General features: G+C 68.6%; 44 protein-coding genes and 1 pseudogene (1 of these 45 running past the window's edge). 18 read left to right on the plus strand and 27 right to left on the minus strand.

All coding sequences use genetic code 11. From position 1 onward, the window contains the following. A protein-coding gene (locus ACYJSS_RS21805; RefSeq protein ID WP_459480514.1) for a retention module-containing protein crosses the window boundary here: on the minus strand, positions 1-11,506 show its 5' portion. It extends 4,553 nt beyond the left edge of the window; only the first 11,506 of its 16,059 coding nucleotides appear in the window; the start codon lies at positions 11,504-11,506; the stop codon falls past the left edge of the window. Between the two features lie 350 nt (positions 11,507-11,856). Between ACYJSS_RS21805 and ACYJSS_RS21810 the strand changes: the two genes are divergently transcribed. From ACYJSS_RS21810 to ACYJSS_RS21845, 8 genes are all read left to right on the plus strand, one after another. After that, complete coding sequence (locus ACYJSS_RS21810) at positions 11,857-13,206, plus strand: TolC family outer membrane protein (RefSeq protein WP_111261258.1); 1,350 nt, start codon at positions 11,857-11,859, stop codon at positions 13,204-13,206. A 37-nt stretch (positions 13,207-13,243) separates the two neighbouring features. Beyond that, positions 13,244-15,400 (plus strand): type I secretion system permease/ATPase, encoded by a 2,157-nt coding sequence (locus ACYJSS_RS21815; protein WP_236205000.1) that lies wholly within the window; start codon positions 13,244-13,246, stop codon positions 15,398-15,400. Then, entirely contained in the window at positions 15,390-16,751 is a 1,362-nt protein-coding gene (locus ACYJSS_RS21820; protein WP_111261260.1) for an HlyD family type I secretion periplasmic adaptor subunit, read from the plus strand. Before ACYJSS_RS21815 ends, ACYJSS_RS21820 begins: the two co-directional genes overlap by 11 nt. A 131-nt stretch (positions 16,752-16,882) precedes the next feature. Then, entirely contained in the window at positions 16,883-17,320 is a 438-nt protein-coding gene (locus tag ACYJSS_RS21825; protein ID WP_236205001.1) for a nucleoside deaminase, read from the plus strand. A gap of 66 nt (positions 17,321-17,386) precedes the next feature. Then, positions 17,387-17,926: a hypothetical protein gene (locus ACYJSS_RS21830; RefSeq protein WP_146603007.1), complete on the plus strand. Its 540-nt coding sequence runs from the start codon at positions 17,387-17,389 to the stop codon at positions 17,924-17,926. 32 nt (positions 17,927-17,958) lie between these two features. After that, positions 17,959-18,306: a hypothetical protein gene (locus ACYJSS_RS21835; protein WP_236205002.1), complete on the plus strand. Its 348-nt coding sequence runs from the start codon at positions 17,959-17,961 to the stop codon at positions 18,304-18,306. 3 nt (positions 18,307-18,309) lie between these two features. Continuing rightward, positions 18,310-18,546, plus strand: coding sequence for a hypothetical protein (locus tag ACYJSS_RS21840; protein WP_021221978.1), 237 nt, complete (start codon positions 18,310-18,312; stop codon positions 18,544-18,546). A gap of 410 nt (positions 18,547-18,956) precedes the next feature. Continuing rightward, entirely contained in the window at positions 18,957-19,445 is a 489-nt protein-coding gene (locus tag ACYJSS_RS21845) for a GFA family protein (protein ID WP_236205003.1), read from the plus strand. On the opposite strand, the gene ACYJSS_RS21850 is transcribed toward ACYJSS_RS21845, so the two are convergent. Continuing rightward, entirely contained in the window at positions 19,446-20,951 is a 1,506-nt protein-coding gene (locus ACYJSS_RS21850) for an MFS transporter (RefSeq protein WP_236205004.1), read from the minus strand. It abuts the gene before it with no gap. Positions 20,952-21,079: 128 nt separating this feature from the next. Then, on the minus strand, positions 21,080-21,898 hold the full coding sequence (locus ACYJSS_RS21855; protein WP_236205005.1) for a PH domain-containing protein: 819 nt from the start codon (positions 21,896-21,898) through the stop codon (positions 21,080-21,082). A gap of 295 nt (positions 21,899-22,193) precedes the next feature. On the opposite strand from ACYJSS_RS21855, the gene ACYJSS_RS21860 reads away from it, so the two are divergent. Together ACYJSS_RS21860 and ACYJSS_RS21865 are read left to right on the plus strand one after the other, a co-directional pair. Continuing rightward, positions 22,194-23,066 (plus strand): RNA ligase family protein, encoded by an 873-nt coding sequence (locus ACYJSS_RS21860; protein WP_236205006.1) that lies wholly within the window; start codon positions 22,194-22,196, stop codon positions 23,064-23,066. Continuing rightward, a complete protein-coding gene (locus ACYJSS_RS21865) occupies positions 23,063-24,202 on the plus strand; it encodes an AAA family ATPase (protein WP_111261268.1) in 1,140 nt (379 codons plus the stop codon). The genes ACYJSS_RS21860 and ACYJSS_RS21865 overlap by 4 nt, the downstream gene beginning before the upstream one ends. 12 nt (positions 24,203-24,214) lie before the next feature. On the opposite strand, the gene ACYJSS_RS21870 is transcribed toward ACYJSS_RS21865, so the two are convergent. After that, positions 24,215-24,658: an SRPBCC family protein gene (locus ACYJSS_RS21870; protein WP_236205007.1), complete on the minus strand. Its 444-nt coding sequence runs from the start codon at positions 24,656-24,658 to the stop codon at positions 24,215-24,217. Positions 24,659-24,698: 40 nt separating this feature from the next. Continuing rightward, positions 24,699-25,271: a TetR/AcrR family transcriptional regulator gene (locus ACYJSS_RS21875; protein WP_236205008.1), complete on the minus strand. Its 573-nt coding sequence runs from the start codon at positions 25,269-25,271 to the stop codon at positions 24,699-24,701. Positions 25,272-25,389: 118 nt separating this feature from the next. Between ACYJSS_RS21875 and ACYJSS_RS21880 the strand changes: the two genes are divergently transcribed. Continuing rightward, complete coding sequence (locus ACYJSS_RS21880) at positions 25,390-26,829, plus strand: amidase (RefSeq protein ID WP_111261271.1); 1,440 nt, start codon at positions 25,390-25,392, stop codon at positions 26,827-26,829. Positions 26,830-26,838: 9 nt separating this feature from the next. On the opposite strand, the gene gspM is transcribed toward ACYJSS_RS21880, so the two are convergent. The 12 genes from gspM to gbpA all read right to left on the minus strand — a co-directional run bounded on the left by gspM (position 26,839) and on the right by gbpA (position 38,169). Then, on the minus strand, positions 26,839-27,303 hold the full coding sequence (gene gspM / locus ACYJSS_RS21885; protein WP_236205009.1) for a type II secretion system protein GspM: 465 nt from the start codon (positions 27,301-27,303) through the stop codon (positions 26,839-26,841). 29 nt (positions 27,304-27,332) lie between these two features. Further along, positions 27,333-28,406, minus strand: coding sequence for a type II secretion system protein GspL (gene gspL / locus ACYJSS_RS21890; RefSeq protein ID WP_236205010.1), 1,074 nt, complete (start codon positions 28,404-28,406; stop codon positions 27,333-27,335). A gap of 12 nt (positions 28,407-28,418) precedes the next feature. After that, positions 28,419-29,282, minus strand: a complete 864-nt coding sequence (gene gspK, locus ACYJSS_RS21895) for a type II secretion system minor pseudopilin GspK (RefSeq protein WP_236205011.1) — start codon at positions 29,280-29,282, stop codon at positions 28,419-28,421. After that, positions 29,275-29,859 carry a type II secretion system minor pseudopilin GspJ gene (gene gspJ / locus ACYJSS_RS21900; RefSeq protein WP_111261275.1) on the minus strand — a complete coding sequence of 195 codons (585 nt, stop codon included), beginning with the start codon at positions 29,857-29,859 and terminating at the stop codon, positions 29,275-29,277. The genes gspK and gspJ overlap by 8 nt, the downstream gene beginning before the upstream one ends. Then, positions 29,856-30,224, minus strand: a complete 369-nt coding sequence (gene gspI, locus ACYJSS_RS21905; RefSeq protein WP_111261276.1) for a type II secretion system minor pseudopilin GspI — start codon at positions 30,222-30,224, stop codon at positions 29,856-29,858. The genes gspJ and gspI overlap by 4 nt, the downstream gene beginning before the upstream one ends. Then, a complete protein-coding gene (gspH, locus tag ACYJSS_RS21910; protein ID WP_111261277.1) occupies positions 30,211-30,681 on the minus strand; it encodes a type II secretion system minor pseudopilin GspH in 471 nt (156 codons plus the stop codon). The genes gspI and gspH overlap by 14 nt, the downstream gene beginning before the upstream one ends. 297 nt (positions 30,682-30,978) lie before the next feature. Then, positions 30,979-31,410, minus strand: coding sequence for a type II secretion system major pseudopilin GspG (gspG, locus tag ACYJSS_RS21915; RefSeq protein WP_111261278.1), 432 nt, complete (start codon positions 31,408-31,410; stop codon positions 30,979-30,981). A gap of 15 nt (positions 31,411-31,425) precedes the next feature. Beyond that, a complete protein-coding gene (gene gspF / locus ACYJSS_RS21920) occupies positions 31,426-32,634 on the minus strand; it encodes a type II secretion system inner membrane protein GspF (RefSeq protein ID WP_236205012.1) in 1,209 nt (402 codons plus the stop codon). 2 nt (positions 32,635-32,636) lie between these two features. Continuing rightward, on the minus strand, positions 32,637-34,106 hold the full coding sequence (gspE, locus tag ACYJSS_RS21925) for a type II secretion system ATPase GspE (protein WP_111261280.1): 1,470 nt from the start codon (positions 34,104-34,106) through the stop codon (positions 32,637-32,639). Continuing rightward, a complete protein-coding gene (gene gspD / locus ACYJSS_RS21930) occupies positions 34,103-36,001 on the minus strand; it encodes a type II secretion system secretin GspD (protein WP_111261281.1) in 1,899 nt (632 codons plus the stop codon). Before gspD ends, gspE begins: the two co-directional genes overlap by 4 nt. Next, positions 35,998-36,522 carry a type II secretion system protein N gene (locus tag ACYJSS_RS21935; protein ID WP_236205013.1) on the minus strand — a complete coding sequence of 175 codons (525 nt, stop codon included), beginning with the start codon at positions 36,520-36,522 and terminating at the stop codon, positions 35,998-36,000. The genes gspD and ACYJSS_RS21935 overlap by 4 nt, the downstream gene beginning before the upstream one ends. A gap of 105 nt (positions 36,523-36,627) precedes the next feature. Next, the gene (gene gbpA, locus ACYJSS_RS21940; RefSeq protein ID WP_021222437.1) at positions 36,628-38,169 is read right to left on the minus strand and encodes an N-acetylglucosamine-binding protein GbpA; all 1,542 of its coding nucleotides are present in this window, start codon (positions 38,167-38,169) and stop codon (positions 36,628-36,630) included. A gap of 293 nt (positions 38,170-38,462) precedes the next feature. On the opposite strand from gbpA, the gene ACYJSS_RS21945 reads away from it, so the two are divergent. Further along, positions 38,463-40,229, plus strand: coding sequence for a putative bifunctional diguanylate cyclase/phosphodiesterase (locus ACYJSS_RS21945; RefSeq protein ID WP_236205014.1), 1,767 nt, complete (start codon positions 38,463-38,465; stop codon positions 40,227-40,229). Between the two features lie 40 nt (positions 40,230-40,269). Here the strand turns inward: ACYJSS_RS21945 and ACYJSS_RS21950 are convergent, their stop codons facing one another. Together ACYJSS_RS21950 and ACYJSS_RS21955 are read right to left on the minus strand one after the other, a co-directional pair. Further along, a complete protein-coding gene (locus ACYJSS_RS21950; RefSeq protein ID WP_158545597.1) occupies positions 40,270-40,557 on the minus strand; it encodes a hypothetical protein in 288 nt (95 codons plus the stop codon). Positions 40,558-40,812: 255 nt separating this feature from the next. Beyond that, positions 40,813-41,562 carry a TerC family protein gene (locus tag ACYJSS_RS21955; RefSeq protein ID WP_111261285.1) on the minus strand — a complete coding sequence of 250 codons (750 nt, stop codon included), beginning with the start codon at positions 41,560-41,562 and terminating at the stop codon, positions 40,813-40,815. A gap of 242 nt (positions 41,563-41,804) precedes the next feature. Between ACYJSS_RS21955 and ACYJSS_RS21960 the strand changes: the two genes are divergently transcribed. Continuing rightward, positions 41,805-42,755 carry a GlxA family transcriptional regulator gene (locus ACYJSS_RS21960; protein WP_236205015.1) on the plus strand — a complete coding sequence of 317 codons (951 nt, stop codon included), beginning with the start codon at positions 41,805-41,807 and terminating at the stop codon, positions 42,753-42,755. A 179-nt stretch (positions 42,756-42,934) separates the two neighbouring features. Then, the gene (locus tag ACYJSS_RS21965) at positions 42,935-44,437 is read left to right on the plus strand and encodes an ATP-binding protein (protein WP_236205016.1); all 1,503 of its coding nucleotides are present in this window, start codon (positions 42,935-42,937) and stop codon (positions 44,435-44,437) included. 391 nt (positions 44,438-44,828) lie between these two features. On the opposite strand, the gene ACYJSS_RS21970 is transcribed toward ACYJSS_RS21965, so the two are convergent. The 5 genes and pseudogenes from ACYJSS_RS21970 to ACYJSS_RS21990 form a co-directional block, all read right to left on the minus strand. Beyond that, entirely contained in the window at positions 44,829-45,218 is a 390-nt protein-coding gene (locus ACYJSS_RS21970) for a helix-turn-helix domain-containing protein (RefSeq protein WP_111261293.1), read from the minus strand. 108 nt (positions 45,219-45,326) lie between these two features. After that, positions 45,327-46,238, minus strand: a complete 912-nt coding sequence (locus ACYJSS_RS21975) for a LysR family transcriptional regulator (protein ID WP_111264602.1) — start codon at positions 46,236-46,238, stop codon at positions 45,327-45,329. Between the two features lie 133 nt (positions 46,239-46,371). Continuing rightward, the gene (locus ACYJSS_RS21980) at positions 46,372-47,433 is read right to left on the minus strand and encodes a methyl-accepting chemotaxis protein (RefSeq protein ID WP_373874514.1); all 1,062 of its coding nucleotides are present in this window, start codon (positions 47,431-47,433) and stop codon (positions 46,372-46,374) included. Positions 47,434-47,505: 72 nt separating this feature from the next. Continuing rightward, positions 47,506-47,997: pseudogene (locus tag ACYJSS_RS21985) on the minus strand (MCP four helix bundle domain-containing protein); the annotation flags it as partial. Between the two features lie 164 nt (positions 47,998-48,161). Next, a complete protein-coding gene (locus ACYJSS_RS21990; RefSeq protein ID WP_236205018.1) occupies positions 48,162-49,700 on the minus strand; it encodes a sensor domain-containing diguanylate cyclase in 1,539 nt (512 codons plus the stop codon). A 140-nt stretch (positions 49,701-49,840) separates the two neighbouring features. On the opposite strand from ACYJSS_RS21990, the gene ACYJSS_RS21995 reads away from it, so the two are divergent. Beyond that, positions 49,841-50,782: a class I SAM-dependent methyltransferase gene (locus ACYJSS_RS21995; protein WP_111264599.1), complete on the plus strand. Its 942-nt coding sequence runs from the start codon at positions 49,841-49,843 to the stop codon at positions 50,780-50,782. 95 nt (positions 50,783-50,877) lie between these two features. On the opposite strand, the gene ppnN is transcribed toward ACYJSS_RS21995, so the two are convergent. Beyond that, a complete protein-coding gene (ppnN, locus tag ACYJSS_RS22000) occupies positions 50,878-52,260 on the minus strand; it encodes a nucleotide 5'-monophosphate nucleosidase PpnN (protein WP_111264598.1) in 1,383 nt (460 codons plus the stop codon). A gap of 543 nt (positions 52,261-52,803) precedes the next feature. On the opposite strand from ppnN, the gene ACYJSS_RS22005 reads away from it, so the two are divergent. Continuing rightward, complete coding sequence (locus ACYJSS_RS22005) at positions 52,804-54,021, plus strand: sugar transporter (RefSeq protein ID WP_236205019.1); 1,218 nt, start codon at positions 52,804-52,806, stop codon at positions 54,019-54,021. 75 nt (positions 54,022-54,096) lie between these two features. Further along, positions 54,097-54,447, plus strand: coding sequence for a hypothetical protein (locus ACYJSS_RS22010; RefSeq protein ID WP_236205020.1), 351 nt, complete (start codon positions 54,097-54,099; stop codon positions 54,445-54,447). 303 nt (positions 54,448-54,750) lie between these two features. Here ACYJSS_RS22010 and ACYJSS_RS22015 read toward each other — a convergent pair whose 3' ends face one another. Together ACYJSS_RS22015 and ACYJSS_RS22020 are read right to left on the minus strand one after the other, a co-directional pair. Beyond that, a complete protein-coding gene (locus ACYJSS_RS22015; protein ID WP_236205021.1) occupies positions 54,751-55,401 on the minus strand; it encodes a tetratricopeptide repeat protein in 651 nt (216 codons plus the stop codon). 50 nt (positions 55,402-55,451) lie between these two features. Next, positions 55,452-56,183, minus strand: a complete 732-nt coding sequence (locus ACYJSS_RS22020; protein WP_236205022.1) for a carbon-nitrogen hydrolase family protein — start codon at positions 56,181-56,183, stop codon at positions 55,452-55,454. Between the two features lie 204 nt (positions 56,184-56,387). Here ACYJSS_RS22020 and ACYJSS_RS22025 point away from each other — a divergent pair, with 204 nt between their 5' ends. Continuing rightward, a complete protein-coding gene (locus ACYJSS_RS22025; protein WP_236205023.1) occupies positions 56,388-57,491 on the plus strand; it encodes a DUF2855 family protein in 1,104 nt (367 codons plus the stop codon). The last annotated feature ends 60 nt before the right edge of the window (positions 57,492-57,551 follow it).

Here is a 57,551-nt window from a genome sequence, read left to right on the forward strand (position 1 = left end):
TCATGGTGTTGGGCGTGGAGAAGGCGCCGCTCTGGTCCTGCACCGAGAAGCTGAAGCTGCTGTTGCCGTTGGCATTGGCTGCCGGGGTGTAGACCAGGGAGGCGATCTGCGCCGCGGTGATGATCATGCCGACGGTGACGGCTTCGTTGCCCAGGCTCAGGCTGCCGCTGGACGGCAGGCTGTTGATGCGGATGCCCTTGAGGCTGTCGCCGGTATCGACATCGTTGAAGGCGAAGTCGCCGCTGGTGAAGCTGCGCGGGGTGTCTTCGTTGGTGCTGACGGTGTTGTCGGCGCTGGTGGGCGCGTCATTCACGGCGTGCACGGTCACCGGCAGGGTCAGGTTGGTGCTGGCCTTGTCGCCGTTGGCCCCTTCGGTAGCGGTCGCGGTGACCTTCAGGTCGAAGGTGCCGTTGTAGTTGGCCGGCGGGGTGATGCTCAGGTTGCCCAGGTTCCAGCTGCTGATGTCGGCGGTGGTGCTGCCGCTGGTGGCGGTGAAGCTGTTCACGCCGTCGGTCAGGGTGGCGCCCTCTGGGATCTGCGAGATGCCCACGGAGAGGCTTTCCGAGCCGTCGGTGTCCTTCAGCGAGGCGGTCAGGCGAGACAGCGGGATGCTGCTGTCCTCGTCACCTTCGTTGACGTTGTAGAGCTGGTAGTAGCCCTTGCCATCGCTGCCATGCAGCTCCGACAGGTGCAGGCCGTTGCCGGCCAGGTCGCTGGGCTTGGCGTAGAGCTGCACGTTGGCGCTGGACAGGTCCTGCACCGGGCCGTTGCCGACCTTGACGTTGACGTCCAGGGTGCCCGGGCCGCTCTGGTTGTGCTGGTAGATGTCCAGGGTGTAGTAGCCGCTCTGCTGGGCGGTGTAGCTGCCGCTGAACTGGCCGCTGGAGCCGCCCCAGGTGGCGTTGGCCACGGTGGTGCCGCCCACGGAGACGAGCACGCTGTCGTCGCCCGAGCCGCTGAAGGTGTAGGTCTGGCCGGCTTCGAGGTAGATCAGGCCGGAGAGCTTGTTGGCCACGCCGGCGTTGACGCTGTCGATGTGGGCATCGGCCAGGTTGCCGCTGCTGGCGGGGGTGCCGGCGGCGTCGATGGTGCTCTTCAGGGTGGCCGGGTTGGCGCCGTTGCCGCCGCTGCCCAGGGGCAGGTTGTTCCAGCTCTGTTGCAGCAGGCCGGTGGCGGCGGGGTTGCCACTGGGTGCCTGGGCGCCGAGGTTCGGGGCATCGGCCACGGCCTGGATGCCGACCTGGACGGTGGCGGTGCTGTTGCCGCCCTTACCATCGGTGACGGTGTAGGTGATGGTGTCCGCACCGCTGTAGTTGCCGGTGGGGGTGTAGACCAGCTTGCCGTCGACGATGCTGACGCTGCCGTGCTGCGCGTTGGCGCCGGTCAGGGTCAGGCTGTCGCCGTCGGTGTCGCGGTCGTTGGCCAGCACGTCGATGGTGACGGCGGAGTCTTCCAGGGTGCTGGCGGTGTCGTTGGCCGCCGTCGGGGCATCGTTGACCGGGTTGACGGTGATGTTGACCACGGTGTCGACCACGCCGCCCTTGCCGTCGCTGACGGTGACCACGAAGCTGTCCGGCCCGTTGTAGTCGCCGTTGGGCTTGTAGGTGTACTCGCCGGTGCTCGGATTGAGCACCAGGGTGCCGTTGGCGGTGCCGGTCTTCAGGGTGTAGGTGAGGCTGTCGCCTTCCGCATCGGTGGCGGTGATGCGGCTGGTCAGGGTGCCGTCCTCGTCCACGCTGGCGGTGCTGTCGGGCGCGACGGGGGCATCGTTGACCGGCTTGACGGTGACGCTGACCACGCTGGTGGTGGTGCCGCCGTTGCCATCACTGATGGTGACGGTGAAGGCATCGCTGCCGTTGAAGTCCTTGGCGGGCTGGTAGGTGTAGGTGCCGTCGGCGTTGAGGGTTACGGTGCCGTGCTGCGGGCCGTTGCCGTTGGCGATGCTGTAGGTGAGGGTGTCGCCGTCGACGTCACGGGCGGTGACCTTGCCGTCGATCGGGGTGTCCTCGTCGGTGCTGACGCTGGACGGGGTGCTGGTCGGTGCGTCGTTGACCGGGTTGACCTTGATGGTCACCACGGAGTCGGCATAGCCGAGCTTCGGATCGTAGACCCGGATGGTGAAGGTGTCGGTGCCGTTGAAGTCTTTGTTCGGCGTGTAGGTGTACTCGCCGGTGACGGTGTTGAGCAGCAGGGAGCCGTGGTCGACGCCGGCCTGGATGGTGTAGGTCAGCTTGTCGCCGTCCACGTCGCTGGCGACGATCTTGCCGCTGACGCTCTGGTCTTCATCGGTTTCCTTGGCCTGGTCGGCGGTGACCGGGGCGTCGTTGACCGGCTTGACGGTGACGCTGACCACGCTGGTGGTGGTGCCGCCGTTGCCATCGTCGATGGTGACGGTGAAGGCGTCGCTGCCGTTGAAGTCCTTGCCCGGCTGATAGGTGTAGCTGCCGTCGGCGTTGAGGGTGACGGTGCCATGCTGCGGGCCGTTGCCGTTGGCGATGCTGTAGGTGAGGGCGTCGCCATCGGCATCGCGGGCGACGATCCGGCCGTCGATCGGGGTGTCTTCGTTGGTGCTGATGCTGGACGGGCTGCTCACCGGTGCGTCGTTGACCGGGTTGACCTTCACGCTCACCACGGAGTCGGCGTAGGCGCCTTTGGCGTCATAGACGCGGATGGTGAAGGTGTCGTTGCCGTTGTAGTCCTTGTTCGGCGTGTAGGTGTACTCGCCGGTGACGGTGTTGAGCAGCAGGGAGCCGTGGTCGACACCGCTCTGGATGATGTAGGTCAGCTTGTCGCCTTCCACGTCGGTGGCGACGATCTTGCCGCTGACGCTCTGGTCTTCGTCGGTTTCCTTGGCCTGGTCAGCGGTGACCGGTGCATCGTTGACCGGGGTCACGTTGATGCTGATGAGGCTGGTGGTGGTGCCGCCCTTGCCGTCGCTGATGGTGACGGTGAAGGCATCGGGCCCGTTGTAGTCCTTGTTCGGCCGGTAGCTGTAGCTGCCGTCGGAGAAGAGGGTGAGCGTGCCGTTCTGCGGGCCATTGCCGCTGGCGATGCGGTAGGTGAGGGTATCGCCGTCGATGTCGCGGGCATCCACCTTGCCGTTGATCGGCGTGTCCTCGGCGGTGCTCAGGTTGGCCGGGTTGGCGGTCGGCGCGTCGTTGATCGGGTTGACGGTGATTTGCACCACGGCGTCGACCACGCCGCCCTTGCCGTCGTTGACGGTGACGGTGAAGGAGTCCGGACCGTTGTAGTTGGCGTTGGGCTTGTAGGTGTACTCGCCGGTGGCGGTATCCAGGACCAGCGTACCGTTGCTGGTGCCGGACTTGAGGGTGTAGGTCAGGGTGTCGCCATCGGCGTCGGTGGCGTTCAGCTGGCTGGTGAGGCTGCTGTCTTCGTCCACGTTGACGGATGCGTCGTTCATCACCGGCAGGTCGTTCACCGGGTTCACGCCCAGGGCGACCTGGCCGCTGACGGTGACGGTGCCGTCGTTGACGCTGTAGGTGAAGCTGCCAACGGCCTGGCCGGCGCTGTAGTCGGCCGGGGCGTTGTACTTCAGGCCCTGCAGCTGGGCACTGGTGAGGGTCTGGCCGTTGATGAGGGCGGTGCCGTCTGCCAGGGTCACGCTGCCGAGGATGGGCAGGCCGGTGACGGTGATGGTGAGGCTGTCGCCATCGGCGTCGGTCGGGGCCTTGAGGCCCAGGTCGGTGCCGACGCTTTCTTCGTTGACGGTCAGGTTGGCGCTGTCGGCGACCGGCGCATCGTTCACCGGATTCACGCCCAGGGCGACCTGGCCGCTGACGGTGACGGTGCCGTCATTGACGCTGTAGGTGAAGGAGCCCACGGCCTGGCCGGCGCTGTAGTCGGCCGGCGCGTTGTACTTCAGGCCTTGCAGCTGGGCGCTGGTCAGGTTCTGGCCATTGGTCACGGCGGTGCCGTCGGCCAGGGTCACGGTGCCCACGGTGGGCAGGCCGGTGACGGTGATGGTGAGGCTGTCGCCATCGACATCGCTCGGCGCCTTGAGGCCCAGGTCGGTGCCGATGCTTTCTTCGTTGACGGTCAGGCTGGTGCTGTCGACGACCGGCGCATCGTTCACCGGAGTGACGCCCAGGGTGACCTGGCCGTTCACGGTGGCGGTGCCGTCGTTGACGCTGTAGGTGAAGGAACCCACGGCCTGGCCGGCGCTGTAGTCGGCCGGGGCGTTGTACTTCAGGCCTTGCAGCTGGGCGCTGGTCAGGCTCTGGCCGTTGGTCACGGCGGTGCCGTCGGCCAGGGTCACGCTGCCGAGGGTCGGCAGGCCGGTGACCTTGATGGTCAGCGGGTTGCCATCGACATCGGTCGGGGCCTTCAGGCCCAGGTTGGTGCCGACGCTTTCCTCCGCCACTGTGAGGGAGGTGCTGTCGGCCACCGGTGCATCGTTCACCGGCTTCACGCCCACGGTGACGGTGGCGGTATCGGTGCCGCCGTGGCCGTCGCTCACGGTGTAGGTGAAGGAGCCGGTGCCGTTGAAGTTGGGCGCAGGGGTGAACACCACCTTGCCGTTGACCAGCTCCACGGTGCCGTTCTTGGCGCCCTGGACACTGAGGATGGTCAGCGAGTCGCCGTCGACGTCGGTGTCGTTGCCCAGCAGCGTGGAGGGCTCGATGGTCAGCGGCTGGTCTTCGTTGGTGGTCAGTACGTCGTTGCCGGCCTGGGTCAGCTGGCTGCCGCCGACCACGGTGTAGGTGCCGCCTTCCGGACGCAGTTCGACCTTGAGCTGGGCCTGGCCGCCCTGGTCCCAGTAGACGATCTGGATGTTGTGGGCACCGCTTTCGGCAATGGTGAAGGTGGCCGATTCGCGTGCGGTCGGGCCCTGGTTGCCGTTGTACTCGGCGACCACCTTGCCGTCGATGACGATGCTGAAGCCGTCGTCGGCAGTCACCTTGAACTGGTAGGTGCCGGCCGCGAGGCTGATCTGGCCGGTGAGCTGGATGATGGCGTCCGAGCTGTTCGCCGGGTCGGTGTTCAGGGAGCCGGCATCGGCGCCGAGGAATTTCTGCAGCTGCTGGTCGCCGCCCAGGTTGCTGGACACGCCGTTGCCGTAGTTCAGCTCGGTGGCGGTGAAGGTGGCGCTGGGGGTGCGGCCGGCGATGAAGGCGGCGACCCCGGCGAGGTTCTCCAGGTTGCCGCCGTCGGTGCCTTCACGGTAGGCGTAGTAGTTGCCCTTGAGGCCGGCGATGACGCCGAAGTCGTCGTTGGCGTCAGGCGCGTCGTTGATCGGGTTGACGCCCAGGGTGACCTTGCCTTCGACGGTGGTGGTGCCGTCGTTGACGCTGTACTTGAAGTCGCCAACCGGGTCGCCGGCCTTGTAGTCGGCCGGGCCGTTGTACTTCAGGCCCTGCAGCTCGGCGCTGGTCAGGGTCTGGCCGTTGGTCACCGGGATGCCGTTGGCCAGGGTCACGGTGCCCACGGTGGGCAGGCCGCTGACGGTGATGGTCAGGACGTTGCTGGTGTCGACGTCGGTCGGGGCGGCGATGTTCAGCGCCGTGCCGGTGCTTTCCTCGTCGACGGTGACGCGGGTGTCGGTGACCACCGGGGCGTCGTTGCGGCCCTCGATGGTGACCGAGGCGTTGGCGCTGGTGACGCCGCCGTGGCCGTCGCTGACTTCGTAGCTGTAGGTGAGGACGACCTTCTCGCCCACGGCCAGGTAGTCGTACTTGGACGGGTCGATCTTCAGGCTGTTGCTGGCGGCGTCGAAGCTGACGCCGGACGCATCGCCGCTGCCCACCTGCTGGAGGTTGCCGACGCTGAGGACGTCGTTGGCGTCTTCGTCGGAGGCGTGCTGCAGCAGGTCGAGGCTGTAGGCGGACGCGTCTTCGTGGGTCAGGGTGGTGGCGACACCGCTCACCACCGGGGCGTCGTTGCTGCCGGTGAGGGTGATGGTGACGTCACGGGAGACCGGGGCACCGCTGCTGTCGGTGACGGTGACGCGGTAGACCAGGGTGACGGTCTCGCCGGCGCCCAGGTAGTCCAGCGCGCCGGCGGCGACGCTGTAGTTCCAGTGCACGGAACCCTGGCCGTCGCCCTGGGCGGCATCGCTGATGCTGGCGCTGAGGTTGCCCAGCACGTTGACGGTCTGGCCGTTGCCGTCCTTCGCGCTGACCAGCTCGGTGCCGATGCTGTGGGTGTTGCTCAGGTCGGCGTCGCTGAAGCCGAAGTCGCCGCTGGCGGTCAGGCTGCCGGCGTTCTCGCCGGGCACGCCGTCGGCGCGCTCGGTGATGCTGCCGCTCTGCACGGTGCTTTCCAGCACGGGGGCGTCGTTGCGGCCCTCGATGGTGAGGGTGGCGGTGGTGGGGGTGACGCCGCCGTTGTTGTCGACCACGTCGTAGCTGTAGGTGAGCACCAGTTTCTCGCCGGCGGCGAGGTAGTTGTAGGCGTTCGGGTTCACCTGCAGGCCGCTGCCGCTGAGGGTCACGCCCGAGGTGTCGCCGCTGCCGACCTGCTTGAAGTTGCTGATGCCCAGGACGTCGCTGAGGTCGACGTCGCTGGCGTTGGCCAGCAGGTCGACGCTGAAGGAGGCGGCGTCCTCGTTGCTGTCCACGGCGATGGCGCTGCTGACCACCGGCGCGTCGTTGACGCCGTCGATGGTGACGGTGGCGCTGGTGGTGACCAGGCCGCCCTTGCCGTCGCTGACCTGGTATTCGTAGGTCAGAACGACGCTCTCGCCCTTGGCCAGGTAGTTGTACCGGGACGGGTCGACCACCAGGGTGTTGCCCTGGACGGTGACGCCGCTGGCGTCGTTGCCGCTGGTTTCCCTGACGTTGACGGCGCTGAGCACGTCCGTGGCGTCGGCATCACCGGCCTTGGCCAGGAGGTCGATCACCTGGCCGGCGGCATCTTCGTTGGTGCCGTGGGTGATGGCGCCGCTCACCACCGGGGCGTCGTTGACGCCGGTGACGGTGATGGTCAGGGTGCTGCCGCTGGAGAGCTTGCCGTCGGTGGCGGTGAAGGGGATCTGGATGACCCGTTGCTCGCCCTGGCCCAGGGCCTGGTAGGCGGCGTTGCTCGGGTCGAAGGTCCAGCTGCCGTCGGCGTTCAGGCTGAAGCCGGCCGGGGCGGGGTTGTTCAGGGTGAAGGTGAGGGTGTCGCCGTCGACATCGGTGGCGGCGAGCTTGCCGCCGATGGCCGGGGCGTCCTCGACGGTGCTGTCGCTGGTGGGGGTGGCCACCGGGGCGTCGTTCACCGGGGTGATGTTGAGGGTGATGCTGTCGGTGTCGCTCAGCTTGCCGTCGCTGGTGCTGAGGGTCAGGGTGTCCTGGCCGTTGTAGTTGGCGGCCGGGACGTACTTCAGGCCCTGCAGGGCGGCGTTGATGGCCGCCTGGGAGCCGGACAGGGTGATGCTGCCGGTGCCGTTGCCGCTGTAGGTCAGGCCGTTGGCGAGGATCGGGCCGAGGCTCAGCACGCCGTGCTCGACGCTGAGGGTGGTGGTCAGCTGGTCGCCGTCCACGTCGCTCACGCTGACGCTGTTGTTGCCGAAGAGGCTGAAGACCTTGCTGCCGTCCTCGGCCAGGGTCTGGGCGCCCGGGGTGGCGTTGACCGGGGCGTCGTTGACCGGGGTGATGTCGAACTTGAGGGTGGCGGTGCTGGTGAGGCTGCCGTCGCTCAGGGTGTAGGTGACGCTCGGGACCGGGCCGTTGTAGTCCTTGGCCGGTTCGAAGGTGAAGTCACCGTTGGCCTTGATGGTCAGCTTGCCGGTGCCCAGCAGGTCGATGGTCCCGCCCGCATTGGCGCTGACGAAGGGGAGGCCGGTGATGCTGAACTTGGTGACCACCAGGGCGTCGCCGTCCACGTCCTTGTCGTTGGCCAGGACGTTGCCGGTGGCGGTCTGGTCTTCGTTCAGGGTGACGCTGTCGTTGACGCCGACCGGGCGGTCGTTGACCGGGGCGACGGTAATGGTGGCGGTGGCCTTGCTGGCGGACACGGCGCCGTTGTTGTCGACGGCGCTGTATTCGAAGGTGGTGGTGCCGTTCCAGTCCTTGGCCGGGACGAAGTACACCGGGCCGGTGACGCTGTCGCCGGCCTTCAGGGCGGTACCGCCGTTGGCACCGGCGTAGAGGGTGCCGTTGGCCGGTACGGAGCCGATGGTGTAGCCGGTGACGGTGCCGTCGACATCGCTGCCGGACAGGTTCACCTGGATGCGCGCGGCCTGGTCTTCGTTGCCCGAGGCGCTGACGGCATTGGCCACCGGCGCGTCGTTGGTGCCGGTGAGGGTGATGGTCAGGGTGCTGTCGGCGGTGGCGCCGTGCTCGTCGGTGACGGTGACCGGTACCGTGATGACCAGTTGCTCGCCACCTTTGAGGTAGTCGTAGGCGGCGTTGCTGGCGTCGAAGGTCCACTTGCCGTCGCTGCCCAGGGTGAGGCCGGCGACATTGGCGGTGGTGCTGAAGGCGAGGACGGCGCCGTCATCGACGTCGGCGGCGGCGATCTGGCCGTTGATCTGGCCGTCGCCTTCATTGGCGGCGGCGGTGGCGGCGGTGATGGTCGGCTTGTCGTTCACGCCGGTGACGGTGATGGTCAGCGTGCTGCTGCTGGAGAGCTTGCCGTCGGTGGCGGTGAAGTTGATGGTCAGGGTGGTGGACTTGCCTTCGGCCAGGTGCTGGTAGTCGGCGTGGCTCGGGTCCAGGGTCCAGGTGCCATCGGTATTGAGGGTGAAGCCGCCGGGGAGGGCGCCCTTGGAGCTGTAGGTCAGGGTGTCGCCGTCGACGTCGGTGGCGGCCAGCTTGCCGCCGATCACGGGCGCGTCTTCGCGGGTGGCCTCGCTGGTGGGGGTGGCCACCGGCGCGTCGTTCACCGGCTTGATGTTGAGGGTGACGCTGTCGCTGTCGCTCAGCTTGCCGTCGGTGGTGTTGATGGTCAGGGTGTCCTGGCCGTTGTAGTCCTTGGCCGGGACGTACTTCAGGCCCTGCAGGGCGGCGTTGATGGCCGCCTGGCTGCCCACCAGGGTGATGCTGCCGGTGCCGTTGCCGCTGAAGGACACGCCGCCGCTCAGCGGGCCGAGGGTCAGCGCGCCGTGTTCGACGGAGAGGGTGGTGGTGAGCTGGTCGCCGTCCACGTCCCGCACCGCGATGCTGTTGCCGCTCAGCAGGCTGAAGGTCTTGCTGCTGTCTTCGTTCAGGGACTGGGCGCCGGGGACGGTGTTGACCGGGGCGTCGTTGACCGGGGTGATGTCGAAGGTGAGGGTGGCGGTGCTGGTGGCGCTGCCATCGCTCAGGGTGTAGGTGATGGACGGCACCGGGCCGTTGTAGTCCTTGGCCGGGGTGAAGGTGAAGTCGCCGTTGGCCTTGATGGTCAGCTTGCCGATGACCAGGTCGGCGGTCTCGCCGGCCTTGAAGCTGACGAAGGGCAGGTTGGTCAGGCTGAACTTGGTGACGGTCAGGCTGCTGTTGTCGACGTCGGTGTCGTTGCTCAGCACGTTGCCGGTTGCGACGCTGTCTTCGGCCAGGGTGACCTTGTCGGCCACGCCCACCGGCGCATCGTTGGTGCCGTTGATGGTGACGGTGACGCTGGTCTTGGTGCCGTCGGCGGCGGAGACCTCGAAGGTCTCGGTCAGCTTGTCGCCGACGTTCAGCTCGTTGTAGGCGGAGCTGGCGGTGTAGGTCCACTTGCCATCGGTGCCGATGCTGAAGCTGCCATAGGTGCCGGCGACGTTGCTCTGGGCGACGAAGGTGGCGGGGTTGTCGACATCGCTGATGGTCAGGGTGCCATTGGCGGTGGCCGGGGCGTTGGTCTCGGTCAGCTGCACGTCGGCGCTGCTGAGGACGGCGGCGTCGTTGGTGCCGTTGATGGTCACGGTGACGCTGGTCTGGGTGCCGTCGGCGGAGACCACCTTGAAGGATTCGCTGTAGGACTGGCCGACGTTCAGCTCGTTGTAGGCCGAGTTGGCGACATAGGTCCAGTTGCCGGCGGCGTCGATGTTGAAGGTGCCGTAGGTGCCGGCGACGTTGGTCTGGGCGACGAAGGTGTTGGGGCTGTCGACATCGCTGATGGACAGGGTGCCGCCGGTGCTCAGCGCATCGTTGGTCTCGGTCAACTGCACGTCGGCGCTGCCGAGGATGGCCGGGTCGTTCACCCCGGTGACGGTCACGGTCAGGGTGTTGGTGGCCTGGGCGCCGTGCTCGTCGGTGACGATGTAGGCGATGGTGAGGGTGGTGGTCTGGCCTTCGGCCAAAGACTGGTAGGCGGCGTCGCCGGCGTTGAAGGTCCAGCTGCCATCGGTGTTCAGGGTGAAGCCGGCCGGGGCCTTGCCGTCGATGGCATAGGACAGGGTCGCGCCCTTGTCGGCGTCGGTGGCCACCAGGTTGCCGGTGATGCTCTGGTCTTCGGTGACCGCCGCGCTGGTGGCGGTGGCGATCGGGGTGTCGTTGGTGCCGGTGAAGTTGATGGTGATGACGCGGGTGTCGCTGGCGCCGGAGGGGTCCTTCACGGTCACGGTGAAGTTTTCGCTCGCGGTCTCGCCCAGGGCCAGGCCATTCACCTTGGCGGCGTCGACCACGTAGGTGTAGCTGCCGTCGGCGTTGACGGTCAGTTCGCCGTAGGCGCCCTTGGCGCTGCCGCTCCAGGTCAGGTTGGTGTCGTCGACGTCGGTGGCGGCCAGTTGGCCCTTGATGTCGGCGAAGGTGTCGGCGGCGGCGCTGTCGTCGACGCTGGCCTCATAGGTGCCGGTGGCGACGGGGGCGTCGTTGACCGGGTTGATGCCGACGTTGACGGTCAGCGGGGTGGAGGCGCCGCGGCTGTCGCTCACGGTCACTTCGAAGCTGTCGCTGCCGTTGTAGTCCTGGCTCGGGGTGTAGGTCCAGGTGCCGTCGGGGTTCAGTGCCAGGGTGCCATTGGCCGGGCCGCGGGTGACGGAGAAGGTCACAAGATCGCCATTGGCGTCACGGCTGGTGAAGGTGCCGCTGAGCGGGATGTCTTCGTCGGTGACCAGGTTGAAGGTGGTGATCGGCGCGCCGGAGCCGTCGGTGAACTCGGGGGCGACGTTCTGCAGCGGGTCCTGGGTGTCGCCGTCGGCGGCGCCCTGGAAGGCCAGGCCCTGGGTCTCGAAGCCGACGTTGGGGTCGACGCGCTCGCCGGTGGCATCGAGCAGGACGAAGCTGTGGCTGCCGCCCGCAGCACCACCACCTGCCGCGCCGCCAGCGGCGGGGGCACCGGCCGCGGTGGCTTCGAAGGCCTGGGTCGGGTCGACGCCGGCGGCGATGGCCTTCTGCAGTTCCTCGGCGCTGGGCGCCTGGCTGGCCGGCTTCTCGTCGGTGCCCTGGGGCGCGATGTCGGCGCCGCTCCACTGAGTGTCGCGACCCAGGTCGACCAGCTTGCCGTCAGGCAGTTCGAGGGTGACCATGCCCGCCGCGCCGGTGACCAGCTGCTCGCCCTGGAAGATACGATCACCCTCTATGAGCTGGCGTTGCACACCCTCCGGGGAGACTGCAACAACTTGGCCGACAACGCTCTTGACGATTGCAACGACACTGCTCATTGGGGTGACTCTCCTGGTTTGGCTCTAGCTTCGGCGTGCTGCTTCGGTGCTCTACGAAGAGCCGTTTCGATGCAGGCATTCCCTTGTTAAAGGTGGTATTTTTTTGTCGTCAATTATTTGGCTTATCGCGTTTTGCTATTAAGTTTATGCCAATGTATTGACCAATTGGCATCCATCCTAAACAATCGTTTTCGTAATGTCACTTTGATATTCGATGGCCGTCCGGATTTTTTCAATGAGACTTGGATCACGGTTTTCTGCTCCGTCCGAGCGAGGTTGATGCCAATTTCATGACGGTGATTTCGGCCTCCCAAATACTGTCTTCAACACTCTGATAAGGATGCCAATCCATGCGTCTGCGTTTTGCTTGTGTCGTGCCCTTCGCCCTTGCTGCAAGTCTCCCTGTTCATGCCCAGACGCTTTCCGAAGCCATGCAGCGCGCATTGGATGTCCACCCCGAAGTCCAGGCCGGCATCAACAGCCGCATGTCCGCCGACTACCAGCTGAAAGCCGCCAAGGGCGGCTACCTGCCGAAAGTCGACCTGCTCGCCGGCTACGGCCGTGAAGGCTCCGACAACACCACCACCCGTGGCCAGGGCGACCACTGGAAGACCATGACCCGTGGCGAATCGTCGCTGCGCCTGCAACAGATGGTCTTCGACGGCTTCGCCACCTCCAATGAGGTCGCCCGCCAGCAAGCCACAGTCAATTCCCGTGCCTACTCGCTGCTCGGTACGTCGGAAAGAACCGCGCTGGACGTCGCGCAGGTCTACATCGATGTGCTGCAGCGCGAGGAGATGGTCCGTCTCGCCGAAGCCAACCTGAAGAGCCACCAGCGCATCTATGACCAGATCAGCCTGCGCAGCAGCCGTGGCGTCGGTCGCCTGGCCGACCAGGACCAGGCCGAAGCGCGGCTGGCCCAGGCCCGCAACAACCTGATCACCGAGCAGACCAACCTGGCCGATGCCCGCACCAACTTCTACAGCGTAGTCGGCATCGATCCGGTGGACCTGAGCGAACCGGCCGGCCTCGCCGGCCAGTTGCCCGCCGACATCGCCGAAGCCCGCCAGACCCTGCTGGCCAACAGCCCGATCCTGCGTTCCGCCGAGTCCGACGTGGCGGCTGCCGAGAAGCAGTACGACGCGGCCAAGTCCTTCTTCTATCCGCGCTTCGATGCCGAGCTGTCCCGTGGCGCCGACAACGACCTGGACGGCCAGGACGGCCACGTCAACGAATGGCAGGCCATGCTGCGCATGCGCTACAACCTGTTCGCCGGCGGCAGCAACAAGGCTGACCTGGAATCCAAGGCCTACCAGATCAACCAGGCCCTGGACATCCGCAACAACGCCCTGCGCGTGCTTAACGAAGACCTCGGGCTGTCCATGAACGCCCTGGCCAACGCCCGTGAACAAATCCCGATCGCCCAGCAATACGTCGACTACAGTACCCGTGTGCGCGAGTCCTACCAGAAGCAGTTCAGCATCGGTGAACGCACCCTGCTGGACCTGCTGGACAGCGAGAACGAACTGTTCACCGCCTCCCGCCGTCTGGTGGAAATTCGCCACCTCGAACTGTTTACTCAGTACCGGATCAAGGCGACCATTGGCGAGCTGCTGAAGAGCCAGGGCGTCGTCGCGCCGATGGCCTCCGTCGTCCAGTCCGAACTCAAGCCCGAGGCGACCCTGCCGGGCCTGAACTGAGACTTCACCCGTCCCTGAAGAGAAAGAGTGTCCAAGCGTGGATCCAGAAGTCAGCCGAGCCCCCTTCAACAACGATCCACGCGGTCAGCTAGATGATCCACTCCTGGACAGCCTGCTTTCCCTCTGCCTGCAACACCAGCGGCCGGCCAGCCGGGCCATGCTCACCGCCGGCCTGCCGCTGCCCGGCCAACGCCTGACCCCCGAGCTGCTGCCCCGTGCGGCGGCCCGGGCGGGCCTGCAGGGGCGCCTGCTGCAACGCAAGCTGGAGCAGATCCCGGCGATCGCGCTGCCGGCGCTGCTGCTGCTCAAGGAAGGGCGCTGCGCCCTGTTGCTGGCCTGGGAGGAGAACGGCGACGCGCGCCTGCTGCTCAGCGAAAGCGATGGCGGCGAAGTGCGGGTCAAGCGCGAGCTGCTGGCCCAGGACTATGCCGGCCAGTCCTTCTTCGCCCAGCCGCAGCACAAGTTCGACATCAACCACGGCAGCCTGATACCCCGGGCGCGCCACTGGTTCCGCGACACCCTCAAGCGTTCGCGCTGGCTCTATATAGATGCCGTGGCCGCCAGCCTGCTGATCAACCTGATCGGCCTCGGTGCGCCGTTGTTCGTGATGAACGTCTACGACCGCGTGGTGCCCAACCAGGCCGCCGCCACCCTCTGGGTGCTGGCCATCGGCATCTCCGGCGCCTACCTGTTCGACCTGCTGCTCAAGACCATGCGCGGGCTGTGTCTCGATCTCGCCGGCAAGAAGACCGACATGATCATCTCGGCCACCCTGTTCGAGCGCATCGTTGGCATGGCCATGAAGCACCGCCCCGCGCGGGTCGGCAGCTTTGCCCAGAACATCCACGAGTTCCAGTCGCTGCGGGACTTCCTCGCCTCGCTGACCATGACCAGCGTGATCGACCTGCCGTTCACCCTGCTGATCCTCCTGGTGATCGGCATCCTCGGCGGCCACCTGGTGTGGATCCCCGTGGTCGCCTTCGCCCTCGCGCTGACCATCGGCTGGCTGCTGCAGAAGCCCCTGGTGGAGACCATGGACCGCACCATGGCGCTCTCCGCCGAGCGCCAGTCCAGCCTGATCGAGACCCTGGCCGGCCTCGACGCGGTCAAGGTCAACAACGCCGAGAGCGAGCGCCAGTACCTCTGGGAGCAGACCATCGGCACCCTCGGCCGCCTCGAACTGCGGGTGAAGATGCTGTCCAGCCTGTCGCTCAACATCACCCTGCTGATCCAGCAGCTGGCCGGCGTGGTGATGATCGTCGCCGGCGTCTACCTGATCATCGCCGGCGACCTCAGCATGGGCGGGCTCATCGCCTGCTACATGCTCAACGGCCGCGCCCTCGGCCCGATGACCCAGCTTTCCGGGTTGATCACGCGCTACCAGCAGGCGCGCCTGACCATGCTCTCGGTCAACCACATGATGGAACTGCCGCAGGAGCGCCACGAGGACGAGCGCCCGCTGACGCGCCAGACCCTGCAGGGCGCCATCGAGATGCGCCAGCTCGAATTCACCTACCCCAACCAGCAGGCCCCGGCGCTCAGCAACATCAACCTGATCGTCCGCCCCGGCGAGAAGATCGGCATCGTCGGCCGCAGCGGCTCGGGCAAGAGCTCCCTGGCCAAGCTCATCGTCGGCCTCTACCAGCCCGACTCCGGCAGCCTGCTGATCGACGGCGTCGACGTGCGCCAGCTCGACGTCAGCGACCTGCGCCACAACATCGGCTACGTGCCCCAGGACATCCAGCTGCTGGCCGGCACCCTGCGCGACAACCTGGTGTCCGGCGCCCGCTACGTCGAGGACGAACTGGTGCTGCAGGCGGCCGAGCTGTCCGGCGTCCACGAATTCGTGCGCCTGCACCCGCAGGGCTACGAGCTGCAGGTCGGCGAGCGCGGGCAGAACCTGTCCGGCGGCCAGCGGCAGAACGTCGCCCTGGCCCGTGCGCTGCTGCTCGACCCGCCCATCCTGTTGCTGGACGAGCCCACCAGCTCCATGGACAACACCGGCGAGGAACGCCTCAAGCAGCGCCTCAACGCGGTGATCGCCAACAAGACCGTGCTGCTGGTCACCCACCGTGCCTCCATGCTGTCGCTGGTGGACCGCCTGCTGATCGTCGACAAGGGACAGATCATCGCCGACGGCCCGAAGGACGCCGTGATGGAAGCGCTGAAGAAGGGGCAGATCAGTGTCGCGTAAGTCTCCGCTCCACTCGCTGCTGGATTATTTCAAGGGGCGCGAAGACCTGTCCGGCCAGCCCCTGCCGGAAGTCAGCAAGGCGCTGGTCGAAGACGCGCCCCGCGTGGTGCGCCTGACCATCTGGACGCTGATCGGCTTCACCCTGTTCCTCGGCTTCTGGGCCCACTTCGCCGAGATCGACGAAGTCACCCGGGGCGAGGGCAAGGCCATTCCCTCGTCCAAGCTGCAGAAGATCTCCAACCTCGAAGGCGGCATCGTCTCCGAGATGTTCGTCCACGAAGGCCAGGTGGTCGAAGTGGGTGACCCGCTGTTGCGCCTGGACGCCACGCGCTTCCAGTCCAACGTCGGCGAGACCGATGCCGACCGCGTCGCCATGGCCCTGCGCGTCGAGCGCCTGAGCGCCGAAGTGGAAGGCCGCGAGCTGGCCATCGACGACACCCTGCGCGCCAGGGCCCCCGGCCAGGCGCAGAGCGAGGAAGCGTTGTTCCGCAGCCGCCAGCAACAGCTGCGCGACGAGGTCGCCGGCCTCGAGGAACAGCTGGTGCAGAAGCAGCAGGAACTGCGCGAGTTCGCCTCCAAGCAGGGCCAGTACCGCAACAGCCTGGAGCTGTTGCGCCAGGAGATCGCCATCTCCGAACCCCTGGTGGCCGACGGCGCGATCTCCAAGGTCGAGGTGCTGCGCCTGCGGCGCGCCGAGGTGGAGAACCGTGGCCAGCTCGAAGCCACCAACCTGGCCATTCCCCGCGCCGAATCGGCGATCAAGGAAGTGGAGCAGAAGATCGCCGAGACCCGCTCGCGCTTCCGCAGCGAGGCGCTCACCCAGCTCAACGAGGCACGCACCGACCTGAGCAAGGCCGAGGCCACCGGCAAGGCACTGGAGGACCGGGTCAACCGCACCCTGGTCACCTCCCCGGTGCGCGGCATCGTCAAGCAGCTGCTGGTCAACACCATCGGCGGGGTGATCCAGCCGGGCAGCGACCTGGTGGAAATCGTGCCGCTGGACGACACCCTGCTGGTGGAGGCGCGCATCCGGCCCCAGGACATCGCCTTCCTCCATCCAGGGCAGAAGGCCATGGTGAAGTTCACCGCCTACGACTACACCATCTATGGCGGCCTGCAGGCCGACCTGGAGCAGATCGGCGCGGACACCATCACCGACGAGGACGGCAACAGCTTCTACCTGATCAAGCTGCGCACCCGCAAAAGCCACCTGGGCAGCGACGAGAAACCATTGCTGATCATCCCCGGCATGGTCGCCTCCGTGGACATCATGACCGGCAAGAAGAGCATCCTCAGCTACCTGCTCAAGCCCATCATCCGCGCCCGCGCCGAGGCCCTGCGCGAGCGTTGACGGCCCCACGCCGTGCCGGTTCCGGCACGGCGTTTATCGCTTCGTCACATCGCCTTCACGCGCCAGTGGACAGCCCGCCGGCCATCTCGTAGCGTTCGCTCCATCGCCGCAACCGCGCAAGGAGCATCACCATGGACGCATTCATGCAGGCCGCCATCGACGAAGCCCGCCAGGGCCTGGCCGAGGGCGGCATCCCCATCGGCTCGGTCATCGTCCACAAGGGGCGGATCATCGGTCGCGGCCACAACCGCCGGGTCCAGGAAGGCAGCGCCATCCGCCACGGCGAGATGGACGCCTTCGAGAACGCCGGCCGCCAACCCGCCAGCGTCTACCGCGAGTCGGTGCTCTACACCACGCTGTCGCCGTGCTCCATGTGCAGCGGCGCGATCCTCCTCTACGGCATCCCGCGCATCATCGTCGGCGAGAACCGCACCTTCCTCGGCGAGGAAGAACTGCTGCGCTCCCGCGGCGTCGAGGTCGAGGTGCTGCAGGACGCCACCTGCATCGCCCTGATGGAAGACTTCATCGAGGCCCGCCCCGAACTCTGGAACGAAGACATCGGCGAATAGCCCCGCCCGGTACAAGGACGTACGCATGCCACCCACCCCCCTCCCGGCCAGCCACCGGTGCCGGCCATGATCGCTTCGCGATGCTCCGTCCTCGTTGCGTTGCGCACGGCCTGCTACCTGATGTTCGGCGTGCTGGCCGCGCTGCCGCTGGCGCTGCTCGCCCTGCTGTTGCCCTGGGACAGTCATCTTCTCTCGGCGTTTCTGCTGCTGGGCGCCTGGGCGGGCACGGCCGGCCTGGTGCGAGCGCTGGTGATCGAACCGGCCCGGGCCTCGTTGCCGGGCAACCTGATCACATGCGTGCTGCTGCTGATCGGCATACGCACCCTGCTGGTCGGGCTGCTCTTCGATCCGGGCCGGGAAAGCCTGCGCCAGGGTGGCCTGGACCCGGACTTCGACCTGCGCATGCTGGGCCTGCTGGCGATGGTCTACGGGCCGATCCTGGTCGCCTTGCATTACCTGGCGCGTGTGGCCTGGACCTTCTACCGCGACGCCGATTGCCAGGGCCTGCGCCTGCTCGCCGGCCTGGCGTTGGTCATATTGCTGGTCCCGCAGCTGGTCAAGCTCGCCTGGCCCATGCTGCTTCCGGTGTTCATGCAGATCACCTAGTCCTCCCTTCTTTTCCCGCCCAAGGATCGACCATGAAACCCGCATCGCTCGCCCTGGCTCTCGCCATGCTGCTGCTCGCCACCCGCGCTGGCGCGGCCGACTACAGGCTCGACGACCTCTACGGCCCCTGGTGCCTCAAGGGCCTGGCCCCGACCCGGGACGGCGAGCGCGAACCGGACAGCTCCACCTACGACTTCACCCGCGCAGGCACCCTCGACTACAGCATGGGTGGCTTCACCCAAAGCGGCGCCTACCGCGTCGAAGGCGACACCATCAGCACCGAAGGCATGGGCGACTACAAAATCGTCTCCATGGGCAAGCAGGAGATGGTGCTGCACTACATGGGCTACTTCTTCTTCCAGCGCGGGGCGTGCGAGTAGGGGATGGACGAGATCTTTGGCGGGGTGTTGCGGGTTATCGGCTGGCTTCTCCGTGCAGTGCTCGAGGTGCTGGTGGAGGGGGTGCTGTTCTGGATTGGTTGGCCCTTCGTGAAAGCCTTCACCCTCGGCCGCTACCCACGGGGGCGCTTCCTGGATGACATGCCCGAATCCGCCTGGGTCTCTGCCGTCGGGCTGCTGGTCTGCGTACTCGTCGTGCTGCTGGCAATCTGGCTGTTGTAGGTCGGGTGCAACCCGACACCCCGGCACACGCGGGTTTCACCCGCCCTACGATGCGGTGCCTGGGACGTTCTTTTCATCCACCAATCGGTGTTGCCGGGAGGCACGCAAGGTGGACCGGTGAGGCGTGGTCCACCCTACACATGTGCCCAATCCCGGGCCACGGCGCCAACCGGTGCGTAGGGTGGATGGCGCTCTTTTCATCCACCAATGGCGGCTCGTCCGGGTGATGAGGCTGGGCCTCGCTGCGCTCCACCCATTTCGCGAATGAATTCGCTCCTACGGTCGGGGAGGGTGCCTGGACGCACGCGGGTTTCACCCGCCCTACGGCTAACCCGACGAACGACCCCGTGCAAACCCGGCGATCCTCCTGTCCAGATGCCCTGCAATCCATTCGACCCCGGGAGGTCGTCATGCACCTGGAAGGCTCCTGCCATTGCCAAGCCGTGTCCTTCAGCCTGGACAGCACCCACCCCTATCCCTACCAGCGCTGCTACTGCTCCATCTGCCGCAAGACCCAGGGCGGCGGTGGCTATGCCATCAACCTCTCCGGGGATGCGCAGAGCCTCAAGGTCACCGGGCGCAAGCACATCGGCGTCTACCACGCGCGGCTCAAGGAGGAGGGCGACAAGCGGGCCTACGCCAGCACTGCCGAGCGGCATTTCTGCTCGCTGTGCGGCAGCGGGCTGTGGCTGTTCAGCCCGGAATGGCCGGAGCTGATCCATCCCTTCGCCTCGGCCATCGACACGCCCCTGCCGGTGCCTCAGGAGCACACCCACCTGATGCTCGGCTCGAAGGCCGACTGGGTGCAGGTCGAGGCCGGCGCCAAGGACCGGTGCTTCGACCGTTACCCCGAGGAATCCATCGCCCAGTGGCACCAGCGCCTGGGCCTGGAGCGCTGATCAGGCCGTGCGCGGCTCGGCGTTCACCTGGGACAGCGGCGCCGCCACGCTTTCCAGCGGCTGGCGTTCCGCCGCCACGCCCCAGAAGGCCTGCACCAGGCCGGCGCCGATCATCAGCGCGGCGCCTATCAGGTAGCCGATGAACACGTTGCTGCGCTCCGCGCTCTCGATCAGCTGGCCGAACAGCAGCGGGCCGATGATGCCGCCCAGGCCCGTGCCGAAGGCGTAGAACACGGCGATGGCCAGGGCGCGGATCTCCAGCGGGAAGGTCTCCGCCACCGTCAGGTAGGCGGAGCTTGCCGCCGCCGAGGCGAAGAAGAAGATCACCATCCAGGCGAGGGTCTGCTGGGTGGCGTCGAGCATCTCCTGCTGGAACAGGTAGCCGCTGAGCGTCAGCAGCACGCCGGAAATGATGTAGGTGCCGCTGATCATCACCCGCCGCCCCACGTGGTCGAACAGCCGGCCGAGCAGCAGCGGACCGCAGAAGTTGCCGAGGGCGAAGGGCAGGATGTACCAGCCCACGTTCTCGCCGGGCACGTCGTAGAAGTCGGTCAGCACCAGGGCATAGGTGAAGAAGATGGCATTGTAGAAGAACGCCTGGCTGGTGAGCAGGCTCAGGCCGACGATGGCGCGGCGCCGGTGCACGTTGAACAGGGTGTGGAACACCTCGCTCAGCGGCGTGTGGTCGCGGCCGCGCAGGCGCATCTTCGGCAGGTGGTCGACGCTGGAGAGCTCATGGCCCTCGCGGCGGAAGCGCGCCTCGATGTCGTCGATGATCGCCAGGGCCTCCTTGGGCCGGTTGTGGATCATCAGCCAGCGCGGGCTTTCCGGCAGCCACAGGCGCATCAGCAGGATCACCAGGCCCAGCGCAGCGCCGATGCCGAAGCACAGGCGCCAGCCCATGTCGCCACCGAGGATGTCCGGGTCCAGCAGGATCACCGAACCCACCGCGCCCAGGGCCGCGCCGACCCAGAAGGTGCCGTTGATGCCCAGGTCCACCCAGCCACGGAAGCGCGCCGGGGTGAACTCCTGGATGGTCGAGTTGATGGCCGAATACTCGCCGCCGATGCCGGCGCCGGTGAGGAAGCGGAACAGCATGAAGCTCCACATGTTCCAGGCGAAGGCGGTGGCGGCGGTGGCGCTGATGTACACGGCCAGGGTGAGGAAGAACATCTTGCGCCGGCCGATGCGGTCGGTGAGCCAGCCGAAGAACAGTGCACCCAGCACAGCCCCGGCGATGTACATGCCGCCGGCCAGGCCCACCTCGGCGTTGGTCAGGTGCAGCACGGGGCTGTCCTTCAGCGCGCCGGCCACCGAGCCCGCCAGGGTCACCTCCAGCCCGTCCAGCAGCCAGGTGATGCCCAGGGCCATCACCAGCAGCGTATGGAAGCGGCCCCAGGGCAGGCGGTCCAGGCGCGCCGGCAGGTCGGTCTCGTAGCAGTGCGGGTCGTCGCCCGTGGTCGCGCGTTCCCGGGCGGCATCGGCGGACAGGGTGGTCGAGTTCATCGCAGGCTCCCTTGATCTTGTTGTTGCAGGCCGTGGGCCTGGCCATTGATCAAGAGAGCGCGGTGTCTGGCGGGGAGTTCAGGTTGTTTGCCGACCGGCGCAGGGCGCGCCGGTGGCGGGGCGGGCGGTCACAGGCTGCTGAGGACCTTGGCTTTCGCGCTCTCGTACTCGGCGGCGGAAAGCGTGCCCGCGTCGAACTGCTTCTTCGCCTCGGCCATGCCCTTGGCCAGCTTCTCGGCGCTGGCGGACGCGGTCGCCGGGTTCATCAGCTTGGCCATGCCGGCCAGGGCGCCGAAATCCCCCTTGCCCTGGAAGGAGAAGGAGTCGCCTTCATCCACGGTGCTTTCGACGGTGGTGCTGCTGGTGGTGCGCGGTGAGCCGACGGTGGTGCGGCTGACCGTGCCAGGCGTCGCACCGGAGAAGGCGGCGGAAAAGAGCGCGTCGAAGGCCGGGGTTCCCGGCATGGGGATGTTGGGCATGGGGGCGCCCGCCGTTCCGGCGGTTCCGGCAACACCGGCGGTACCCGGCATGCTGGCAAAGCCGAACCCCGAGCGCTCTTCCATGCCGCGGACGCGGTTCTTCTCGCGCCACTCCTGTTCCTGCCGCTGGCAGTACACGTACAGGGCGCGGGCGCTCACCGGCTCCAGGCCGTCGATGCGCACCAGGGTGCCGTTGTACAGGCGCAGGCTCAGCACGGCGCCGAACAGGCCCGGCAGCAGGTTCTCGTCGATGGCGGCGTCCTGCAGGTCCTGCCAGCGGATGTCGTGCATGCGGTAGCCGCCGAACACGCGGCGGATGAACACGATCAGGCGCATGTTGGTGGCGACCACGATCTCCCGCCGGTGCTTCAGCGCCTTCAGGCGCAGCTGGTGCGAACTCTGGATGACGGTCTCGTCGGTGAGCAGCAGGGACTTGAGGGTGGTGAGGGCGGCCTCGATCCGGTCCATGGACATTTCCTGGGAAGTGGAGTGGCGGCAGATTGCCAGCTGGCGCCATGTCGGGCAAGCGCGCTGCGACGCACTTCACACGGCCGTGTTGACAGCGCGCGTGCTGCGGGTTTTCAATGCGCGCCTTTCCGATCCACCCCTCCATCCAAGTGGTGAAGCCAATGCCCCGCGCCAGCCAACACGCCTGACACCGACGACGGTTCACCGAGCCCTGTTGCTGGCCGCCCCTGGGTGGCTTCCACTGATTCCCCGCTGAAACGCGTCGTCGGTTTTCCCTTTTTCACAGGAGAAGACCATGACGGATCATTCCTGCGCCCCTGCGCAAAATCTCGAGCTGTTCAAATACCCGCGGACCCCGCACCTCGAATCCTCACGCCTGCAGGTCGGTGACAGCGACGCCGACCAGTTGGCCTACCGCGAGCTCGCCGGCTGCCACCTGGTGGTGGAAGAGAAGCTCGACGGTGCCAACGCCGCCATCAGCTTCTCGGCCGGCGGCGAGCTGCTGCTGCAGTCCCGTGGGCACTACCTGATCGGTGGTGGCCGCGAGCGCCAGTTCAGCCAGTTCAAGCAGTGGGCCCGGGCCCACGAGCACGTGCTGCTGGAGCGGCTGGAGGACCGCTACGTGCTGTTCGGCGAGGTGTGCAGCAAGCTGCATTCGGTGTTCTACGACCGCCTGCCGCACCTGTTCCTCGAGTTCGACATCTGGGACCGCCAGCAACGGGCCTTCCTTTCCACCCGGGCGCGGCGCGCGCTGCTGGCCGGCAGCCCGGTGCTGTCCGTGCCGGTGCTCCACGAAGGCGCACCGCCGCCCCGGCTGGCGGACCTGCTCAAGCTGGTGCGGCCGTCCCTGGCGCGCTCCGCCGGCTGGCGCGAGGCCTTTGAACACACCGTGCGGCGCGAGGGGCTGGACCTGGCCCGCGCCTGGGCCAACGGCGACAGCTCCGAGCTGATGGAAGGGCTGTACCTGAAGATCGAAAGCCCCGAACACACCCTTGGCCGGGTCAAGTGGGTACGCCCGGACTTCGTCCAGGCCATCCTCGACTCCGGCATCCACCATTCACAGCAGCCGTTCATCCCCAACCTGCTGGCACCGGGCGTCGATCTCTACGCCCCCGAGCCGGTGGTGACCTGGGCCGACCTGGCCGCTGCACAAGGACGACACCCATGAACATGGAACACCTGCGGGCCCTGGTGCCCGCCCCCGGCGGCGCAGCGGACTTCGCCGCCTGCCTGGCGCTGATCCCGGCGCTGGGCGAGCTGGCCAGCACCCCGCAAGACCCGGTCTACCACGCCGAAGGCGATGTCTGGACCCACACGCAAATGGTGGTCGAGGCGCTGCTGGGGCAGGGCGCCTACGCCACGGCGGACGACGACGAACGCTTCGTGCTGTTCCTCGCCGCCTTGCTGCACGACATCGCCAAGCCGGCGACCACGGTGATCGACGAGGTCACCGGCAAGATCGGCCAGCCCGGCCATTCCCGGCGTGGCGCCATCGACGTGCGCATCCTGCTGTGGCGCGCCGGCGTGCCCTTCGCCCTGCGCGAGCGCATCTGCCGGATCATCGCCGTGCACCAGCTGCCGTTCTTCGCCCTGGCGGGAGACAAGAGCGGGCGCTCGGCGGAGTTCATCCTGCACAAGCTGTCCTGGGAGCTGCCGGTGTGGATGCTCTGCGCCGTGGCGCGGGCCGACATGCAGGGCCGTCACTTCCACGGCAAGCAGGCGCTGCTCGACGATATCGAACTGGTCGAGCAACTGGCCGAGGAGGAGGGCTGCCTGCGCGGGCCCAGGGCCTTCGTCGACGACTACACGCGGGTGCGCTACTTCCGTGGCGCGCGGGTGCTGCCGGACTACCCCCTGCACCGCGAGGTCGAGGGCTCCGAGGTGATCGTCCTGTCCGGGCTGCCGGCCAGCGGCAAGAACTCCTGGCAGGCGAAACACAAGCCGGACCTGCCGGTGATCTCCTACGACGATGCGCGCGAGGCCCTGGGCCTGCGTCACGGGCAGAACGAGGGCGCCGCCGCGCACTTCGCCATCGACCAGGCCAAGGCCCTGCTGCGCGAGCGCCGGCCCTTCGTGTGGAACGCCACGCACCTGTCGGCGCAGATGCGCAAGAAGACCCTCGACCTGCTCTACGCCTACGACGCACGCGTGCAGCTGGTGTACCTGGAGGCCAGCGAAGCGGAGATCCGCCGGCGCAATACCCGGCGCGACAGCAGCCTGCGCAACCAGGACATCGCGCGGATGCTGTTCAAGTGGGAGGTGCCGCTGCCCACCGAGGCCGAGGAGGTGCTCTACCCCGGCTGAGGTGGCGCCGCGTTAGGGGGTGTCGAGGGCGCGGGCCAGGTGGCCGAGGATCATGTTCCAGCCGTCGCGGGTGGCAGAGGCGTAGTGGGCCCAGGCTGGGCGCATCGCGTGTTCCAGCAGCAGTTCGCAGCCGTCGGCCAGCGGGGTGAAGGCGAGGCTGATGCGGTCGCGTGAAGGGTCGTTGCGGTCGATGCCGAAGGTGAACACCAGGCGCGTCGGCCGCTCGATCTCCAGGTACTCGCCCAGGTGCTCGGCATCCTCCTCGCCGCGTCGCTCGATGATGCAGTAGCTGCCCGCCACCCGGGCGTCGATGTCCACCACGCGCATCTCGCCATCCGCCGTGGCGAACAGGAAGCGCGAGGCGATCGCCGGGTCGAGCCAGGCGTCGAACACCTGCTCGGCGCTCTGGCGGAAGCGCCGCGTGACGCTGATGGTGGTGGGGGCCGCTTCGGTCATCGGGTGGCTCCTGGGCCTGGGGTTGCCGTGTTGGACCGCGTTATGCGCCGATCTTCTTCCTCACCATGCGCAGGAGCTTCTCGCCGACGTGCTCGATGCCCTTGTTCTGCGAGACGATCTGCGCGCCCTCCATCAGGTAGGTCAGCTCCTCGGCGACCTCCTGCGCATCGGCCAGGCCGGCCTCTTCGCAGAGCGTGGCGAGACGGCGGAACTGCGCCTGCTTGTGCGCCTCGATCAGCACACGCGCAGGGTGCTGGTCGTCGGGTATCTCGGCGATCACGTTGGTGAGCGAGCAACCCCGGTAGGAGGAGGTCGACAGATCGTCGGCGATGAACTGGGCGAAGCCTAGCAGCTGCGCCCGGGCGTCGCCGGGGTGGGCCTGCGCCAGGTGCTCGAAGATTTCCCGGTACTGCTCGATGTGCAGGCGGATCCACTCCAGCACCAGGGCATCCTTGGATTCGAAGTGACGGTACAGGGTCATCTTGGTGGACTCGGCCTTGGCGGCGATGGCGTCCACCGTGACGCGGGTTATCCCTTCGTTGAAAAACAGCTCCTGCGCGGCATCGATGATGCGTTCGCGAGGGGGCAGGCGCATGACGCGTTCGGGTCGCATGGCGTTCTCCGCTTGACGACGATACCGATGAGTATCATGGTATACCCATCAGTATCGTTCGATACTGAATGGTATCGATCATACCTGCTTTATCGGGCAGGTGAACCTGGAGAATTGCATGAAAGCCGCTGAATACGCTGCCCTGGATGCCCTCGGCCTGGCCGCCCTGATCGCCTCGCGCGAAGTGACGCCGGAGGCGGTGCGCGCCGTCGCGCTGAAGGCCTTCGAGGCGCTGAACCCCTCGCTCAACGCCCTGGTCGAGCACTGGGACGACGAGCCGCTGCCACCTACCGGGCCGCTGCGTGGCGTGCCCTTCCTGATCAAGGACGTGGGCGTGGCCATGGCCGGGCGCCGCAACGAGCTGGGCAGCCGCCTGGCCCAAGGCCTGGTCGCCCCGGGTGATTCGCAGCTGATGCGGCGCTTCCGTGAGGCCGGGCTGCTGACCCTGGGCCGCACCACCGTGCCGGAGCTGGCCGCCAGCACCGCCACCGAATCCCTCGCCACCGGCCCCACGCGCAACCCCTGGAACCCGCGATACGGCGCCGGCGGCTCCAGCGGCGGAGCGGCCGCGGCGGTGGCGGCCGGCCTGGTGCCGGTGGCCCACGCCACCGACGGCGGCGGCTCGATCCGCGTGCCGGCGGCGGTGACCGGCCTGTTCGGCCTCAAGCCCAGCCGTGGCCGGGTCTCCATGGGGCCGGGCCTCGACGAGGTGTGGAGCGGGCTGGCCATGCAGGGCGTGCTCAGCCGTACCGTGCGTGACAGCGCGGCGTTGCTGGACGCCATCCAGGGCCACGCACCGGGCGACCCGTACCGCATCGCCGCGCCCGAGCGCAGCTTCCTCGCGGAGGTCGCGCGCGAACCGGGACGACTGCGCATCGGCCTGCTGGTGCACCCGCTGAACGGCGCGCGCAGCGCGGCGTCCATGGTCTCGGCGGTGGAAGGCGTCGCCCGCCAGCTTCAGGAGATGGGCCATGCGGTGGAAGCGGTGCAGCCGGATATCGGCCTGGACTGGGACACCTTCGTCGAGCTCAACGCGCGTTTCTGGGCCGCCAACACCGCTGACTGGATCGACGCCCTGGCGGCGCAGACCGGCCGGCCCATCGACGGCAGCACCCTGGAGCCGGCGAGCCTCGCCCTGTACGAGCTGGGGCGCGGCCTCAGCGCCATCGACCTGCTGGGCGCCATGCACTGGCGCAACACCGTGGCGCGCCACATGGGGGGCTTCTTCACCCGCTACGACCTGCTGCTGAGCCCGACCCTGGCCGAGCAGCCACCGCTCATCGGCGAGTACAACCGTGGGCAGGAGAACCTCGACGGCCGTGGCTGGATGCACCGGGTCTTCCAGCAGTCGCCCTTCACCGCCCTGGCCAATGTCAGCGGCGGCCCGTCGATGTCCATGCCCCTGGCACATGACGCCGCCAGCGGCCTGCCTATCGGCATCCAGCTCAGCGCCGATTGGGGGCAGGAGGGGATGCTGCTGCGCCTGGCCGGGCAACTGGAGCGGGCCCTGCCCTGGAGTGCCCGAACGCCGGAGCTCTGGACCGGCACGCTGGACTGAGCGCCCGCTTCAGGCGGAAGGCCCCACCAGCAGGCGCACGCGGGCGCGGCCTTCGGGGCTGACTTCCAGCCCCAGGCTGTTCACCTCGGCACCCGCTTGCTCCAGCGCCTGCAGCCAGGCGAGCAGGTCGTCGAGGGCGCCCTCCAGGCCCAGGTCGATCCGCCCGCCGCCTTCGTGATCCATGCGCTCGATGGCCAGCCGCGACTCGCCGCTGGTACGCGTCAGCAGGCCGGGCAGGGCGTCGCTGGCCAGCGTCGGCCGGGGCGTGGCCTGTGGCAGCGTGGCCAGTCCCACCTGCTGGCCCAGCGCCCGCTGGTAGTCCTCCTCGGCCAGGCGCAGCGCTTCGCGCTGGGGCTGCAGCAGCGCGCTCCAGAGCAGCACCGGGCCGAGGAACAGGGCGAGCAGGAGCAGCGCGCGGCGCTCGCGGGCGGGCAGCTGGCGCCAGCGTGATTGCAGGGCGAGGAAGGGTTTCATGGCGGGGCTCCTGTCATGGCGGGCCGGTTTCATCGGGTGATCCGCAGGCGGGTGCTGACGCCTTCGCCGCTGCGCGTGCTGGAATCGGCCTGGACGTTCAGTCCCTGGGCGAGCAGCCCTTCGCGCAGGCGTTCGATATCGGCGAAGGAGCCGGCCTCCACCCGCAGCGTCCAGCCTTCATCGGCCTGGTAGTCGAGCTGGCGCACCTGGGCCAGGCTGCCGCCGCCGGCGCTCCAGGTGGCAGCCAGTGCGTGCAGCTCCTGCCCCACGCCGGTGGTGGGGCGGCCGGAACCGGCCTGGCGGGCCTGCAACTGGCGGCCGAGATCAACCAGCGGCTCGCCGGGGAAACGCTGCTGCCATTCGGCCTGGTTGGCCTGGTTGAGCTGCGCGGTGTCGCGTTCCAGCCAGTGGCGGTGCAGGCGGTCCTGGAGCCCTTGCGCGACGCAGGCGACCACCAGCAGCCCCGCTGCCAGCGCCCAGCTGGGACGCTGGCCGCCCCGCTTGGCGAACTCGCCCTGGCGCAGGTCGATGGCCCGGCGCGAACCGTCCGCCAGCAGCGGCCAGGGCGCCTGCTCCAGGCGCCGCAGGCCGTCGGGCAGCAGCGCGGCGAGTTCCCGCAGCCGGGCCTCCTGCAGCGCACCGAACAGGGCGGGGTCGCCGCCGAGCAGCCAGCGACCGGCGCAGGGCAGGGCGCAGGGCTCGTCCGGCGGCAGGCAGTCGGCGTCGACATGGATGCGTGCCGGCACCAGCCCGGCCTCGGCCAGGCGGGCCAGCAGCTCGCGCAGCCATTGCCGGTCGACGGCTATCACCCGGCACTGGCGGTCGACCAGGGCGCCGCGTGCCAGGTGCAGGGCGTCGAGATCCTCCAGCAGGACCTCTTCCAGCGCGGAGTCGAGCGCCTGCCGCAGCCAGCGGCCACTGCGTGCCGGCACCTGCACCCGATGCAGGCTGGCCGCCTCGGCCGGCAGCAGCAGGGTCAGGCGCCGGCCGGCGAGACCCGCAGCGGCCTGGTGCAGGTCGCCCTGTTCGGGCTCGCCGTTCTCCAGCCACCAGGTGGCCGTGTCGGGGTCAGCGGGGGAAGCGAGGTGGAGCCAGGCGTGCACGGGTTCGATCCTTCAAAGTTGGGTGGGGGCCAGCAGCTGCCGGCGCAGCACGGCGAGGGTGCCGTCCGCCTCCAGGCGCAGGTCACTGGCCAGGTACAGGCGTCGTTCGCCCAGTTCGGCGGCGAGGTGCACGCGGAAGTGGCGGCTGTCCACGCCCAGGCCACGGCTGTTCAACTCGCGGCCCTGCAGCAGCGGCAGCTCGACGAAGGCCTGCACGCTCGCGTAGCCCTGGGCGGGCCGGCCCTGCACCAGGGTGCGGGCGATGCCCGGGTCGAGGCCTTCGAGGGCGGCCAGTTGCTCGGCGCTGGCGGTGTTGAGGTTGAGGACGCTGCCGCCCAGGGTGGCGACGAAGGGGTGCAGGCGTTGCAGGTCGGCGCCGCCCAGGGGCTCCAGGCGCAGCAGTTCGCTGCTGTCGGCCAGGGGCTGGGGCTTGCCGTCGTGGCCCGGGCGCGAGGGCAGCCGCGCCGGGTCGTGGGGCGGCAGGTCGAGCAGGTTCAGCAGGCGCTGGTAGCGGGCGCGGGCCGGGCCGTTGTTGTTGCGCAGGGTGTCGAGGTCGAAGCGCCCGGCGAGGTCTTCCACGCGGATGCGCACGAGCCCGCCGTCGAGTTCGAGCGCCTGGTCGCGGGCCCAGCCCTGGCCCAGGTGCACGCGCAGCGGCTCCTCGCGCTTGCCGAGCTCGTCGTGCAGGTGCTGGCGTGCCAGGGCCTCGCCGCTCAGGGCCAGTTGCCAGAGCTGCTGCTGATGCAGCTGGTTGGCGCTGCTGGCCAGGCTCAGGCGTTGGCGGGCGAGCATGTCGCTGATGATCAGGGTCACCAGGGCGGTGATCAGCAGCACGCTGATCAGCGCCACGCCCTGTTGCCGGGCGTGCTCACTCATGCCGTTGCCCCGGGCTGCCGGGCAGCGGGATGACCCTTCGGATGTCCGGGAAGCCGGGGGCGTCCAGCTCGATCTCCAGCGCACGCGGCAGGGCCAGGGCCCCGTCGGCGGCAGGCCAGGCGTCCCGCGCCTGGCCACTGGCGTCGATGTAGCGCAGGCGGGTCAGGGTGACGCCGTCCAGCAGGCGCTGGCTGCGCACGGTGCTGCCGTCCAGATCCTGGTATTCGCGCAGCCAGCGACCCTGGTCCCAGCGGTGGGCGGCTTGCAGCACCTCGCTGCGGCGCTCCTGCAACGGGTTGGCCCAGCCGCCGCGCACCAGGCGCAGCTCCTGGCCATGGCCGATCAGCGCCTGGCGCCGGCTGGGGTCGTCGGCGAGCGGGTGCGGCATGGCCTGCCACAGGTCGCGTTGCAGCACATCCAGCGCCCGTTGCAGCTGGCGCAGTTCACGCTCGTGCTGCTGGATGCGCCGCTCGCTGTGCAGCACGCGTTCCAGCAACTGGTAGCTGGCCAGGCCGAGCAGGCTGAACAGGGCCATGGCGATGAGCACTTCGAGCAGGGTGAAGCCGCGCTGCGTCATGGCGTCGCCTCGATCAGGCCGCTGAGGCGGGCGCGGACCCTGGGCGGCGTACCCGGCTCGGCCACTTCCAGGGTGACCCGGCGCAGCCCGGCGCGGGTGGCCTGGCCGACCTCGCTGAACAGCAGCCACTGGCGCCCGGCGAAGGCGATGCGTTCCTGGCGCAGGCCGGGTTCGGGCGCGCGCATGCCGGCGCGCAGTTCGTTGAGGCGGTTGTCCGCCAGCCACTGGGCCAGGCTGCGCTCGGTGAGCCCGGCGCTGTTGCCGGCGATATGCCCGGCGGCGCTGTATAGGGCGACGGACAGGGTGGCGAAGATGGCCAGGGCCACCATCACCTCCAGCAGGGTGAAGCCGTCAGTGCGCCTCAATGCGCACCTCCTCCAGGCCGTCGCTGGCCAGCGTCAGCTGCGGCTTGCCGCGCAGTTCCAGGTGCAGGGTGAAGGGGGAGATCTCGTCGCTGGAGAGCACCAGCAACTGCGGGCCGCCGGCCGTGGCCACCGGGGCGTGCTCGTCACGCTGCAGCTGCAGGCGCAGTGACGGCGCCAGTCGCTGCGGGCGGTAGCCGGGCGCGGGCCGCCAGCGGCCGTCGGCCTCCAGGCGTTGCACGCTGTAGCCATCGGCCTCGATGCGCAGGCCGAACTGGCTCTGGCCGAGCACCGCGTCCTCGCGCAGCAGGGCGATCAGCGCACCCAGCCGCTCGGCTTCGCGCCGCGCCTCCTGGCCGCCGTTGTCGCCCTGGGCCAGGCCGGCGAGCCCCGCCACCAGCCCCACCAGGAGGATGACCACGAGGATCTCCAGCAGGGTGAAGCCCCGCGCGCGGTTCATGGGTGGGCTCCATCGCGAATGAATTCGCTCCCACAGGGCCGCGAGGGAGTCACCCCTATTCGTAGGATGGGTAGAGCGGAGCGAAACCCATGCGGCCGAGGTGATGGGTTTCCCGGCCCCATACGAAGCGGCGAATGCCCGGTGCGATGTGCTGGCGATGGCGTTGCCTTGGCTCCCTCGGTGCGGCAGCCCGCTTCGTAGGATGGGTAGAGCGGAGCGAAACCCATGCTGCCGAGGTGATGGGTTTCGCGGGGCTCTACCCATCCTACGGGAAGCGTTTTCACATGCTGCGGCATCTCAGCGATCCCAGTTGCCGATGTCGGCGTTGAGGCCCTCGCCGCCGGCACGGCCGTCGGCGCCGAAGGAGAACAGGTCGTAGGCGCCGCGGCTGCCGGGGACGATGAACTGATAGGGGTTGCCCCAGGGGTCGACGGGCAGGCGCTTGAGGTAGCCGTCGGGGTTCCAGTTGCGCGCGGGCGGGCTGCCGGCGGGCCGGGTGACCAGGGCGTCGAGCCCTTGCTGGGTGCTGGGGTAGCCGTGGTTGTCGAGCTTGTAGATGTCCAGTGCCATGGCGATGGCGTTGATGTCGGCGCGGGCGGCGGTGACCTTGGCCTGGTCCGGGCGGCTCATGATCTGCGGCACCACGAGGGCGGCGAGCACGCCGAGGATGACGACCACGACCATGATCTCGATGAGGGTGAAGCCCTGTTCTCTGCGTCGGTTGTGCATGGGGGGTCCTGCCGTTCAGGCGATGAGTTGGTTGAGGCTGAGGATGGGCATGAGGATCGCCAGCACGATCACCAGGACGCTGGCGCCCATGAACACCAGCATCGCCGGCTCGAACAGGCCGACGAGCATGGCGATGCGGTTGGCGAGCTGGGTCTCCTGCTGGCGCGCGGCGCGGTCGAGCATGGCGTCCAGCTCGCCGGAGCGTTCGCCGCTGGCGATCATGTAGAGCATCATCGGCGGGAACAGCGCGCTGCGTTCCAGGGCCCGGGTCAGGGCGCCACCTTCGCGCACGGCGCGGGCGACGTCTTTCAGACCGGTCCGAATCTGCCCGTTGGCCACCACCTCCGCGGCGATCTCAAGGGCATCCACCAGTGGCACCCCGCTGCGCCCGAGGATCGCCAGGGTGCTGGTGAAGCGCGTGCAGTCGCTGGCCCGCAGCAGGCGGCCGAACAGCGGCAGGCGCAGTTGCAGGCGGTGCCAGGTGAGCCGCGCGCCCGGCAGGCGCAGGGCCAGGCGCAGGCCGAAGGCGAGGGCGGCGATGACGATCAGGCCCGCCAGGCCATGGCGCTGCAGGGCCTCGCTGGTGGCGATCAGGCCACGGGTCAGGACGGGCAGTTCCTGGCCGCTGTCGATGAACACCTTGACCACGTCCGGCACCACGAAGCCGAGCAGGAAGCCGACGATGCCGAAGGCCGCCAGCAGCAGGATGCTCGGGTAGAGCAGCGCCAGTTGCACCTGCTGGCGCGCGGCCTGGCGCGACTCGGTGTAGTCGGCCAGCTGCAGCAGCACCTGGCCCAGGTGCCCGGCACGCTCGCCGGCGGCGACGGTGGCGCGGTACAGCGGCGGGAAGGCGCGGGGGAAGTCGGCCATGGCGCGGGCCAGCCCGTGGCCCTCCAGCACCCGCGCGCGGATGGCCAGGACCATGGCCTGCTGGCTGCGTTTCTCCGATTGCGCGGCGACGGCGGCCAGTACCTCTTCCAGGGGCAGGGCGGCTTGCACCAGGGTCGCCAACTGGCGGGTGAGCAGGGCCAGGGCGGCAGCGTTGAGGCCTCGGCCGGACGTCCGCGCCCCCGTCTCGCGGCCGCCCTTGGCGGCGCGCAGGCGCAGGGGCACCAGCTGGCGGTCGCGCAGCAGCTGGCGGGCCTGGCGTTCGCTGTCGGCTTCCTGCACGCCGCGCTGGCGGGCGCCGCGGGCGTCCATGGCGAGGTATTCGTAGGCGGCCATGCTCAGTCCTCCCGGGTCACGCGCAGCAGCTCGTCGAGGCTGGTGACACCGGCCAGCACCTTGTCGCGGCCGTCCATGAACAGGCTCGGGCCATGGCGGCGGGCGTGGCGGGTCAGCTCGGCTTCGCCGGCACCCTGGTGGATCAGCTGGCGCAGCGCCTCGTCCAGCAGCACCAGTTCGTAGAGCCCCTGGCGGCCGCGATAGCCGCTGTGCTGGCAGGCGGGGCAGCCCACCGCATGCCACAGCGGGGGCGGCGTGGCCGGGTCCAGCCCCAGGTGGGTGCAGGCGGCGGCGTCGGCCGGGTGCTGCGCCTTGCAGTGCGGGCAGAGTGCGCGCACCAGGCGCTGGGCCAGCACGCCGACCAGCGAGGTGCACAGCAGGAAGGGTTCGACGCCCATGTCCACCAGGCGCGTGACCGCGCCCACGGCGCTGTTGGTGTGCAGGGTGGAGAGCACCAGGTGGCCGGTGAGGGAGGCCTGCACGGCGATCTCGGCGGTCTCGCGGTCGCGGATCTCGCCGACCATCACCACGTCCGGGTCCTGGCGCAGGATGGCGCGCAGGCCACGGGCGAAGGTCATGTCGACCTTGGTGTTGACCTGGGTCTGGCCGATGCCGGGCAGGTGGTATTCCACCGGGTCCTCGATGGTCAGGACGTTGCGGCTGGCGCTGTCGAGGCTGGCGAGCCCGGCGTAGAGCGTGGTGGTCTTGCCCGAGCCGGTGGGGCCGGTGACCAGGAGGATGCCGTGGGGCCGGGCCAGGGCGCCTTCCAGGCGGGCGCGGGTGCCGTCGTCCATGCCCAGGCGGGCGAGGTCGAGGCGCCCGGCCTGCTTGTCCAGCAGGCGCATCACCACGCGCTCGCCGTGGGCGGAGGGCAGGGTGGAGACGCGCACGTCGACCTCGTGGCCGGCGATGCGCAGGGCGATGCGGCCGTCCTGGGGGATGCGCTTCTCGGCGATGTCCAGGCGCGCCATGACCTTGATCCGCGACACCAGCAGGCCCGCCAGTTCGCGACGCGGCCGGAGGATCTCGCGCAGCAGGCCGTCCACCCGCATGCGCACCGAGAGGTGCCGCTCGAAGGTCTCCAGGTGCACGTCCGAGGCGCGGGCCTTCACCGCTTCGCCGAGGATGGCGTTGATCAGGCGGATGATCGGTGCGTCGTCCTCCTGCTCCATCAGGTCGGTGGTCTGCGGCAGCTGCTCGGCGAGGCTGGCCAGGTCGTCGTGCCCGGCCATCTGCTCGTCGAGGCCCTCGGCCACCTGCTGGGCATCGCCCTGGCCATCCTGGTAGCAGAGCGCCAGGCGCTCGGCGAAGGCCTCGGCGTCCAGCACCTGGCAATGGCTGGGCTCGCCGTGCTGGCGGCGCACCTCGGTGACGATCGCCAGCGCCGTGTCGACGCGGCACAGCAGTTGCCCGGCATCCAGCAGCACGCCGTGGCGACGGGCATAGGCGAAGGGCAGGCGCGCGCTGCTCATCGGTCGGTGCCCCGGCGCAGGTCGAGTGCGGGTTCGGCGTCGATCTCGAACAGTTGGCGCGGCTCGCTTGGCAGCAGCAGCCGGTTGGCGGCCGGATCGTTGGCGCGCAGCCGGCGCAGGCCGTCGTAGCGGCGCTGGCCCAGGTCTTCGGCGGAGGCGCTGTTGCGCAGCAGGGTGGGGCGCAGGAAGACCATCAGGTTGGTCTTCTCCACCACTTCCTTGGAGGAGCGGAACAGCGCACCCAGCAGCGGGATGTCGCCCAGCAGCGGCACCTTGCTGACCTGGACCCTGGCGTTGTCCTTGATCAGGCCGCCGATGACGATGATCTGCCCGTCGTCGGCGAGGATGGTGCTCTTCACCGAGCGCTTGTTGGTGATCACGTCGCTGGTGGCGATGCCCGCCGGCGCGGCGGCCAGCTCGGAGCTCTCCTGCTCCACCTTCAGGCGCAGGGTGTCGCCCTCGTTGATGTGCGGGGTGACCTTGAGGGTGATGCCGATGTCGCGGCGTTCCACCGTGGTGAAGGGGTTGGAGGCGCCTGCGCTGTCGGTGGTGTAGGAGCCGGTCTGGAAGGGCACGTTCTGGCCGACGAGGATCTCCGCCGCCTCGTTGTCCAGGGTCAGCAGGCTGGGGGTGGAGAGCAGGTTGTTGTTGGAGTCGCTCGAGAGCGCGCTGATCAGGGCACCGAAGTCGCGGCTGCCGATGCCGATCAGGGTGCCATCGGGCAGGGCCGGGCGCTTGCCGCCCTCGGCCCCGGCGATCACCGAGCCGATGGCCAGGCCGCTGCCGCCGAACTGCACGGCGCCGGCGATGTCGCCGCCACGCCCGGCCCATTGCACGCCCAGGGCCTGGTTGATGTCGCCGCTGACTTCGACGATCGCCGCTTCCACCAGCACCTGGGCGCGTGGACGGTCGAGCTGGGCGATGATGCCGTCGAGCATGGCCAGCTGGGCGGGCTCGGCCATCAGTACCAGGGCGTTCTGGCTTTCGTCGGCGCTGATGAGGATGGAGCCGGCCTGGCCTTCCTTGCCGCCACGCCCGACTTCGAGGCGCTTGCCGATGCCGCTGAGCAGCTCGGCCATGAGCTTGGCGTCGCTGTGGTGCAGGCGCAGCACGCGGGTGCCGTCGCTGGCGTCGCCCGGTACGTCCAGGGTCCGCGCCAGGCGTGCCATCTGGGCGCGGGCGGGCTCGGGGCCGATGAGGATCAGGCGGTTGCTGCGGGCATCCGCCACGGCCTTGGCCGAGGGCGCGCCGGAGCCGGCCTGGGCGACGCTTTCGCTGAGGGTGGCGGCCAGGTCGCTGGCCCAGGCGTGGCGCAGGGACAGGGTGCTGAAGGCGCGCTGGCCGGAGGCGTCCAGCTCGGCGACCACCTGGCGGATGCGCTCGACGTTGCTGGCGCTGTCGGTCACCACCAGGGCATTGGCGGTGGTGGAGGGCGCGACATAGGCGTCGGTGGCCACCAGCGGGCGGACCACCGCGGCCACTTCGGCGGCGCTGGCGTTGCGCAGCGGCAGCACCTGGGTCACCACCGCCTCGCCGGCGCTGCCGTCGTGTTCGCTGGCGCGGGTCTTGGCGTCGGCGACCGGGACGATGAGCACGCGGTCGCCCTGCTCCAGTGCGGCGAAGCCCTGGCTGCGCAGGACGCTGAGGAACAGGGCGTAGATGCCGGCCTGGTCCAGGGCGGCAGCCGATTGCACGGTGACCTTCCCGCTCATGCGCGGGTCCAGGACCATGGTCTTGCCGGTGATCGCACCGACTTCGCTGACCAGGTCGCGCAGGTCGGCGTCCTTCATGTTGAGGGTCCACTGGCGCTGCTCGTCCTTGGCGGCGTATGCGGCGAGGGGGCAGAGCAGGGTGCCGAGCATCAGCAGGGCGCGGGTGGTGCGGGTGAGGTTCATGGCGTCGTCTCGGGCGAGGGCGCTGGCGCGGCCAGGGGCACCAGCAGGGTTTCGGCGGGGCGGGCGAAGCCCAGGCGCTGTTCGCGGCCATTGCGCAGGATGAGCACGTGGTCGGCCTCGACGCTGCGCAGCAGGGCGCCGCCGGGCAGGCGCTCGCCGGGGCGGTGGAAGGCGCTGCCGCCGGGGGAGGCGATCAGCGCGCGGGAATCGTCGGGGTGCTCGGCACGCAGGCTGGCGAGCAGGGTCAGGAGCATGCCGGGGTCTTCTTGCTCATGGGCGTCCGGCCGCGGCGGCATGGCGCCGAACATCAGGGCGATGGCGGTGGCATCCAGGCTCGGCGCCTGCATGGCGGTCGGCAGTGGCGGCCGGGTCGGCTGCGTGTCGGCCTGGGCACGCAGGGCCTGGTGGTAGTCGCCGCTGCCCAGGCCCAGCCAGGCCAGCCAGGCGCACAGCAGCAGCGCGGCCAGGCCGTGCAGGGCCCGGGGCGACAGCGCGCGCGGCAGGGTGGGGATGAGCGTCATGGCGGCGGTTCCGTCGGGGACGGGAACGGCCCGGCGGCTCCTGGCCGTCGGGCGTTCCGGTTCATCGGGGTGGGGGCTCGGGCGATGGCCCGGCCCCCGGTCGGGTTACTTGCGGTCCCAGGCCATGTTCCAGTGGGAACCCTTGCCCGGTTCGAACTGGTTCGAGCTCGGGGTCCACTGCTTGCAGTAGCCGCTGGCGGGGAAGGGCTTGCACTGGTAGACGTTGCCGTCCTTGGCCAGCACGGTGGTGCCGGCCTTGTAGCCGGCCAGGCCGTCCGGGAAGACGAAGTCGTACTTGGCGTTGCCCGGGTTTTCGCCTTCGCCCGGGTTCTCGCCACCGTTACCCGGTTCGGCGATCAGGCTGAAGCTGTGGGTCTGCTGCAGCAGCTCGCCCTTCTTCGGCGTGGCCACGACCACCAGGTCGTGCTTGCCGGCTTCGGCCTTCAGCAGCGGGATGTGGAAGTGCGGGGTGTTGCCCGGTGCGGCTTCCTGGTGGGCGACGGTCTCACCCTTGGCATTGAGCACCGTGGCCTTGACCTGGTACTCGCCACCCTGGGCGATGGCGTTGAAGTGCAGGTCGGCCTTGCCATCCTTGATCTGATAGCTGTCCTGCAGGCCGGTCAGGCCCAGGGAGCCCGGTACGCTCGGCTGGTCTTTCTGCACTTCGACGCGCACGACCTTGCTGTCGGCCTTCACGTGGATGCCGTTACGGCCGTAGTTGGGCACGACGTCGCCGGTGGTGTTCAGCTCGCCCAGCTTGTAGCCGAGGTCGGCGGCGTTGACCTTCTGCGCCAGCAGGAAGGGCCAGTTGTTGGCCTGGGCCTGGTTGGCGTTCTCGATCTTCAGCGAAATGCTGTTGAGCTGGCCGGTCTTGGCGAAGGCGCGCAGGGTCACGGTGTCGCCGACGCTGAGGGGCTCGGGCTGCACGGCGCCGATCTGGTTCCATTCCGGTGCCGGCGGGGTGGTGCCGCCGTTGCCGGCGCCATCGTTGTCGATGTTGACGTCGACCGCCTGGTAGAAGGTGGCGTCGGTGTCGCCGATGCGCCAGGTGGCGAGGATCACGTGGTAGCCGCTGCGGTCAGCGGGGATGTTCAGGCGGTGGGTGCTGGAGCCCTGGGAGACCGGCTTGGCATGACCGCTGGTGGCGAAGTCCTCGTGCAGCAGCGGGGCGGCTTCGAAGGAGGCGCGGGTCAGCGGCTGGTTGGGGTTCCAGTCCTTCTTGGTGATGTAGAACTGCCAGTAGGCGGTGGCGTGGCCGGCGGTGTACTTCCAGCGGAAGTCCTGCAGGCCGGGCTTGATGGTGGTCTTGTGCCAGCGGGTGGCGGTCTGCTCGTTCAGCGGGCTGTAGGAGTTGTGGCCGCCGGCGGCGATGGTGCCATCGGCCGGGCCGCATTCACGGAAGGTGCCGCCGCACCATTTGCCGCCGAAGTGGTTCTGCGCGTCGGGGCGGTATTCCACGCTTTGCGGTTCCCACTGGATGGAGCCGCAGTTGGCGTTGAGGTTGCCGCCGCCCATGCTGCACATCAGCGAGCGGGATTTCGGGCTCTCGATGTAGCCATGGGAGAAGGCTTGCTGGGATGCCAGGGTGGCGAGGCCGACCGCGAGGGCCAGGGGCAGCTTGCGCAGGGTGCGCTTGGAAATGCTCATCGAAGTACCTTTCTGAGAGGGGTTCAAAATGGGCGCTCCGATATCGCTGCTTGTTGCAGGCAGGCCCGCCGCGACAGGTTGGCAGCGATATCTGGAGCGGATTCAGGATGCCTCCGGGGAGGTTCCTGTCCCATCGGACGAGTCCGAGAATGGCCTTGTGAATAGGCGGGGGGTTGGGCGCGGCCAGGCGACGTCGATTTCGACGTCCGGGGCGGCGCCACGGCGATCGGGCTGCTTGAATCAAAGGTCGTCGAGGGCTGTCAGAGCCAAGGGTCCAGTCGCCGGGAGGACATATGGACGTAACCCCTCTCCCCACCAATGAAACCGAACGCCAGAACAGGGTCCGCGCGCTGCGGCCGCTGGAAAATCGACAGGACGAGGTCTTCGAGAAGCTGGTGCAGATGGCCACCGAATATTTCGAGGTGCCCATCGCGCTGGTCTCGATCATCGATGACAACCGCCAGTGGTTCTGCGCCAGGGTGGGCCTGGCCGTGAGCGAGACGCCCCGGCGTGACGCCTTCTGCGCCCAGGCGGTGATGTCGGAGCAGTTGTTCCAGGTCACCGATGCGCGCCTGGACGAGCGCTTTTGCGACAACCCGCTGGTCACCGGCGAGCCCGGCATCCGCTTTTACGCCAGCGTGCCGCTGCTCACCGAGGAGCGCCTGGCCCTGGGCAGCTTCTGCATCATCGACAGCGAGCCGCGCCCGCCGCTGTCGACGCGCGATGCCGCCATGCTGGAGTCCCTCGCGGAACTGGCGATGCTGCGCCTGCGCAACATCCGCGAGGCCACCTTCATCGACCCGCCCACCGGCCTGTACAACCGCCTGCGCCTGGAGGAGGACGTGGAAGGGGCGCTGTGCGCGGGCCAGCGCATCACCGTGGTCGCGGCCGACATGATCGCGCCGGCCTTCCTCAACGACATCGTCAAGGTGCTCGGCTACCCCTTCTCGGCGGCGTTGATGCTGCTGATCAAGACCCGTCTGCAGCAGGCGCTGCCGGAGGGGCACCTGCTCTACAAGATCAGCCCCACGCGCTTTGGCTTCATCGTCCACGGCGCCCGGCGCGAGGCCGTGGAGAGGCTCTCCCACCGCCTCGCCGACGTCTTCTCGGCGCCCATCGAGTGCGAGGGCATCCCGCTGCAGATCCGCTTCGGCGCCGGCATCCTCGATCTCGATCCGCAGATGGACAATCGCGACTGGCTGCGCCTGCTGGTGAGCTCGGCCGACAACGCCCGCGAAAGCGGGGTGCGCTGGCGCCACTACGAAGCGGGCCTGGACCATGCCCAGCAGCGCGCCTTCCTGCTGCTGTCGTCGCTGTCCAGGGCGGTGCACGCCGAGGACCAGCTGCGTCTGGAGTACCAGCCCCGTGTCGACCTGCTCAGTGGCCGCCTGGTCGGGGTCGAGGGGCTGCTGCGCTGGCGCCACCCGCAACTGGGGGGCATCAGCCCGGCGGAATTCATCCCCCTGGCCGAGCGCACCGCGCTGATCCGCCCGCTGAGCCTGTGGGTGGCCGAGCGGGCCATCGTGCAGGCCAGCCAATGGCAGCGGCAGGGCCGGGGCTGGAAGGTGTCGATCAACGTCTCGGCCAGCGACATGGACGATGCCGATTTCGTCGACCGCATCATCGCCCTGGTGCGCAGCTATCGGATCGACCCGGCGGGCCTGGAGCTGGAGTTCACCGAGAGCGTGCTGATGAAGAACCCCGAGGAGGTGCGGCGCAACCTGCTGCGCCTGCGCGCGGAGGGCATGGAGCTCGCCATCGACGACTTCGGCACCGGCTACAGCAACTGGTCCTACCTGCGCGACCTGCCGGCCAGCGCGGTGAAGCTGGACCAGTCCTTCATGCGCAACGTGCAGACCGAGCTGCGCGACCAGCGGGTGGTGGGCGCGGTGATCCAGCTCGCGCGGCAGTTGGGCTACCGCGTGGTGGCCGAGGGCGTGGAGACCGAGGAGCTGTACCGCCTGATGCAGTGGTGGGGCTGCGACGAGGTGCAGGGCTACTACGTGGCCCGACCGATGTCACCGGAGCAGCTGGAGGCGTGGCACCGCTCGCGCAGCTGACCCGGGCCGGCGAAGGCCCGGGCAGGCTGGAGCGGAGCGTTCAGGACAGGGCGGGCTGGCCTTCGGTGGCCGGGCCGGCCTGGGCGAGGATGAAGGCCTGGGGCACCAGCGGGTGCAGCGCGGCATCGGTCTCGTGGCGCACGGCTTCGGCCTCGTCCAGCAGGTGACGCCAGGTTTCCGCATCCAGCCCGGCGAAGTCGCGCAGGGCGTTGATGTAGCCCTGGGCCACGCCGAAACGGTAGGCGAGGGTGCGTCCATCAGCGGCGTTGCGCATGTGCTGCAGCCGTTCGCGGGCTTGGGACAGGGCCAGTTGAGGGGAAATATTCATCGAAGTTCGACTCCTTCGTAACGATATGGCGCTTCGATCGCCACCTGGCGCATCGATACGATGTTGATCTCATATCTATATGAAGGGTTCAGGTCAGTTTCGCGGTTTTTGCAGCGAACAGGGCGGATGGGGGCGGTTTCATCCGCGAAAGGCATCGCGAATGAATTCGCTCCCACCGGGCCCGGTGCCTATCGGGCTACGGTGCTGTCCTGGGCAACGGAAATCGCCCCTCTCCCGCAGGAGAGGGGCGGTGCGTCACGCCTGCGGCTGTGCCTTGCGACGGGCGCGGCGGGACAGCATGTTGAGCGCTTCGATGGCGGCGGAGAAGGCCATGGCGGCGTAGATGTAGCCCTTGGGCACATGGGCACCGAAGCCTTCGGCGATCAGCGTCATGCCGATCATGATCAAGAAGCCCAGGGCCAGCATCACCACGGTGGGGTTGTCGTTGATGAAGCGCGCCAGCGGGTCGGCGGCCAGCAGCATCACGGTGACGGCGGCGATCACGGCGATGACCATGATCGGCACGTGCTCGGTCATGCCCACGGCGGTGATGATGCTGTCGATGGAGAACACCAGGTCCAGCAGCAGGATCTGCACGATCGCCGAGCTGAAGCCGATGGCGGCGACCTGCTTGCCAACGAACAGGTCGCCTTCGGGGGCCGGGTCCACCGAGTGGCGGATCTCCGTGGTGGCCTTCCACAAGAGGAACAGGCCGCCGGCGATGAGGATCATGTCCTTCCACGAGAACGCATGGTCGAACACCTCGAACACCGGATGCACCAGCTGGACGATCCAGGCCACCGTGCCGAGCAGGCCCAGGCGCAGGACCAGCGCCATGCCGATGCCCAGGCGGCGGGCCTTGGCGCGCTGGTGCTCGGGCAGCTTGTTGGTGAGGATCGAGATGAAGATCAGGTTGTCGATGCCGAGCACCACTTCCATGACGACCAGGGTGGCCAGGGCGATCCAGGCGGTGGGACTCGACACGAGTTGCAGGAGGTAATCCACGTCGTTTATCCGAAGATTCAGGGAGGCGCCATTCTGGAGATTCGACCGACCGGCGGCGATGTGGGAATAGCAACAAGTCTTTTCAGCTTGGCTGCGAACACGCCCGCAGCGGCTGCTTCCGACGGGCGGTAGGCCGGGGCATCCGCTTGCGCGCCCGCGCCACCGGCAATTGTTCGCAGACAGCCTCCCGGTGCCTGTTCATACTGCACATCTCCACTTCCCCGGACGACTCCGACCGCTGCATGAAGACCGTTGCCATCCTCCTTTTTCCCGACCTGCTGATGCTCGATGTCGCAGGCCCCATGGACGTCTTTTCCATCGCCAACCGCTACCTGCCGCCGGAGCAGGCCTATCGCATCGTCACCCTCGCCTGTGGGGCGCGCAGCGTGCGGGCTTCCAACGGCCTGGCGATGCAGGCCGACCACCTGATCGAGGCGGTCGAGCCGGATTTCGACCTGCTGCTGGTGCCTGGCGGCCCCGGCGCCTACAACGACAGCCATGGCGCACTGGTGCCCTGGCTCAACCGCGCGGCGCAGGCCTCGCGGCGCTACGGCTCGATCTGCACCGGCGCCTTCATCCTCGCCGAGGCCGGTCTGCTCGACGGCCGCCGGGTCACCACCCATTGGCATTACATCGAGCGCCTGGCGCGGCGCTGTCCGGGTGCTGTGATCGAGACGGACCACATCTATATCCGCGACGGCAAGCTGCTCACCTCCGGTGGCGTCACCGCCGGCATCGATTTGGCCCTGGGCGTGGTCGCCGAGGACCATGGGCGTAAGCTGGCGCTGGACGTGGCCAAGGTGCTGCTGGTGGTGATGCAGCGCCAGGGTGGGCAGGCGCAGTTCAGCCCGCTGGCGGCCGGCGTGGTGGGCGACGACTCGCCGATCGCGCGGGTGCAGAGCCATGTGCTGGAGCACCTGGAGGAGCCCTTCAGCATCGAGCGCATGGCCGCCCTGGCGGCGATGAGCCCCCGGCACTTCTCCCGCGTGTTCGCCCGCGAGGTGAAGATGACGCCCATGGAGTTTCTCCAGGGCGCGCGCCTGGACCGCGCCCGCAGCCTGCTGGAAACCTGCGACCTGCCCCTGAAGACCGTGGCCTACCGCAGCGGTTTCGGCAGCGTGCGGCACATGCGCGTGCTGTTCGCCGAGAAGCTCGGGCTCAGCCCCGCACAGTACCGCCGGCAGTTCAGCTAGCAGGCTCGTGTCCGTCCTGGGCACCGCCTTGGCCGTCTCGTTCCCCCCGCCGTGATTGTTCCTTCACACCAGGCTGGGATGATGGGAAGCATTCTCGTAAGGAGGGTGCACGGGCCCGGATCGGGGCCCTGCAGGCAGTTCGCAGGGCGAGTCCATTGGGTCGTCGGCACGACAGCGACATGAACAACCCCACCATCTTCCCGGATGACCCCGTCCTGTGCTTCGGCACGTTCCGGTTCCACGTCCAGCGTCGCCTGTTGCTCGAGGGCGAACGCCCGCTGCACCTGGGCAGCCGTGCCCTGGACATCCTCCAGCTGCTGCTGGAGAACGCCGGTCACCTGGTCGGCAAGGACTGCATCATCGCCCGCGTCTGGCCCACCACAGTGGTCGAGGAGAGCAACCTGCGGGTGCATATCGCCGCCTTGCGTCGGGCCCTGGGCGACGGGCGTGACGGACGCCGCTTCATCGCCAACGTGCCGCAGCGCGGCTACAGCTTCGTCGCCCCGGTGAGCTGCGAAGGCAGGGTGCCGGCTGCGGCCCCGGGGGCATGGCCGGCGCACAACCTGCCGGTTCGGCTGACCCGCATCGAGGGCCGCGATGCGCTGGTGGGGGCCCTGGTGCGCGAGGTGCCGCAGCGGCGCTTCTTCACCCTGGCCGGCCCCGGCGGCGTGGGCAAGACCACTGTCGCGCTGCGCGTCGCCGAGCTGTTGCTGGAGCACTACGCGGACGGGGCGCACCTCATCGACCTGGCCGATTGCAGGGCGGACGGCGTGGCCCGCCACGTGGCCGCGACGCTCGGCCTCCAGGGCCCGGGGGCGGACCCTGTCGCCGATATCGGCCGGCAACTGTGCGGCCGTCATGCACTGCTGGTGCTGGACAATTGCGAGCACCTGCCCGACGCCGCGGCACTGCTGGCCGAGGGGCTGCTGCGCCGCGCGCCGCGCCTGTCGATCCTGGCCACCAGCCGCGAGCCGCTGCTGGCCGAAGGCGAGTTCGTCCAGCGCCTGGCGGGCCTGCCGGTGCCGCCCGCGCCGGGCGAATGCTCCGTGGAGCAAGCCCTGGGCTGCGCTGCCATCCGCCTGTTCGTCAGCCGTGCCCGCGCCCGCCAGGATGGCTTCCGCCTGCGCCCGGGTGACGTGCCGCTGGTGAGCGAGATCTGCCGCCGCCTCGACGGCCTGCCGCTGGCCATCGAACTGGCCGCGGCCCAGGTGGACAGCCTGGGCCTCGACGGCCTGCAACGGCTGCTCGATGGCCCGTTCCAGCAGCTCTCCCACGCGCGGCGCACGGCGGTGCCCCGGCACCAGAGCCTGAGGGCCAGCCTGGATTGGAGCTATGACCTGCTGACTGCGCTGGAGCGCGTCGTGCTGCAGCGCCTGGCGCTGTTCAGGCAGGCCTTCACCTTCGACGGCGCCGCGCGGGTCATCGCCTGCGAGCGCATCAGCGAAACGCGGCTGTACGAGACCATCAGCCATCTGGTGGCGAAATCCCTGCTGCTGGCGGAGCCGGAGGAGGAGCAGGTGCGCTACCGCCTGCTGGAAACCACCCGGGCCTATGCCCTGGACAAGCTGCGCGATGGCGGCGAGCGGCTGGAGCTGCACCACCCGCGCACCCCTGAATGGCGCCAGGCGCTGCCGCTGCCCAGCCTCTGGCGCGGCGCGCCGATGCAAGGCGTGCCCCATTGAACCGGTAGGTTGGGCTGAGGTACGAAGCCCAACGCAACAGCGCCGAACCCCGCACCCCTGGGCCTCGCTGCGCACGGCGCCAACCTGCGGCGCCGTGCCCAACCCGGATCACGGTGCCCATCGGCGTGGGTGGATGACGCTCCCTTCATCCACCAGGCGCTGCCGCCAGGGGCACCCTGTCAGGGCAGCTTGGCGACTGCAGTCACCCCTGCATAGGTCGCGGGCCAGCCTGTAGTTCGCGTGCAACCCAGCGCTTGTGGCGATGGGTTTTGCTGCGCTCTACGCCATCCTGCGGTGCCGATCCAACCCCCCGGTGCTGACCCAGGGGTCGGGTGGATGGCGCATCCGGCCACTGGCAGCCCGGTGCCCGCAGCGGCGCCAACCTGTGGCATCAATCGCCGATCAGCCGCCAGTTCATCGGGTTGACGCCCTCGGCGCGGGTGAACAGGCGGGAGAAGTGGGCCTGGTCGTAGAAACCACATTCGAGGCTGATACGGGTGAGGCTGAGGTCGGAGTTGCGGATCAGTTCCTTGGCGCGGGCCAGGCGTTGCCGGCGCAGCCAGTCCTGGGGCGTCATGCCGGTGGTGCATTTGAAGGCGCGGGCGAAGTGGCTGCGCGAGAGGGCGCAGGCTTCGGCCAGGCGGGCGACCGGGATGCCCTCGGCGAGGTGGGTGAGGATCATCTGCTTGGCCAGGCGCTCGCGCCAGGGGGCGAGGCCGCCGCAGGCACCGGGCTCGGCCTGGTCGTATCCGCAGGTGCTGTCGTGGTGAAGACTGGCCATGGCGATCATCCCGGTTCGCGTTCGATTCCGTGGCCGGATGGCCACGGGCGGTCAGCGGATTGTTCGGGAGGGCGGGGCAGGGGGCGAGTTAAACGTTGTTAATTCGCCTCAGAGCCCGTCTTCGCTCATGAAGCGCACGATCTGCGTGCGCAGCCAGCGCTCGGCGGAGTCGTTGTCCTGGGCGCCGCGCCAGGCCATGGTCAGCTTGGCGGGGACGATCTCGAAGGGCGGCGGCTCGGCACGCAGGCCGCCGCCGGCCACCAGTTCGCTGGCGGCGTAGTCGGGCACGGTGGCGATCACCTCGGAGTTGGCCAGCAGGGCACGCAGGCCGTTGAACTGCGGCACGGCGAGCACCACGCGCCGGGAGCGGCCGATGCGCGCCAGGTCCTGGTCGATGTTGCCGCACAGGTCGCCCGAGAAGGAGATCAGCGCGTGAGGGCGGCTGCAGTAGTCGTCCAGGGTCAGCGGCTCGGGGCGCTTGTCGGCGCGCAGCACCAGGGTCTGGATGCGCCGCAGGGTGCGGCACTTGGCGTTGGCCGGCAGCTCCGTGGTGTAGCTGACGCCGACGGAGATCTCGCCCGAGGCGAGCAGGCTCGGCATCAGCAGGAAGTTGGCGCGGCGCACCACCAGCACGATGTTCGGCGCCACCTCGCGCAGGTGGTTGAGCAGCGGGGGCAGCAGGCCGCACTCGACGTCGTCGGAGAGGCCGATGCGGAACACCATGTTGCTGGTGGCCGGATCGAATTCATGGGCATGGCTCAGGGCGTTGGACATGGCGTCCAGCGCGGGGCGCAGTTGCTGGAGGATTTCCACCGCGCGGGTGGTGGGCTCCATGGCGCGGCCGCTGCGCACGAACAGCGGGTCGTTGAAATAGTCGCGCAGGCGCGACAGGGCGGCGCTGATCGCCGGCTGGCCGAGGAACAGTTTCTCGGCGGTGCGGGTCAGGTTGCGCTCGTGCATCAGCGTCTCGAAGACGATCAGCATGTTCAGGTCCACGCGGCGCATTTCACTGCGGTTCATGCTCGGTTTCCTTCATCGATGCGTCGGGGTGAAGCGGGGTGGTTCGCCAGCCTGGCAGATCGCCGCGCAGGCGGCTTGTACGCATGCGCGGTAATGGAACGCCTGCGCGATGGGCCCGCGCAGGCGCCGTGGGTCACACGCGAAAGCGCCTGACCAGGCCGTTGAGGTCCACGGCCAGGCGCGAGAGTTCCTGGCTCGCGGCGCTGGTCTGGTGGGCGCCGGCGGCGGTCTGCTGGGCCAGGTCGCGGATGTTGACCAGGTTGCGGTCCACTTCCCGCGCCACCTGTGCCTGCTCCTCGGAGGCGCTGGCGATCACCAGGTTGCGTTCGCTGATGTGGCTGATGGCCTCGGTGATGGTGTCCAGCGCCTGGCCGGCGGCGCGGGCCATCTCCAGGGTGGCGCGGGCGCGCTGGCTGCTGTGCTGCATGGCATCGACCGCCTGGTTGGTGCCCTGCTGGATGCCGCCGATCATCTGCTCGATTTCCTGGGTCGACTGCTGGGTGCGGTGGGCGAGGGCACGCACCTCGTCGGCCACCACGGCGAAACCGCGCCCGGCGTCGCCGGCGCGGGCGGCCTCGATGGCGGCGTTGAGCGCCAGCAGGTTGGTCTGCTCGGCGATGGCGCGGATCACGTCGAGCACCTTGCTGATGCCTTGCACCTTGCCGGCCAGTTCCTCGACCTGGCCGGAGGTCTGGCCGACATCGCGGGCCAGGTCGCTGATGGACTCGACGGTGCGGTTGACCTGCTCCTGGCCGCCGCGCGCGGTGCGGTCGGAGTCGCGCGAGGCTTCGGAGGTGGCGACGGCGTTGCGGGCGACCTCGTCGACGGCGGTGGTCATCTCGTTGACGGCGGTGGCGGCCTGCTCGATCTCCTGGTTCTGCTGGTGCAGGCCGCGGCTGGAGTCCTCGGTCACCGCATTGAGTTCCTCGGCGGCGGAGGCCAGTTGGTCGGAGGAACGGGCGATGTGCTCGATGGTGGTCTTGAGGCTCTGCTGCATGGTGCGCAGGGAACCGAGCAGCCGTGCCGGCTCGTCGTCGCCGTGGACCTCGATGCGTTCGGTGAGGTTGCCGGTGGCGACGCTCTCGGCGGCCTTCATGGCCTCGTCCAGCGGCGTGACGATGCTGCGGGTGAGCACCAGGGCGAGGATGCCGGTGAGCAGCGCCGCGAGGATCATCACCGCGCTGACCACCAGCACCGCGCCGTCGTACTGGTCGACGGCGTGCTGCTCTGCTTCGGCGGCGTTGCGCTGGTTGATCTTCATCAGGGTTTCCAGCTGCACGCCCAGCTCGTCGGAGAGCTTCTTGTATTCGCCGCCCAGCAGCGCGCGCAGTTCGTCGAGCCGGTCGGCATCGGAAAGCTGCATCAGCTTGTCGTTGACCCGGTAATACTCCGCCAGCACCCCTTTGAAACGGGCGTACTGGGCCGCTTCCTCGCCCTCGTCCACCAGCTTCTCGTACACCTCCTGGGCCTGGTGCAGTTGGCCGGTGAGTTCCGCCTCGCGCTGGTGGGTGGCACGCAGCAGCTCGGGCTCGCGGTCCACCAGGATGCGGAAGGAAACGATGCGCAGGCGCAGCATCTTCTCGTTGATCGTGCCCAGTGCCGCGTAGCTGGGCATGCTGTCTTCGCCGAGCATCACGGTGGAGGCGCGGATGCCTTTCATCTGGTGCAGGGCGAAGAGCCCGAGCAGGATCACCAGCAGGGTGACGAGGGAAAAGCTGAGGATGGCGCGCGGCGCGATCTTCATGCGGCGTAGAAGCATGGGGACGACTCCCGGTTGGTTATGGACCGTTCTTATGCAGCCAGGTAAGCAACCACGCCATTCGTGGGGCCGAGCGCAGCGACAGAATGATTATCGGCGGGGCGTGGGAAAAGCTGAAGGGGGCGCGGGGAGCCATGCGGGTGGAATCCGCTTGGGTGTGAGGGTCAGACGGCGGGCTCGGCCCTGTGCGGGTGGACGCGGTCGCGGCCGGCGGCCTTGGCACTGTAGAGGGCTTCGTCGGCGGCGCGCAGCAGGTGGCTGTCCGGGGTGCCGTCGTTGGGGGCGGGTTGGTAGGCGTGGAAGCCGGCACTGAGCGTCACCAGGCCCAGCTCGCTGCCTTCGTGGCGGATGCCGAGCTCGCGCACGGCGAGGCACACCTGTTCGGCGATGGCGCGGGTGTCGGCCTCGTTGCTGTTGGGCAGCAGCAAGGTCATCTCCTCACCGCCGTAGCGGGCCGCCAGGTCGCCGGGGCGGCGGGCGAAGGCTGCCACCACCTGGGCCACGGCCTTGATGCACTGGTCGCCGGCGGGGTGGCCGTAGCGGTCGTTGTAGCGCTTGAAATGGTCGATATCGAACATGACGATGCCCAGCGGCGTGCCCTGGCGGCGCGCACGGCTCGCCTCGATGGGCAGCACGGCATCGAGGCGGCGGCGGTTGGCCAGCCCGGTGAGGCCATCGACCATCGCCAGTTGCTCCAGGGCATCGTGGGCCAGGCGCAGCTCCTCTTCGGCCAGGGCGCCGGATTCGATGCGGCGGATCAGGGCCTGGGCGAACAGCACCAGGCCGACGATCATCGCCACCACCACCATGGCCGAGCGCGCGACCTGGTCGAGCCAGGGCGCGGTGATGGAGCGGGTGGAGATGCCGGTCTCCACCACCAGCGGGTAGTCGGCCAGTTGGCGGTAGCTGAACAGGCGCTCCACGCCATCGACCTGGCCATGGAAGATCGCCGTGCCGGCCGGTGCCTTGCGCAGCAGCTCGCTGAACACCGCGCCCTTGGCCAGGCTGGCGCCAATGGCTTCGGACAGGAACGGGCGCCGTACCAGCAGCGTGCCGTCCTGCAGGGCGAGGATGATGATGCCGGCGTCGCCGACATCGAAGCTCTCGTAGAACCGCACGAAGTAGCTCACCCGCAGGGTCGCCAGGGCGACGCCGCCGAAGCTGCCGTCGGGGTTGTCGATGCGTCGCGAGACGGGGATCACCAGGTCGCCGGTCGAGCGGCTGTAGATGGCCTTGCCGATGTACAGGTCGTTGTCGGCCTGTTCGCGGTGGTGGATGAAGTATTCGCGGTCGGCGTTGTTGGCGCCGGCGGGGACGCTGTCCTTGTCGGTCACCAGCCAGTTGCCGTCCTTGTCGTAGATGAACAGGCCGTGCAGCTGGGGCAGGAAGCGCTGCTGGCGCTTCATCAGGCTGCGCATGCGATCCACCTGCAGCTTGTCGATGCCATCCCACTCGACTCGCTCGATCAGCCCGACCAGCAGCGCGTCGGCCTGGCGCACGGCATCGCGGGCATGCTGGGCGGCGGCGCTGGTGACGTTGGTGGCGTTGACCTCGGCGCGACGGTATTCCTGCTCGTGGGCCTTCCAGACCTGCCAGATCTCCATGGCGATGATCGCCAGGATCACCAGCGCCGTGAAGCCGAACGCCAGGCGCCGCGCCTGGACATGGCCCGGGTTGCTGTCTGAGGGGGGTGGCCTGTTCATGCTTGTCGGGCTCGACGATGACACGGGAACGTCATGGTTGTGACCATGGGCGCGAGAAAACCTCCGCAGAGTCGGGACACAGGCAGCCTAGCAGCGCTGCGGTTAGAATGCCGCGCCCCGGAACCAGGACCCGCACCGCCATGACCCCCGACGCCATCGAGACCCTTCGCCTCCAGCTGACCGCCGCCCTGGGCGATCTGCCCGCCGAGACGCGCCGCCTGTTCCATGGGCGAGGCCGCCGCTGGCCGGGGCTGGAGCACCTGGTGGTGGACTGGCTGGAGGGGGTGGTCCAGGTGGCGCTGTTCCGCGAGCCGGAAGCCGGGGCACTGGACAGCCTCAAGGCGATGCTCGCCGGACTGGTTTCCAGCCAAGCCTGGCGCGCAGCACCGGTGCGCAGCCTGCTGTTGCAGTTGCGCTACCTGCCGGGCAGCGACACCGAGCTGCTCTGGGGCGAGGCGGTGGAGCAGTGGACCATGCACGAGGACGGGCTGGCCTACCGCCTGGACCTGATGCGCAACCAGAACATCGGCCTGTTCCTCGACATGCGCTACGGGCGCCGCTGGGTCCGCGAGCAGGCCGCCGGCAAGCGCGTGCTGAATCTCTTCGCCTACACCTGTGGCTTTTCCGTGGCGGCCATCGCCGGCGGTGCCGAGGCAGTGGTCAACCTGGACATGGCCCGCGCCGCCCTGAGCCGTGGCCGCGACAACCACCGCCTGAACGGCCACGACATGGCCCGGGTCATGTTCCTCGGCCACGAGCTGTTCAAGTCCTGGGGCAAGGTCAGGAAGTGCGGGCCGTACGACCTGGTGATCATCGACCCGCCGTCGTTCCAGAAGGGCAGCTTCGAACTGGACCGCGACTACCGCAAGATCCTCCGCCGCCTGCCGGAGCTGCTGGCCGAGGGCGGCCAGGTGCTGGCCTGCGTCAACGACCCGTCCACGGGGGCCGACTTCATCGTCCGCACCATGGCCGAGGAGGCGCCCGCTCTGAGCTTCCGCGAGCGCCTGGCCAATCCGCCGGAATTCGAGGACGTGGACCCGCAAGGCGGGCTCAAGGCCCTGGTGTTCACCCAGGGCGTGTAAGGCGTAGCCCGGGCTTCAGCCCGGGAAGGCAGGGAAGGCCGGGAATGCGGGATGCAGGGGCCGTCCCTGCACCCCTGCCTGGCTCCGTTGGCGGCTCAGTGGCCGCTTTCCACCACCCGGTAGCAGGGCACGTAGGCCGCGCCGCCGGGAAGCTTCATGCGGTGCTGTTCGACGAAGGCCTGGAGCAGGCGGTCCAGCGGCTGCATCACTTGCGCATCGCCGTGGATCTCGTAGGGGCCGTGCTCCTCGATCAGGCGGATGCCCTTGTCCTTGACGTTGCCGGCGACGATGCCGGAAAACGCGCGGCGCAGGTTGGCGGCCAGTTCGTGGGGCGGCAGCGAGCGGCTGAGCTGCAGGGCGGCCATGTTCTCGTGGGTCGGGTCGAAGGGGCGCTGGAAGCCTTCGTCGATCTTCAGCAGCCAGTTGAAGTGGAAGGCGTCGTTGCGCTCGCGGCGGAAACGCTTCACTTCCTTCAGCCCCTGGGCCATCTGCCGCGCCACTTCGGCCGGGTCGTTGATGATGATCTGGTAGCGCTTCTGCGCATCCTCGCCCAGGGTGGCGCCGACGAAGGCGTGCAGCTGCTGCAGGTAGGGCTCGGCGCTGCGCGGGCCGGTGAGGATGACGGGGAAGGGCAGCTCGCGGTTGTCCGGGTGCATGAGGATGCCCAGCAGGTAGAGGAACTCCTCCGCCGTGCCCACGCCGCCGGGGAAGATGATGATGCCGTGGCCGACGCGGACGAAGGCCTCGAGGCGCTTCTCGATGTCCGGCAGTATCACCAGTTCGTTGACGATGGGGTTGGGCGCTTCGGCGGCGATGATCCCCGGCTCGGTCAGGCCCAGGTAGCGGCCGCCGACGATGCGCTGCTTGGCGTGGCTGATGGTGGCGCCCTTCATCGGGCCCTTCATCACGCCCGGGCCGCAGCCGGTGCAGACGTCGAGGCTGCGCAGGCCCAGTTCGTGGCCGACGCGCTTGGTGTACTTGTATTCCTCGGTGCTGATGGAGTGGCCGCCCCAGCACACGACGATCTTCGGCTCCACGCCCGGGCGCAGGGTGCGGGCGTTGCGCAGCAGGTGGAAGACGTAGTCGGTGATGCCCTGGGAGCTCTCCAGGTCGATGCGCAGGCTGTCCAGTTCGCTGGCGGCGTAGACGATGTCGCGCAGGGCGCTGAAGAGCATCTCGCGGGTGCTGGCGATCATCTCGCCGTCGACGAAGGCGTCGGCCGGGGCGTTGAGCAGTTCCAGGCGCACGCCGCGGTCCTGCTGGTGGATGCGCACCTCGAAGTCCTTGTAGGCATCGAGGATGGTCTTGGCGTTGTCGATCTGCGCGCCGGTGTTGAGGATGGCCAGGGCGCACTGGCGGAACAGCGTGTAGATGCTGCCGGAACCGGCTTCGCTCAGTTGCTGCACTTCGCGCTGGGAGAGGGTTTCCAGGCTGCCTTTGGGGCTGACTTCGGCGTTGACTACGTGTCTCGGGGGCATTCTCTATTCCATGAAAAGCGATGTCGGGCGGGCCGCTCGGCCCCCCGCATCGGGGTGATGAGCGCCGGGCGCTGGATGTGTCGTGGCTCCGGCGGTCGTGTGACGCGCCGGGGGTGTGCTTCAGGCACTGTCGATCGGCGCGCCGCAATCAGGTGGGTTCACGTAGATAGCGGGAACCCTTGGGCTCTGACAAGCATTTTGTGCGATCTGCTCCGCGAGCAATGGGCAGGGTCTGCACCCGGCTTACGCGGGGGCACGTACCTGTAGGGGCGAGTTCATTCGCGAAAGATGACGTGCCGGGCCTCGCGGTTGAAACCGCTCCCACCACTCGCCGGCCCACTGCTGCGACCCACCGGTCATTCGCCTTGGTGCCATGGCCGCTGGAGGCGTAGAATCGCCGCTTCCAGGCCGTACCCCCTCCCATTCCAAGAACAAACCCTGCCGCAGCCGTCCGCCCCGTGCCTTTCCCCGGGTGGCCCCTGGCATGCGCGGTGGAGGCGCATCGACCCTGTCCCGACTCCAGCCACAGCCCCGGAACAGCCCTTGAGCCCTGAACGCCCCACCCTCGACCCGACACCCGAACCCCGCGCCGGCAGCTGGCTGAGCGTGATCGCCCTGGCCCTGGCCGCCTTCATCTTCAACACCACCGAATTCGTTCCGGTGGGGCTGCTCAGCGACATCGGCCGCAGCTTCGAGATGCCCACCGCCCAGGTCGGCCTGATGCTGACGCTCTACGCCTGGGTGGTGACCCTGGCCTCGCTGCCGCTGATGCTGCTCACCCGCAACATCGAGCGGCGCAAGCTGCTGGTGTTCGTCTTCGTGCTGTTCATCGCCAGCCACCTGCTGTCCAGCGTGGCCTGGAGCTTCGGCGTGCTGATGCTCAGCCGCATCGGCATCGCCTTCGCCCATGCGGTGTTCTGGTCGATCACCGCCTCGCTGGCGGTGCGCGTGGCGCCGCCGGGCAAGCAGGCCAAGGCGCTGGGGCTGCTGGCGACCGGCACCATCATGGCGATGGTCCTGGGCATCCCCCTCGGCCGCGTGGTGGGCGAGGCCCTGGGCTGGCGCACCACCTTCCTGGCCATCGCCGGCCTGGCGGTGCTGACGGCGCTGTGCCTGGCGCGCACCCTGCCGCTGCTGCCGAGCCAGAACTCCGGCTCCCTGCGCAGCCTGCCGATGCTGCTCAAGCGACCGCCCCTGGTGGCGCTCTACGTGCTCACCGTGCTGGTGATCACCGCGCAGTTCACCGCCTACAGCTACATCGAGCCCTTCTCCCGCGACGTGGCGGGCATGAGCGGGCAGATGACCACCGTGCTGCTGTTGCTCTCCGGCGGGGCGGGTGTCTTCGGCTCGATCCTCTTCAGCCGCTACAGCGACCGCTTCCCCAGGGGCTTGCTGCTGGTGGCGGTGAGCATCCTGGCGGCGAGCCTGGTGCTGCTCCTGCCGCTGGCCCAGCACCACGGCTGGTTGCTGGGCATGAGCCTGCTCTGGGGCATGGCGATCATGTGCTTCGGCCTGGCCCAGCAATCCAGCGTGCTGCGCCTGGCGTCCGACGCCACGGACGTGGCCATGGCGCTGTTCTCCGGCCTGTACAACGTCGGCATCGGCGGCGGCGCGCTGCTGGGCAGCCTGGTCAGCCAGCACATCGCCTTGCGCCAGGTGGGCAATGCCGGGGCGGTGCTCGCCGTGACGGGCCTGGTGCTGGCGGCGTTCGCCTGCTGGAAGTTCGCCGAGGCCCTGCGTGGTGGGCGCCAGGGCGGATAGGGAAGGGCGTCACGGCGCGTCGCCGGGACCCCTGCTAGGGTTGTGCCTTCGTCCAGTCACCGAGAAGGATTTCCCATGGCGCTCCGCTCCCCGCTGCTGCTGATCGGCTCCCTGCTGCTGCCCCTTGCCGTGCAGGCGGCCACCCTCGACGCGGACCAGTCGCGCTACCGGGGCGCGGTGTCCTGCATCGACCGGTTGTTCTACGACGGCGGCTATGACGTTGGCGATGCCCAGCGCGAAGCGCTGATCACCGAGTTCCTCGCCCACTACCAACTGCCCGTCTATGACGAGGCCCGCTACGCCGCCGGCGAAGGCGCGGACATCGACCGCGAGGCCTACATGGCGGGCTACCAGCTGTGCGAGGAGGATGTGGACTACGTCGACAAGCTCGGTGCCAAGCACGGCAAGCACCTGCCCAGCGAGTAAGGCGAGCTACCTGCGTTGCCCCCACGCCTCACATCGCTGCGCGCGCTGCAGCTCTCGCAGGATGGCGTAGAGCGAAGCGAAACCCATGCTGTGGGGGCTAAGGCATAACGAAAGACGCTATGCCTGCGTTAGCTGTCGTGGTTTTAGATAAGGCGCCCAGGCACGGTTTTTCTGGGCTCCGCAGGATTCCTACCACCTCTGCTTCGTCCAACGCATCACGACGTGGTGCGCACGGACTTTCGTAGGATGGCGTAGAGCGAAGCGAAACCCATGCTGTTGGCCCAGGCATGGCGGGACGCGTCGTCAATCGGCCGGCTTGGCCTCATCCAGCGTCTTCCTGATGCTCGCGCCGAGCTGGAGGGCGTTGCTGCAGGCGGGATCTTCCTCGCCGTGCTTGCAGGACTTCTTCAGCACCTCCAGGGCCTTGGGCAGGTCCTTCTTCACGCCGATGCCGCGAGCCAGGTACATGCCGAGCATGGTGCAGGCCCAGGGGTCGTCCTGGTCGCAGGCTTTGGTGAAGCTGCGGGCGGCGCAGGCTTGCACGCGCTCGTTCTGCATGTCGGCGCGGTACAGCCCGGCGGCGTGGTTGGTGCAGCCGGAGGCGGCGCCCAGCTTGCAGGCGCGCTGGTACAGGGGTTCGAAGCCGGCGGGGTCGCCGCCGAGTTGCTGCAGGGTCACCGCCGTGTGCAGGCAGGAGTAGGCGTCCCCGGCGGTGCAGAGGGCGAGGCAGCCATCCAGCTGGTCGGCGGTATTGCAGTCATGGGCGTTGATTTCCAGCGCCCGGTGCCCGGGCATCAGGTCGGCCGGGCAGTGCTCGGCCTCCTGGGTCCATTGCGCGTTGGCGCGGACCTGGGCGTCGATGCGCTCGACGATCTGCGTGTCCTCCTCCGCTACGGCGGTTTGCAGCTGCGAGAGTGAAACGGCGGCGAGAAGCATCAGCTTCCTGATGAACATGGGAATTCCCTTGCGCGAAAGAGGGGTGTTGCAGGCCCCGCAGCGGGGCGTCAGGGGCCGGTAATGAGCTCGACGCGTTCGCTTTCCAGGTCCAGCAGCACCAGGCCTTCCTGCCCGTCGGGGAGGGTGCCGAGGCAGTCGCCCTGGCGGTTCCAGGCCGCGGACTGGCCGGTGGTGAGGAAGCCTTCCACCGGGCCGATGCTGTTGCTCATCAGCAGCGGCATGGCATGGCGGCGGGCCATGGCGGGGTAGTGCTGGTGCCCGGCGGCGATGCCGTTGGCCGATTTGGCGACGCTGACCAGATAGAAGTCGGCGCCCGCCGCGACGGCCTCGTCCGCGTGCTCGGGGAGCATGGATTCGTAGCAGATGGCCGGCGCCAGGCGGTGCTCGCCGAGGCTGATCAGCGCCTGGCCTTCGCCCGGGCTGAACCAGGGCAGCTCGTCGGCGTGCAGGCGCTGCTTGCAGTAGAGGCCGCGTGGCTGGTGGGCCTGGAAGATGACCATGCCGATGCGCGGCAGCGGCGCGCCGGCTATCGGCAGGCCGGCGCAGATGGTGATGCCGTGCGCGTCGGCGAGATGCTGCAGGGCGTCGAGGCGCGGGTCGTCGGGTGTGGTGGCCAGGCCCTGGGCCAGGGACGGCGCGTAGTGGGTCAGCGAGAGTTCGGGAAACAGGATCAAGGTGGCGCCCTGTTCCACCGCCCGCTGGATGAACGCGCAGTGCTTGCCGACATTCCCTTCGATGTCGCCCGCGATCGACGACAGTTGCGCGGCACATAGCTTCACGTGGAGTGCTCCTGCAGATGAGGGCGCCATGCTAAATCGCCGTGACAGCCCCACGCCAGAGCCTTTTCGAGGGGTGGCCCATGCACCTGTACCCTGTGCACGTCATTCAGCCCCTGATTGATCCATGGCGGCATCTGGACGCGCTCCGGGGGCCTTTCTAGACTGGCTTTCCGCTGGCCGCCCCCCCCCACGAGGAACCGCCCCATGAGCACCTATCAGGAACTGCGGATCAACCGCACGCAGCTGGATGATTGCCAGTCCCACCGCCGCGAACTGGCCGTCGAGCTGGATGAGGGGCAGGTGCTGCTGGGCGTCGAGCGCTTCGCCTTCACCGCCAACAACATCAGCTATGCGGCGCTGGGCGATGCCATGGGCTACTGGCGCTTCTTCCCCACGGTGGAGGGCCAGGGGCTGGTCCCGGTCTGGGGCTTCGCCGTGGTGCTGCGATCGCGCTGCGAAGGCATCGCCGAGGGCGAGCGCTTCTACGGCTACTACCCCATGGCCAGCCATGTGGTGATGGAGCCGGGGCGCGTCGATGCCCAGGGGTTCACCGATGCCGTCGCCCATCGCCAGGGCCTGCCGGCCATCTACAACCACTACCTGAACTGCGCCACCGACCCGCTTTACAGCGACGACAGCGAGGCCCCGCAGATGCTCCTGCGGCCGCTGTTCACCACGGCCTTCCTGCTCGACGAATTCGTCGCCGGCAACCAGGCCTTCGGCGCGAAGCAGGTGATCATCACCAGCGCCTCGTCCAAGACCGCCATCAGCCTGGCCTACCTGCTCAGCCGGCACCGTGCCGAGCGGGGCCAGGACTACGAGGTGATCGGCCTGTCCTCGACGGCCAATCGCGCCTTCGCCGCCGGGCTGGGTTGCTATGACCGGGTGCTGGAATACGGCGAGGTGGAATTCCTGGCCGGCGACGTGCCGTCGATGGTCATCGACCTGGCGGGCAACAGCCAGCTGCTCGCTCGCCTGCACGCTCACCTGCAGGCGGGGCTGCGCTACAGCTGCCAGGTCGGTGCCTCCCACTGGGACCAGCGCCAGGCGCTGCCGAACGGCCTGGCCGGGCCGAAACCGGTGTTCTTCTTCGCCCCCAACGAGGGCAAGCGCCTGCACCAGCTGTGGGGTGCGGCGGCCTTCGCCCGCACGCTCGCCGAACGCTGGCAGGCCTTCAACGGCTTCGCCCGCTCGTGGCTGATCTTCGAGTACGGCCACGGCGCCCCGGTGGTGCGCGAGCGTTACCTGGCGGCGTTGCGGGGCCAGCTGGAGCCGCAGGTGGGGGTGGTGCTGTCCTTGCTGGAGTGAGGGGTGGGGAGCGGGGGACGGAGTGATTCTCGTCCCAGTAGACGGCGGTCCTGCGCCTCC

The organism is Pseudomonas sp. No.21, assembly GCF_054558415.1.

What these genes read in the sequence shown, in the direction of transcription:
- ACYJSS_RS21810 (WP_111261258.1), top strand. Translation starts at nt 11,857, where the DNA reads ATGCGTCTGCGTTTTGCTTGTGTCGTGCCCTTCGCCCTTGCTGCAAGT.
- ACYJSS_RS21825 (WP_236205001.1), top strand. Translation starts at nt 16,883, where the DNA reads ATGGACGCATTCATGCAGGCCGCCATCGACGAAGCCCGCCAGGGCCTG.
- ACYJSS_RS21830 (WP_146603007.1), top strand. Translation starts at nt 17,387, where the DNA reads ATGATCGCTTCGCGATGCTCCGTCCTCGTTGCGTTGCGCACGGCCTGC.
- ACYJSS_RS21835 (WP_236205002.1), top strand. Translation starts at nt 17,959, where the DNA reads ATGAAACCCGCATCGCTCGCCCTGGCTCTCGCCATGCTGCTGCTCGCC.
- ACYJSS_RS21840 (WP_021221978.1), top strand. Translation starts at nt 18,310, where the DNA reads ATGGACGAGATCTTTGGCGGGGTGTTGCGGGTTATCGGCTGGCTTCTC.
- ACYJSS_RS21845 (WP_236205003.1), top strand. Translation starts at nt 18,957, where the DNA reads ATGCACCTGGAAGGCTCCTGCCATTGCCAAGCCGTGTCCTTCAGCCTG.
- ACYJSS_RS21850 (WP_236205004.1), bottom strand. Translation starts at nt 20,951, where the DNA reads ATGAACTCGACCACCCTGTCCGCCGATGCCGCCCGGGAACGCGCGACC.
- ACYJSS_RS21855 (WP_236205005.1), bottom strand. Translation starts at nt 21,898, where the DNA reads ATGGACCGGATCGAGGCCGCCCTCACCACCCTCAAGTCCCTGCTGCTC.
- ACYJSS_RS21860 (WP_236205006.1), top strand. Translation starts at nt 22,194, where the DNA reads ATGACGGATCATTCCTGCGCCCCTGCGCAAAATCTCGAGCTGTTCAAA.
- ACYJSS_RS21865 (WP_111261268.1), top strand. Translation starts at nt 23,063, where the DNA reads ATGAACATGGAACACCTGCGGGCCCTGGTGCCCGCCCCCGGCGGCGCA.
- ACYJSS_RS21870 (WP_236205007.1), bottom strand. Translation starts at nt 24,658, where the DNA reads ATGACCGAAGCGGCCCCCACCACCATCAGCGTCACGCGGCGCTTCCGC.
- ACYJSS_RS21875 (WP_236205008.1), bottom strand. Translation starts at nt 25,271, where the DNA reads ATGCGACCCGAACGCGTCATGCGCCTGCCCCCTCGCGAACGCATCATC.
- ACYJSS_RS21880 (WP_111261271.1), top strand. Translation starts at nt 25,390, where the DNA reads ATGAAAGCCGCTGAATACGCTGCCCTGGATGCCCTCGGCCTGGCCGCC.
- gspM (WP_236205009.1), bottom strand. Translation starts at nt 27,303, where the DNA reads ATGAAACCCTTCCTCGCCCTGCAATCACGCTGGCGCCAGCTGCCCGCC.
- gspK (WP_236205011.1), bottom strand. Translation starts at nt 29,282, where the DNA reads ATGAGTGAGCACGCCCGGCAACAGGGCGTGGCGCTGATCAGCGTGCTG.
- gspJ (WP_111261275.1), bottom strand. Translation starts at nt 29,859, where the DNA reads ATGACGCAGCGCGGCTTCACCCTGCTCGAAGTGCTCATCGCCATGGCC.
- gspH (WP_111261277.1), bottom strand. Translation starts at nt 30,681, where the DNA reads ATGAACCGCGCGCGGGGCTTCACCCTGCTGGAGATCCTCGTGGTCATC.
- gspG (WP_111261278.1), bottom strand. Translation starts at nt 31,410, where the DNA reads ATGCACAACCGACGCAGAGAACAGGGCTTCACCCTCATCGAGATCATG.
- gspF (WP_236205012.1), bottom strand. Translation starts at nt 32,634, where the DNA reads ATGGCCGCCTACGAATACCTCGCCATGGACGCCCGCGGCGCCCGCCAG.
- gspE (WP_111261280.1), bottom strand. Translation starts at nt 34,106, where the DNA reads ATGAGCAGCGCGCGCCTGCCCTTCGCCTATGCCCGTCGCCACGGCGTG.
- gspD (WP_111261281.1), bottom strand. Translation starts at nt 36,001, where the DNA reads ATGAACCTCACCCGCACCACCCGCGCCCTGCTGATGCTCGGCACCCTG.
- ACYJSS_RS21935 (WP_236205013.1), bottom strand. Translation starts at nt 36,522, where the DNA reads ATGACGCTCATCCCCACCCTGCCGCGCGCGCTGTCGCCCCGGGCCCTG.
- gbpA (WP_021222437.1), bottom strand. Translation starts at nt 38,169, where the DNA reads ATGAGCATTTCCAAGCGCACCCTGCGCAAGCTGCCCCTGGCCCTCGCG.
- ACYJSS_RS21945 (WP_236205014.1), top strand. Translation starts at nt 38,463, where the DNA reads ATGGACGTAACCCCTCTCCCCACCAATGAAACCGAACGCCAGAACAGG.
- ACYJSS_RS21950 (WP_158545597.1), bottom strand. Translation starts at nt 40,557, where the DNA reads ATGAATATTTCCCCTCAACTGGCCCTGTCCCAAGCCCGCGAACGGCTG.
- ACYJSS_RS21960 (WP_236205015.1), top strand. Translation starts at nt 41,805, where the DNA reads ATGAAGACCGTTGCCATCCTCCTTTTTCCCGACCTGCTGATGCTCGAT.
- ACYJSS_RS21965 (WP_236205016.1), top strand. Translation starts at nt 42,935, where the DNA reads ATGAACAACCCCACCATCTTCCCGGATGACCCCGTCCTGTGCTTCGGC.
- ACYJSS_RS21970 (WP_111261293.1), bottom strand. Translation starts at nt 45,218, where the DNA reads ATGGCCAGTCTTCACCACGACAGCACCTGCGGATACGACCAGGCCGAG.
- ACYJSS_RS21975 (WP_111264602.1), bottom strand. Translation starts at nt 46,238, where the DNA reads ATGAACCGCAGTGAAATGCGCCGCGTGGACCTGAACATGCTGATCGTC.
- ACYJSS_RS21990 (WP_236205018.1), bottom strand. Translation starts at nt 49,700, where the DNA reads ATGAACAGGCCACCCCCCTCAGACAGCAACCCGGGCCATGTCCAGGCG.
- ACYJSS_RS21995 (WP_111264599.1), top strand. Translation starts at nt 49,841, where the DNA reads ATGACCCCCGACGCCATCGAGACCCTTCGCCTCCAGCTGACCGCCGCC.
- ppnN (WP_111264598.1), bottom strand. Translation starts at nt 52,260, where the DNA reads ATGCCCCCGAGACACGTAGTCAACGCCGAAGTCAGCCCCAAAGGCAGC.
- ACYJSS_RS22010 (WP_236205020.1), top strand. Translation starts at nt 54,097, where the DNA reads ATGGCGCTCCGCTCCCCGCTGCTGCTGATCGGCTCCCTGCTGCTGCCC.
- ACYJSS_RS22015 (WP_236205021.1), bottom strand. Translation starts at nt 55,401, where the DNA reads ATGTTCATCAGGAAGCTGATGCTTCTCGCCGCCGTTTCACTCTCGCAG.
- ACYJSS_RS22025 (WP_236205023.1), top strand. Translation starts at nt 56,388, where the DNA reads ATGAGCACCTATCAGGAACTGCGGATCAACCGCACGCAGCTGGATGAT.